We start from the raw sequence: 57,671 nt of genomic DNA on the forward strand, positions 1-57,671 counted from the left end.
CGTCGCCCGTCTGCCCCCCAAGCCGTCGCTTCGCGCCCCGCGCCAGCACTACCACGGCGACCGCGACGACAAGCGCCACGAGGATCACCCGCGCCGGTGAGGCCAGCAACGCGACGATCAGCGCGACCAGCCCAGCGGCGAGGGCCATGTCGCTTGTCGGGCGGCCCGTCATCCGCGACAGACCGTCCGGCCGCGCATGGGGCAGGGCCCAGGCGACGACGGTCATCGCCGCGCGGCTCGCCACTCCTGCCACCAGCACGGCGGGCCAGAGCAACCCGGCCTCCAGCGCCACGACGAGGCAGCTCCACCGCAGCAGCACCGACAGGAGCAAAGCCAGCGCCCCGTGCGCCCCGATCCGGCTGTCCTTCATCACGCCGAGCCGCCTTTCGGCTGACCCACCGGCTCCGAAGCCATCGAGCGTGTCCGACAGCCCGTCCTCGTGCAGCCCGCCCGTCACGACGGCCCCCGCCGCCAGCGCCAGAACGGCAGAGACCCCGTCCGCCAGCCCGAGCCACCGTCCCCCGGCGGCGACTGCGCCGACGATCAGCGCCACCGCCAGCCCCGCGACCGGCCAGGCCCACGCGGCGCGCGCCCCGCGCTCGTGATCCGCGAAGGGCGCCGGCAGTCGGGTCAGCAGCGCCAGCGCCGCGCCCACGTCCCCCGGAACGCGGCGCAGTTTCCGCTCGATCTCGCCAGCCATGTGATCTCCTCTTTTCCGCGTCGCCGTGTCCGGTAGAAGCAAGGTCCGACCAGACAGGAACGAGGTGCAGGATGTCGTCGCCATTCACCACGATCAAGGCGTTCGCGGACCGTCTCGAAAGCCAGCCCGTCGACAGCGCCGAAGCGCGCATGGCCGCGGCGGAGCGGAACGGCCTGCTGACCAAGCCGCCGGGCTCACTCGGTCGGCTCGAGGACCTCGCGATCTGGTACGCCGGCTGGCGCGACGATCCCCGGCCGTCTCTCGAGCGCATCCAGATCTGCGTCTTCGCCGGGAACCACGGCATCGCCGCGCGCGGGGTCTCCGCCTTCCCGCCCGAGGTCACGGTCCAGATGGTCGCCAACTTCGAAGCCGGCGGCGCGGCCATCAACCAGCTTGCCAGGACCTTCGGCGCGGAGATGAGCGTCGTGCCGCTGTCGCTCGACACGCCGACCCGGGACTTCACCCAGGACGCCGCCATGACCGAGGAGGAGCTGGTCGAGGCGCTCTCCGCCGGCTGGTCCGCCGTCGACCCCGAGGCCGACCTCTTCGTTGCGGGAGAGATGGGCATCGCCAACACCACGGCCGCCGCTGCCATCGCCGCTGCCCTCTTCGGCGGCGCGGCGCGGGAGTGGGTCGGGCGTGGCACGGGCGTGGACGAGACGGGCCTCGCGCTCAAGGCCGCCGTGATCGAGGAGGCGCTCGCGCTGCACAATGCCGCGCGGGGCAACCCGCTCGAAGTGCTCCGCTGCGTCGGCGGGCGGGAGATCGCGGCGATGACCGGCGCGATGGCCGCCGCACGCGAGCACCGCGTTCCCGTCATCCTCGACGGCTTCATCGCCAGTTCCGCCGCCGCCGTGCTGCATTGCATCCGTCCCACCACGCTCGACCACGTCGTCGCCGGCCACCAGAGCGGCGAGGCGGCCCACGGCAAGCTGCTCGGCATGATCGAGAAATCGGCGCTGCTGCACCTCGGCCTGCGGCTCGGCGAAGGCTCCGGCGCGGCCGTCGCGATTGGCGTGCTGAAGGCCGCGATCGCCTGTCACTCCGGCATGGCCACCTTCGCGGAGGCCGGCGTCAGCGACGCCTGACCTCAGCTCTTGGAGCGTCCACCGGCCCGGCCGCGCCGGTCGTCGTCGGATTGCTTCAGCTCGAAATTGCTGGCGATCGCGGTTTCCAGGTCGCGCGCCAGCTCCTTGGCGCGGGTGACGTAGGCCTCGTTCTCGGTCACCGGGATGCCGGGTTGCCACAGCTCGGCCAGCTCACGCATCGTGCGGCGGTCGTGGTGATAGAAGTAGACCTCGGCCTCGTTCGCCTCGTACTCCGTCATCCCGAGTTGCTCCAGCACGTAGCGCCCGGCGCGCAGTGAACTGTCGAACAGCTCTCGAACGATATCGTTCGCCCCCGCCTGGTAGAGCTCGTAGACATGGATCCGGTCCCGCGCACGGGCCACGATGTGAATGTCGGGCCGCGCGGTGCGGGCGTATTTTACCAGCCGCGTCGCTGCCTCCCGGTCGTCGAGCGAGACGACCAGCACCTTGGCATCGTCGAACCCCGCGCTGTGCAGCAGGTCGGGCCGGGTCGGGTCGCCGAAGAAGCTGCGGAAGCCGAAGGTGCGCATCGTCTGGACAGTGGCGAGGTTGTTGTCGAGCACGACGGTCGAATAGCCTGCCGACTGCACCAGCCGGTTGACCACCTGCCCGAAGCGCCCGATCCCCGCGATGATGACCGACCCGGTCTCGTCGATCTCGTCCGCCGGGGTGTCGTCCGTGTCGATCATCCGCTTGGACAGCCACTCGTACAGGATGAACAGCAGCGGCGTGATGAGCATCGACAGCGCCACGACCATCAGCATCATCGCCGACATCTCGGTGTTGAGCACCTGCGTCGCCACCGCGAAGGAGATCAGCACGAAACCGAACTCCCCCGCCTGCGCGAGGCTCAGCGTGAACAGCCATCGATCCCGGTCGCCGAGCTTGAAGACCCGCGCCAGCACGTAGAGCACGGCCCCCTTCACGAGGATCACACCAGCCGTCAGCCCAAGCAGGACGAGCGGCTGATCCAGCAGCAGGTCGAAGTTGATGCCCGCGCCCACCGTGATGAAGAACAGCCCGAGCAGCAGACCCTTGAACGGTTCGAGGTCGCTTTCCAGCTCGTGCCGGAATTCGGAGTTTGCCAGCACCACCCCGGCAAGGAACGTGCCGAGCGCGGGCGAGACGCCGACCATCTGCATCAGCACCGCGATGGCCACGACCATCAGCAGGGCAAGCGCGGTATACATCTCGCGCAGGCGGGCGTGGTGGATGTAGCGGAAGACGGGCCGGGTCAGGTAGGTCCCGGCGAGGATGATCGCCGCGACCGCGCCGAACGTCGCCAAGGTCACGCCCCACGCCGGCAGCCCTTCGACGAGGCTCATCGCGTGGGCCTCCGCGCCTTCGGCGTGGTCGCCTTCCGCCGCGTGGTGGACCGCTCCGCCGCTGCCACCGATGGCGAGCAGGGGCAGGAACGCCAGCATCGGGATCACCGCGATGTCCTGCGTCAGCAGCACGGAGAAGGCGGAGCGTCCGCCCGGCGTCTGGATCAGGCCCTTCTCCGACAGCGTCTGCATCACGATGGCGGTCGAGGAGAGCGCGAAGATCAGGCCGATGGCCAGCGACGTCTGCCACGGCTGGCCGAGCGCCCAGGCCGCCGCCATGATGAGCGCGGTCGTCAGCGCGACCTGCATCCCGCCGAGGCCCAGCAGCCGATGCCGCATGTCCCACAGCGCCTTCGGCTCCAGCTCCAGCCCGATGAGGAACAGCATCACGACGACGCCGAATTCCGCAAAGTGTTGAAGTTCCTCGGTATCCTGCCCGATCGTCGGAATGAACCCGATCGCGATCCCGGCCAGCAAGTATCCAAGCACGGAGCCAAGCCCCATGCGCGCCGCGAGCGGCACGGCCAGCACCGCGGCCCCGAGGTAGATTGTCGCCTGAATGAGAAATGCCTGCATGAATTCTGAATACGGGCAGTCGGTGTGTATTGGCAATCTGCCTGACTGCAGCCCGGCCTCTTCCCGAACCGACAGGCGTCGGATCGCCGGTTTTACGGGCGGGCCCGGCCCGCGCGATCCCGCGGTTACGGCCAGCCTCGCTTCGACGCTGTCGCGAGGGTCCTGAGATCATGGCGCACCCCTCTGCCTGCGCTTGCGGACAGGGGAGGTCGATGGTCATTGCACAGGCTCCGGTCGGATCCGGAGTGACGATGACCGGGCTCAGGCACGGGTCGGGTTACGGACGCCTGAAGCTTTGATGACGTTTGGATGGAAAGTGACGGCCGACCGTTTCCGGTCAGCCGTTCGGCATGTTTAGCCGCGTCTGGCGGCCGCCCCGGCTGTAGGTCAGAAAGCTGTCGCCGATCGAGGTAACCTGTCCGCCATCCAGCCGGTCGCCCACTTTCACGTGCACGAAACGGCCGTTCGACAGGCGTACCATGGCGCGGCGGTCGTCGACCCGGCCGAAGATCCCGATCAGGTTGTTCTGACGCAGGTTGATCGCGCGCGAGAGGGTCGCGGCCTGCGCCACGCTGCCCGCCGTCGGGCCCGAGGGCGCTGCGGCGCGCGCCACCGTGGCCGCGGGCTGCTGTGCGGCCGGTTGCTGGGCCGCCGGCTGCGTCGTCTGCTGACGCGGCGCCGCGCGGCGGGCACGATCGACGATGGTCGCCATGTTGCGCGGCCGGGCATCGGGATGGATCGAGCGCGGCACGGCGTTGCGCGTCGCGGTGGAGAAGCCGGCGGGCACGCTGCTGTTCAGCGCGGCGGCGGCGGCGGCGAGCGTCGCTTCGACGTCGGGACCGGTGTCCTCGATCTCGGCTTCAGGCTCCGGCTCTTCTTCGAGCTCTTCCTGCATCGCGGCCAGCACCTCGTCCGGGACCAGCCCATCGGGCCGGGGGGAGGGGCGGAACCCTTCGAGCGCGGGGTCGGCGACGAGCTCCGCCGGCGCCTGCGACGCGGCGAGCGTGATGTTTTCGGGCCGCATCGTCGGGCGCAGGCCGGTCAGAGCGACACCGCCGTTCGGGACGGTGTCGAGCGCGGCGCTGTCGTCGGACTCCGCACCGGCAGCAGCGGCAGCCGCTGCTGCGACGGCGGCAGGCCGTGTCGGCGGGTCGATCGCGGCAGTGTCGACGAAGCGCACCGGAACCGCGTCCGTTGGCGCGACGATGGTGTCGGCGGCGTCGGACTCTTCGGTGCCGGGCCGGATCGGCGGGTCGACGGCGGCACTGTCGAGCAGGATCACCGGTGCCGCGTCATCTTCCGATGGCGCGTCGGCGCTCGCCGGCGTCGGCCGGGTCGGCGGGTTCACCCCCGGATTGTCGCGGAACACGACGCCCGGCGATGCACTGGCCGGCGCCTCGGCAGGTGCGTCCGGCGCGGCGACATCGCTGTCGTCGCGAGTCGGCGGATTGACCAGCGCGGTGTCGATGATGGTCACGTCCGACGTCGGCTCGGCTTCCGGTGCCGCCGCAGGCTCGATGCTGGCCGGTGCCGTGCGGGTCGGCGGATTGACCGGCGCGGACGAGACGATCGTCAGGCCGTCGGGGCTGTCCGTTTCCGGATCGGTGGCGGTTTCCGAACCCGTGTCCGTTTCGACGGCGACATCGACATCGGATGTCGACAGAGTGCCCGGACGCACCGGCGGATTGACCGGACGGCTGTCCACGAACGCGACGGCGGCGGTCTCGGTCGCCTCTTCGACGGCGTCGTCCGTGTCGGCGGTCGCTTCCGCGGCGGCGAGGGCGACGGCCTCCGCGAACGGATCGGCGGGGGCCTCTTCCTCGGGCGCGGGCTCCGGCGCGGGGCGCAGGGCGACCTCGACCGGGGCGGCGCCGACGATGCGGCGCAGTCCGTCGGAGGCGACGACTTCGGCACCTTCGGGCAAGTTGTCGGTCACATCGGGCGGCGGCGCGACGGTGCCGGGACGGATCGGCGGCTCCCGCTCCGGCGCGCCGGAGAAGACGAGGATGCCGTCCGGCGTCAGGGTTCCGTCCGCGGTGGCGAGGATGAAGCCCTCATCATCTCGGTCGAACGTCGCGCCGGCAGGCGGCGGATCGGCCGGTGTCGGAATCCGGACATCCGTCGCGGAGGCGAGTGTTTCGGGCAGGCCGACAGGCTGCGACAGCCGGTCGACATCATCGGTCGGCGGCACCGGCACCTCGCCAAGCGCAGTGGTGCGCGGCGTCACCGGCAGGCGCGGCGCACGCTGCCAGACACCTGTCGCGGCATAGATGCGCTGTGCCTCGGCCGGGCTGAGCACTTGTCCGATCGGCGCAGAAGGTTGTTGCGGCGCGATGACTTCGGCGGTTTCCGTCGCCGCTTCGGGCTCGGGCTCCGGCGCGACGGCATTTTCAGGAGCGTCCGACAGCAGGTCCGGCGCGTCGTCCAGCACCACATCGGGGCCGGAGTCGCCGGCGACGGGCAGATCGTCTCGCGCGGCCGGAGCATCGGGGGCGCTGCTGGTCGGCACACTGGCCATGCCACCGGACGCCAGCGCGGGTTCGGGGTCCGCGGACGTGTCGCTCGCCACGTCCGGAGTGTCCGTGTCCGAGCCGAACCAGCGGGCGAAACTGTCGCTGTTGACCGCGGCGAGCGCGCCGACGACGGCCATGAAGAGGATCAGCAGGACCGTCAGCACGAGACCGAGGAAACGCGGCTTGCCCCCGACCTGTACCGGTTCGGAGCGGCGGGCGCCGAAGACGGTCATGCGTTCGCGTTCTTCCTCGGCGGCTTTCTGTGCCTCAGGATCGGGCTCCGCCCGGCCACGACGCGACCGGGACAGCAGGCCGGGCTTGGCCTCGGCCGCTTCAGGGGCGGTGGCCGCAGCGGCAGACACCGCAGCCGCAACGGTCGGTTCCTTGCGCGTCGCGGGGGGCGCCGCCTTGCGGCCCTTCCGGGCCTTCTTCGGCGGCGCTTCCGGCGCGGGATCGGGGATCGGAGAGGGGCGCGTCGCGGCGTCGAGCGCGGGCACGTCGCGTTCGTCGATGGCGGCGTCGGACCGTCCGGTGATCGGCGGCGCGGCAGCGTCCTCCTCGACATCCGTAGAGGGCGCGCCGAGCGAGGCGGCGGGCGCCAGCGCGGCGCCACGGCTCGCGGCACCGAGTCGCGGCGTGAAACTCATCGAGCCGGGGCCCTTGCGGCGATCGTCCAGCGACACCGCCCCGGCAGGGCGCGTGGCGACGAGCGACGACGCCGGACGGTCGTCAGCGGGCAGTTCGAAGCGGGGCTGGCCCGGCTCCGGCGGCTTGCTGCCGCCGAACCGCTCGCGCATCCGGTCGCGGAAGGTGAGCGCCTGCGGCGCGGGCGTCGGGGCGCGCGGAGCTTCGGCGTCGGGCTCGGGTGGCATCCGGTCGCCGAGCTTCATGCGCATCCGTTCCTGGAAGGACTGTGCGGACTTCGACAGTTCGACCGACGGCTGAGGCGCAGGCTCGGGGGCCGGCGCGTTCGGCTCTTCGACGGGGGCGGGCGCGCTGTCGAGGCTCGGCGCGGGTGGCTCGGGGTCGACGACGGGCTCGGGCGCGACAGCGGGCGTCTGCTCCGCCACGGGCGGGGCGGGCGGCGCGCGGCGCTGGCGGTGGCGCGACGTGAAGACGGGGAGCGCCTCGTCAGGGGCTGGTTTGGCCCCGGTCTTCGGTTCGATCTCGGCCGTGTTGGCGAGCGCATCGACCAGCCGGTCGCCGGCGATCGACGTCCCGTCGGGACGCAGTCCGCCGATCTGGTCGGCGGCGGCGGTCGCCTCGGCCTCGGACACCTCGGGTTCAGCCGGTGCTGCCTCCGGCTCCGGTTCCGGCGCTTTCGGCGGCGCGGGGGCGAAGGTGGCGGCGGGCTCCTGCAACGCCGTCGCGGGGGCGGTGCTCTTGGCGACGCCGACCATGCGAACCGGATCGGAGTCGCGTTCGACATGGACGTCGCCGGCGGCTGTCGCGGGACCGAACACCACTTCGCCCACGAAAGTGAAGGGCGCTGGTACGGCGGCGAAACTGACCGGCGTCATGCCATGCTCGATCGCGAAGGCCTCTGCCTCGACCAGCGTCTCGCGGGCGACGGCGGCGACATAGGTGCGCCCGCCGCCCTTGGTGTAGTCGTAGACGAGGTCGTCGACCGCGTAGGGCGTCGCCCCTTCGAGCGCGAGACGGATGTCGTCCTCGGTCGTCATGGTGCCGTCTAGGGCGAGATACTTGATCTGCTCCTTCGGGATCAGCAGCTTGATCTGCACCGGTCCGTCGGACAGGGATTCAGCCCGGGCCCGGAGCTCGGCCAGGGCGGCGCGAAGGTCGGGGGAGTCGAGATTGACCTCGCCGACGAGCAGCCAGCCCGTATCGCTGCGCTGAAGCAGGCGCAGGCCGTCGAAGGAAAGAGACAGAGCGAAGTTGGGCGTCATTACCTTGCCTTAAGCAGGTGTCCGGGAGGGCGCAAGAACGGCGCGGCAACAGTTGTAAAATATAGCAATTTCCCGCCCAGGCCAAGGGTCGCGAAAAATCCTTCCAAGGATCTCGGGGCGGGCTGCGTCAAAGTCGTGAAGCATTCGAAATTCACCAGTGGAGGGACCACATGTCTAACAGATTCGGAAGCCGGGTTCTCAACCTTTTGATGTTCGCCGCGATGGCGGCGGGTTTTGTCGCACTCTTCGCGTTCGCCGCGACGCCTGCGGCGGCGCAGGGCCATGACGGTCCGACCATTCAGGTCACGGGGGAGGGCGAAGTCACCGTCAAACCCGACATGGCCTACATCTCCATCGGGGTCCGCGAGGAGCGGGAAGACGCCGACGCCGCGGTCGAGGCGATGAGCGCCGCGCTCGCCATGGTGCTCGACCGGCTGGAGGCCGAGGGCATACCGCCCGCCGACATCCGCACCGGGACTCTCCGCCTCGACCCGATGATGTCGAACGGGTCGTCCATGTCCGCGCCCGAGGTCACGGGCTTCGTCGCCTACAGCTCGCTCGAAGTCGCGGTGCGCGATCTCGACCGGATCGGGGCCGTGCTCGACACCGTGGTGCAGGACGGGGCGAACAGCCTCGACGGGCTGCGGTTCGATCTTCAGGACCGCTCCGACGCGCTGGCGGAGGCGCGGCAGGCGGCAGTCGCCGACGCCCGCGACAAGGCTCAGCTTTTCGCGTCGGCCGCGGCGGTGACGCTCGGCGATCTCGTCACGCTGACCGAGGGCGGTTCTTCCGCCCCGCCGATGCCGATGATGGAGGCACGGATGATGTCCGACGTCCCCGTCGCACAGGGAGAAATGACGATTTCCGCACAGGTCAGCATGGTCTACGCGGTCGAGTGATCCACGAATTTCAGTACTGACATCATTTTATTAACAATAGTTTAAGCTCGGGCGGCACCTTTCGGTGTCGCCCTATTCGCGTGCGGGCGTTACCGCATCCAGAAGCCGTTCTTCTTGATCTGGTTGCGCAGTTTGCGCTCCGGCCGGGGCAGGTCGTCGCGGTCGAACAGCGCGCGCACTTTCTGTCCGCGGCCCTGGTAGACCATCCGCTTGATCGGATCGTAGCCCTTCAGCACCTTCTTCAGCCGGTTGGGCGCCGTCACCTCTTCCAGCACCTGCACGACCCGGTCGCTTTCGCGGGCGTAGAGCAGGGGGAGCATCCGCCAGTGACAGGTGACGTCGCCGTCGAGGCCGGCAAGCTCCGGCCCCGGACGGCCACCGCCGAAGGACTGGATGACGAGCGGCAGCGCGATCTGGTCGAGCCACGGCCGCATCGGCTGGATCGCCAGCTCCTCGGGCGGGTCGTTCTCGATCTCGGTGGCGTAGGACAGGAAGCGCTCGCCGAACGCCTTCGGATCCTCGTGGAAGAACCAGCCGGCGTTGAAATACATGTAGCGCTGCCAGTATTCGTCCGGCTGCGACGTATCGAGCGTGCTCTCGAACTCCAGCCCGAACCGGTCGTAGAGCGACTTCCAGATGGCGGTGTAGCCAGGCCAGTAGAGCTCTTCCTCGGGCCACGTCCCCTCGCGCCGCATGGAGGCCGAGGGCCGGGCGAAATCGAACGGTACGGCGGCGAGGTCGCCGGTCACCAGCGTGTCGGAGTCGAAGAAGACGAAGGGCTCGCCCTCGGGCAGCACGGACAACCCCTCGATCTTGTTGCCGTTGGGGTAGGCGTTGCCGAAGGCGCGGTTCTCGAACGGCACGACGGTGGCGCCAAGGTCCGTGAGCGCGGTGCGCACTTCGGCGGACATGCGCGGATCATCGGGCCAGAGCGGGCCGGGCTGCGGTTCGGCGATGAACAGGCGCTTGATGAGTTCAGGCGCGTGAGCCGCGAGTGACGCGGCGAAGACCAGTGCCTCGTACCCGACGCGGCCGCCCTGGCCGACGATCATGACGTTGAACTGGCCTGACTGCGGTTTTCGCGCCATTATCATGCCACCTGCTATGACTGCCCCTTTCGCGCACCATAGGGACAAGTGTGGCAGGACAAAAGCGCCCGTCCGGCGCGGATGAGAAAAGGTTGGTACCCGATGATTTTGATCCTGCTCGCCCTCGTCTACGTCGTCGGGCTGAATTTCATGACGGTTGGCGATGTCGCGGCGCCTGCCATCCCCGAGGCCGCGCCCGAGGGTCAGGAGTCCGACCGCCCGCTCGACTTCGACATCGGCGCCGGGTCGGGCGATGACGCGGCGCCGGTGCCGGAGGATCAGACCCCAACCGGCCAGTTCACCACCGCGACCGAAGTGCGCCAGATCCTCGAGATGACGAAGCCACAGTGGATCGCGGTGCGCGAATATGACGGGCGCGACCTGCTCTATTTCACGCAGCTTCTGAGCTGGCGCTGCGGGCTGTGGGACATCACCTACAGCGTGAACGGCGGCCCCGACGAGGTCTTCCCGATGGAGCCCTGCCACGAGGGCACGGCGACGCCGAACGCGCTCACGCAGGTCGAGGATTTCCTGCCCTACGCGACGCTGCCCCTCGGCTCTGTCGAGAGCGTGTCGGTGACGATCACCTACGACGACGGCGGCACCGACAGCGCCAGCTACGAACGCCCGCAGGTGCTGATGCCCTGAGCGCTACTGCCGGGTGAAATCGACGACGAAGCTGTCCTCGCGTCCGCTCCGCGTGATCCGGCTGGAAGCGAAGCGCAGCCCCGCGTCGGTCGGCGCGATGGTCAGCGCGGCGGACTCGCCGGGTGCTGTCGCCTCCAGCGTCAGCGCATCGCCCGAGGCGGTGCCGGTCAGTTCGCGAATGCGGGTCGTCGTATCGGGCTCGGTCCCGTGCGGCGCGGCGATCCAGGTGCCGCCGCTGGTCGTCAGCAGCATCCCGATGTCGTCCGCGCCTTCCGCTCCGGCACAGCGGCCTGACAGAACCGTGCCGCCGTCGCCCGGCGCGATGGTCAGCCGGCAGCGCAGGGTGCCGCTGCTGTCGCCACGCGTATAATTGCCGCCGCCGGTCCAGTCGCCCGTCAGCGTACCGGGCTCGAAATCGGCGAGGGCAGGGCCGGCGACGAGGCAGGCCACGAGGGTCACGGTACGGATCATCTGTTGTCTTCCTTCTCGGTCGCCCAGGCCAGCAGGCTCGGGAACAGGAACAGGTCGGCGAGGCAGGCAAGTGTCACTGCCGATGTCACGAGACCCGCGAAGATGCCGATGGCAGGCAGTTGGCTGAAGAACGACACCGAAAAGCCCGTGACCAGGATTATCGAGGTGATTACCACCGGCGGCACCGCCGCGTCGAGGGCGGCCTCGATTGCCTGCGGCCCCGGCAGGGTGCGCCGCGCGATCCGCAGCCGGTTCATCAGGTGGATCGTGTCGTCCACCGCGATCCCGAAGGCCACGGTCAGCGCGATGGCCCCGGTCAGCGTCAGCGGCGTGTTCGTCAGGACGAGCCAACCCTCCACCGCGAGGATCGGGATCAGGTTCGGCACGAAGGACGCGATCGCCAGCCGGACGGAGCGCATCAGCACCGCGCTCAGCACGGCGACGCAGGCGACGGCGAGGTAGAAGGCCACCCGAAGTTCCTGAACGAGGCGGCGGATCTCGATGTAGGACATCAGCGAATAGCCGGTGATCTCCGTCACCTCCGACAGTCCCGCGTCGTCCAGCCGGGCAGAGATGTCGCGCGCATAGGCCTGCGTTCCCGCGCCGTCGCTGCCGAGCGGGGCCGACAGCGGCAGGGCGAAGGCGGACCCGTCCTCCGCCGCGACCCGGCGCATCAGCTCGCTGGAGGCATCGACATCCGACGGCAGAGCGATGGCGCCGTCATAGAGGACCGACCCGACGGCGGCGAGGCGCGCGCGGTCGGCTTCCTGCACCCCCGGAGCCGGGTCCGCCGCCGCGACGACGACATAAAGCCGGTCCGACCCCGGCAACGCCGCCTCGACCCGGTCGAGCGTCGCCGAGAAGTCCGATCCGGTCGGGATATGCTGGTTCATGTCGTAGCCCGGTTCCGTCCGGGTCGACAGCGCGACCAGAACCGCCAGCAGGCCCATCCCGCCGAGCCCAACCGCCCGCCGGTGCCGCAAGGCCGCCCCGGCCGCGCGACGCACCGGCGTGAAGTGGAAGGATTGCTGCTTCATCGGCGAGGTCAGCACCAGCCGCGCCAGCGGCGGCACCGTCAGGAACACCGCCGCGAAGGCGATGGCGAGCCCGATCGCTCCGAGGTCGGCGAGCGTGTTCAGCGTGGGCGAGCCGACCAGCAACAGCGACAGGAACGCCAGCGCCGTGGTGAAGGTCGTCAGGAACAGCGCGGGCCAGCTTTCGGACACTGCCTCGGACACGGCGCGGTCGACCGGCAGGTGCGCCGCCTTCTTGGAGATCGCGTGGTAGAGATGGACGCAGTCGGCGAAGGCCAGCACCATCAGGATCGTCGGCACCATCGTCACGATCGGGTCCATCGGGATGCCTCGCGCCGTCTGCAGGCCAAGCGCCCACGTCAGCGCCACGACCGGCGGGATCGCGCAGACCACGGCGGCCCGCCAGCTCCGGAACAGCAGCAGGGCAAGCAGGTTGCTCAGCACGTTCGCGATCGGGATCAGCACCAGCTGGTTCTGCGTCAGGGCCTGCGCGACGCCGAGCTGCAGGCGCGACAGGCCGACCCGGTTCACCGTGATCGGCCCCTCTGCGGTGGCGAGCCCATCCTCCAGCGGCCCGGCGCGGTCGGTCACAGGGATCGACCGGTCCGGGATCACGGTGACGAGGGTGAGCGACCGGTCCGCCGCCAGCAGGTCCGCAGACATCGGCAGCTCATCCAGCATTCGCTCCAGCCGCTCCGCCGGGGGAAGGTCGGCGATGGCGGGCCGCCTGAGGAACGGCGTTGACGGGGCCTCCGGATCGGGGAGCGAGAAGACGGAGATCACGCCGGTGACGCCTTCGGTCAGTTGCAGCTCGATCAGGAGATCCTCGAACGCGGCGAAACTCTCGGGCGCGCCGAGGTCGTCTGCCTCGACCGCGAGCACGACGTCCTGCCCGACTTCGCCAAACACTTCCTCGAACCGGTGGAAGCGCTGGTAGGTGACGGACTCGCCTTCCAGCGTCGCCGACAGGTCACCCTCCATCCGGAGGTCGAGCGCGACCCACCCGCCGAGCGCGGACAGCGCCAGCAGGACAGCGAGGACGGCGAACTGTGCGGCGCGACTGCTCATTGCCAAAAAGGATTATCCTCCGCGTCTTACCGCGTCTATCCGGTCCCGTTGCGGGGCGGCCTTGTGTTGCGCGCGACGACGGGTCATGCATTGGCCGAGCCCGCGCCCGGCCTCACGGCGGCGCGGACAGGAGGACACCAGGAGACAATCATGACCATCACACGATGGGGCATCATCGGCCCCGGCTCTATTGCCGAGAATTTCGCGGACGGGCTGGCGGAATGCGATTCGGGCGAGCTGTTCGCGATCTCGAGCCGGAGCGAAGACAACCGCGCCGCCGTCGGCGACAAGCGCGGGATCGACCCGGCGCGGCGTTACGCCGATGCGGCCGACCTCGTCGCGGATCCGGAGGTCGACGCGATCTACGTCTCCACGCCTCACCCGTTCCACGCCGAGATGGCGCTGCTCGCCATCCGGGCCGGCAAGCCGGTGCTGGTGGAAAAGCCCGCCGGCATGAATGCTGCCGAGGTGGAGGCGATCGCCGATGCCGCCCGGCAGGAAGGCGTCGCCTTCATGGAAGCGTTCATGTATCGCTGCCACCCCCAGATCGCCAAGGTCGATGAGCTGATCACCGGCGGTGCGATCGGGCAGGTGACCCACATCCGCGCATCCTTCGGCTTCGACGCCGCACCGAACCCCGACTCGCGGCTTTATGCCCGCAAGCTGGGCGGGGGCGGTATCCTCGACGTCGGCGGCTACCCGGTCTCCGCCGCGATGCATATCGCCGGCGTCGCCCGCGGCGAGCGCTACGCGGAGCCGGTCTCCGTCAAGGGCAGCGGCCACATCGGCGAGACCGGCGTGGACGAAGTGGCTTACGGCCTGCTCGACTTCGGCGAGGGGCTGACGGCGCAGGTCGCCTGCGCCATCCATCGCAACATGGAAAACACCGTCACGATCGAGGGGACCGAGGGCACGCTCGTCATCGACAACCCCTGGGTGCCCGGCCGCAACGCGGGTCCCTCCGACAGCACGCTGCGGATCATCAAGGGCGACGACGTGAAGGTCGTCGAGATCAAGCGCCCCGAGCACCTGTTCACCTTCGAGGCCGAGCTGGCGAGCCGCACCGTCGCCGACAAGCTGTCCGAGGCGCCCGCGCCGGCGGTCTCCCCGGCGGAGAGCATCGCGATCAACAACGTGCTCGACCAGTGGCGTGCCGAGGTCGGCTATACGACCTTCGCCGAAGAGCCGGGCGTCGTGCGCAAGCTCTCCGGCACCATGCCCAAGGGGCTGCCGCAGGTGTCTACCGTGAAGGTCGACGGCATCGACCTGCCGATGAACCGGATGATCCTCGGCTGCGACAACCGCAACACGCCGGCCGAGGGCGCGGTGATGTGGGACGCCTGGATGGAAGTGGGCGGACACACGTTCGATACCGCATTCGTGTACGGCGGCGGCAAACACGAGGCTGTTCTCGGACAATGGATCGCCTCCCGCGGCGTGGCAAAGGAGATCAACGTGATCGCCAAGGGCGCGCACTCGCCCTACTGCACGCCGCGCGCGATCGAGACGCAACTGGAGATGTCGCTCAACCGTCTGCAACTGGACAGCGTTCCGATCTACGTCATGCACCGCGACAATCCTGACGTGCCGGTGGATGAGTTCGTCGACGTGCTCGACCGGCTGAAAGCGGCAGGCAAGATCGGCGTCTGGGGCGGCTCCAACTGGACCACCGCGCGGCTGGCCGAGGCGATCACGCGGGCCGAGGCGACGGGGCAGGCGGCACCGTCGATCCTGAACAACAACCTCGCGCTGGCCGTGATGGAAAAGCCGGTGTGGGATGGCTGCATCTCGTCCAACTCCCCGGAAACGCTGGAATTCCTGCGTTCGCGCAACTTGATGCACCTCAGCTGGTCGTCCGGCGCGCGCGGCTACTTCCTGCCGCCCGAGATCCGGGGCCGGCTGCCGGAAGACACGTCGCCCGAGACCTGCTTCGGGTCGGACGCCAACGCCGAGCGTCGCCGCCGGGCGGAGGAGCTGGCCGACGAACGGGGCGTCACCGCGCACCATGTCGCGATGGCGTGGGTGCTGGCGCAGTCCTTCCCGTCCTTCGCGCTGATCGGCCCGCGCAACCCGGGCCAGCTCGCCTCGACGCTGCCGGCGCTCGAGATCGAGCTCTCCCCGCAGGAGGCCGCGTGGCTCAACCTCGAGGCCGAGAGCCGCTGAGGCACGACATCCCGACCGGGCAGGGCCGTCGTCCTGCCCGGTCGACCGGAACCGCTGTCCGATAGCGGACCAATGACCGGCAGAGGCCGGACCTTCAGCCCACCCAAGCCCTTGTCCCGCCCGCACTTGCTGTCTCGCGGCACGGATCCGCGAGTTCTGACCGGTAACGGACGGGTGTCCGGTAACCGCCTTGAATCTCGTGGCTCAGCCGACAATACCTCCGCCAACTCGAGCAAGGAACGGCCCGTCACATGCGATACCTCCGGATTTTCCTCGTCCTTCTTCTTGCACTGCTGCCGCTTGGCTCGGCGATGGCGCAGGAGGAGGCGGCCAGCGAGCCCGCCACGGAGAGCAGCCTGCAACGGCTGATCGAGGTGATCGAGGACGACGGCGCCCGCGAGGCACTTCTGGAGGAACTCCGCGCCGCCGGGGCGCTGGAGCAGGACACGACCGGCGACGCGATCGTCGAGGCGCTCGCCGACGGTGACGCGCCGAGCGAGAGCCTGTCCTTCGGGCGGCGCATCGCGCTCGTCACGCAGGAAGCGGCGGAAGGGATCGCCGACAGCCTTGGCATGGTCTGGGGCCAGCTGACCGACACGTCCTCTACCTTCGACGGGCTGAGCGGGGACGAGATCGGCGTGCTGCTCGAGGCGCTGCGCGAGCTGCTGCTCGTCATCGTCTGCACCGTCGCGGTCTTCCTGATCCTGCGAACCTTCGGCAAGGTGCAATACCGGCGCATGGGCGCGGCTGCCGAAGCCGGCGGCGTGCTGCGCACCGTCGCGCTTTTCATCGCCTCCGCCCTGATCGACGCGCTGATCGTGGTGATCGCCTGGGCCGCCGGCTACGCGCTGGCCGTGTTGCTGCTGGGCGAGTTCGGCACGATCGGGATCCGGCAGACGCTCTATCTGAACGCGTTCCTGCTGGTCGAGATGGCCAAGGTGCTGGTGCGGATGATCCTGTCGCCCTCGGCGCGGCACCTTCGGGTGCTGCCGCTGTCGGACAAGGCCTCCGCCTATATCGCGGCCCGGGTGAACCTGATCGTCGGGTTCGTCGGCTACGGCCAGCTTCTGGTGGTGCCGATCATCAATTCCAACGTCTCGTGGGCCGCGGGGCAGGCCGTCTCCAGCCTCATCGCGATCGCCGTCGTGCTGCTGCTGGTCTGGCTGGTGCTGCGCAACCGCCGCGCCGTCGCCGACTGGCTGACGGGCGAGGGTCCGGCCGCCCTGCGGGACCCGAACGAGGTGGTCGCCATGCGGGCGATGGCCGATGCCTACCAGACGACGCCGGCACGAAACGCCGGCGCGGCGACCGACACGCCCGAACCGGGTGAGGACATGGCCGCCGACCTGTCCGGCGGGGCCGTGACTGCCGACGAGGGCGAACCGCGCCGCACGACCGACGAAAGCGCCGATCCGGTCGAGGCCCGGCCGGTCGAGGCCGCGTCGCCCGAGGCCCGCCGCTTCGACAACGATCCGCGCACAAGCGAGGACCTGTCGGAGCCCGGCGCCCCCGGCTACCCAGCCGACCCCGCCGCGACCTATACCGACACCGAAGTCGCCGCCGCCATCGCCGAGGCCGAGGGCCGGCGCCGTCGCGGCCCGCTCTATTTCCTCGCCCGGCACTGGCATTGGCCGGCGCTCGCCTACCTCCTGGTGATGTTCGTGATCGTCATGGTCAGCCCCGGCAACGCGGCATTCCGCACGATCACGGCTTCGGGGCAGGTGCTGCTGGTCGGGCTGATCGGCCTCGCCGTCTCGGGCTTCCTGACGCGGGCGATGGTGCGGGGCGTGATCCTGCCGACCGGCGTGTCGGCCCGGATGCCGATGCTGGAGCGGCGGCTGAACCGCTTCGTGCCGCGCACGCTCTTCATCCTGCGGGCCCTGATCTTCGTGCTCGTGGTGTTCTTCGCGCTCGATGCGATCAGTCTGATCGACCTGCGCGGGTGGCTCACCAGCCAGTTCGGGATCGCGGTCACCGGCACGATCATCTCGGTCGCGCTGGTCCTGCTTGGCGCCTTCGCGGTGTGGCTCGCCATGACCTCCTGGGTGGACTACCGGCTCAACCCGGAATTCGGCGACGTCGCCACGGCGCGCGAGCACACGCTGCTCGCCCTGTTCCGCAATGCCGCGACGATCGCGCTCATCATCATCACGATGATGTTCGTCCTCTCCGAGGTCGGGCTCGACATTGCGCCGCTGCTGGCCTCCGCCGGGGTGCTCGGCCTCGCCATCGGTTTCGGTGCGCAGAAGATGGTGCAGGACATCATCACCGGCATCTTCATCCAGTTCGAGAACGCGATGAACGTCGGTGACGTCGTGACCGTGGGCGGCACGACCGGCGTGGTGGAGCGGCTGACGATCCGCTCCGTATCGCTGCGCGACCTGTCGGGGACGTTCCACATCATTCCGTTCTCGTCGGTCGACATGGTGTCCAACTACATGCGCGATTTCGGCTACTTCGTCTGCGACATGGGCGTCGCCTACCGCGAGAACGTCGAAGAGGTGCGCCAGGCCATGCTTGACGCGTTCGAGGAACTGCGCATGGACCCCGACCAGAACGCCGGGATCATGGACGACCTCGAATGGTTCGGCCTCAACAGCTTCGGCGACAGCGCGGTCGTTCTGCGGGCCCGCATCAAGTGTCTGCCGGGCAAGCAGTGGGGTGTGGGCCGGGCCTACAACGGCATTCTCAAGCGCGTGTTCGACGAGCGCGGCATCGAGATCCCGTTCCCGCACCAGACGATCTACCTTGGCGAGTCCAAGGACGGAAAGACGCAGAGCGTGAAGGTCGACCTCGAAGGCAACGTCACGAGCTGAGCAGACGACGCGTGTCAGATGTGCGGCCCCGCAGGGGGCCGCCTCGCTTGACTTCACGCATGGATCGGGCGACGGAACAGGCGTGACCGGTTCCTCCCCAGTTTCCGGCCGCTCCCGGAACGAGAATCGAGATCCAGATGCAGAGCCAGACCATGACGGAGGCGGCAGGCCCCGCCGATTCCACGACGGACGAGTCCGCACGCAACAGGCTGGTGATCGCGCTGCTGCTGGTCTCGGCCTTCACCGTGATCCTGAACGAGACGATCATGTCGGTCGCTTTGCCGCGGCTGATGACCGACCTGAACGTCACCGCGAATGCCGCCCAGTGGCTGACGACGGCGTTCCTGCTGACCATGGCCGTGGTGATCCCGATCACCGGCTTCCTGCTGCAGCGCTTTCACACGCGGTCGGTCTTCCTGCTGGCGATGTCGGCCTTCTCGACCGGTACGCTGATCTGCGCGGTGGCCGGCGGGCTGCCGCTGCTGATCGTGGGCCGGGTGGTGCAGGCCATCGGCACGGCGATCATGATGCCGCTGCTGATGACCACCGTCATCACGCTGGTCCCGCCGGAGAGCCGGGGCAAAACGATGGGCAACATCTCCATCGTTATCTCGGTCGCGCCGGCGATCGGGCCGACGATTTCGGGGATCATCCTGCACTACCTGCACTGGCGCTGGATGTTCGTGCTGGTCCTGCCGATCGGCCTCGGCGCGCTGGCGCTGGGCTACGCGCGTCTGGTCAACGTCACGACGCCGCGCAAGGTGCCGCTCGACATCATCTCGGTGCCGCTGTCGGCGGTCGGGTTCGGCGGCGTGGTCTACGGCCTGTCCACGATCGGTGAGGGCCACGGCGAGGGCGGGGCGTTCCCGGTCTGGCTGCCGCTCGTCGTCGGGGGCGTGACGCTCGCCGTCTTCATCTGGCGCCAGCTCGTGCTCGGCCCGAAGGAGCGGGCGCTGCTCGATCTGCGCACCTTCCGGATCCCGGTGTTCACCGTGGCGCTGGTCATGATGATGTTCGCGATGATGTCGCTGTTCGGCATGATCATCTTGCTGCCGCTCTACATGCAGAACGTGAAGGGGCTGGAGCCGCTGCAGGCCGGTCTGCTGCTGCTGCCGGGCGGTCTGACGATGGGCCTGATGGCACCGTTCGTCGGCCGTTGGTTCGACCGGATCGGAGCGCGCAAGCTGGTGATCCCGGGGGGCATCCTCGTCAGCTCCGCCCTGTGGCTGATGACGACGCTGGCTGTCGACAGCCCGATCCTGATGGTGCTGGCCTGTCACCTGGTGCTGAGCGTCGGCCTCGCCCTGCTGTTCACGCCGCTCTTCACGTCGAGCCTCGGCTCGTTGCCGCCGCATCTCTATTCCTACGGGAGCGCGATGCTCGGCACGACGCAACAGGTCGCGGGCGCGGCGGGGATCGCGCTGTTCGTGTCGATCATGTCGGTGAAGATCGGAGTAGAGCTCGAGACCGGGGCGGACATGGTCGCGGCCACCGCGAGCGGTCTGCGCAGCGGCTTCCTGGCCGCCGCGATGATCTCGCTTCTGCTGATCGTCGCGGGCTTCTTCGTGCGGCGCCCGCCGGACCAGCAGCCCGGCGCGGCGGCGCACGGCCACCACTGACTCTATCGCGCTCGCCGGGGGATGGAGACCATCACCCCGGCGGCCGTGATCGCCAGCACGCCGAGCAGCCCCAACGGGCCCGGCAGCACCGAGAACAGCACGATGTCGAAGCCGAGCGCCCAGATCAGCCCGGTGAAGTCGAACGGCGCCAGCACGCTCACCGGCGCCCGCGCCACCGCCTCGTTCGAGACGATGTGCCCGATCCCTCCCGCCAGTCCCGCGAACACCAGCCAGCCGAGATGCGCGGCCGACAGGCTTTCCCAGCCGAAGGGCAAGGTGGCGAGTCCGGCGACGGCGGCGACGAGGGCGAAGTAGAAGGCGATGGTCGAGGCGCTCTCCGTCACGGTCATGCGCTTCGTGTGGACCCGGACCCAGGCCATCGTGACGGCATAGGCAAGCCCCGCTGCCACGCCGAGCAGCGCGCCGTCGCCGGGCAGGGCGAGCGCCTCCCACAACAGGGCGACCACGCCTGCGAAGCCGAGGCCGACGGCGAAGATCACGGCGGGGCCGAGCGTCTCCTTCAGCAGGATCGCGGCAAGCGGCAGCGTCAGCACCGGGGCGAGGTAGGCCAGCGCCTGCGCGTTGGCGACCGGCAGGTAGGCGAGCGACAGGAACGACAGGGCCATCGAGAGCGCCCCGAGCGTGCCGCGCGTGACGTGAAGCTTCGGATGACGGGTGCGCAATCCCCCGGGGAAGTTGCCGCGCAGCGCCATCCACAACAGGATCGGCGGGATCGCCAGCGCCGAGCGCCAGAACATCACCTGTCCGACCGGCACGCCCTCTTTCGCCACCGCATGAACCGCCGCCGACATGGCCGTCATCAGGAACGTCGCAGCAAGGCGCAGGCCGATCCCCTCGATCAGGGCGCGGCGATGCGGGGCGGGCAGGGGAGTGGGAGTTGCCGTCATCTGAAGGGTCCGGGTCAGGGAGCGTCGCTCCCTGACTGCCCCATTGGCGGCCGGGATGGAATGGGCGGCCTTCTCAGGCCGCCGCCGGGATCATTCGCCGGGGAATGTACGCAACGCCTGCACCCGCGTCTGCAGAATGGCGAGCGCCTTGGAGAGTCGCGCGCTTTCCAGCGAGCTGTGATCGTTGGAGGGGTAGATCTCCTCGCCCTCGGCAATGGCGTTCGCCTCGCGGGCCAGCCGCTCGATCGGGCGGAGGTAGTGCAGGGCGTAGAACACCGACAGCATGGTCATGGCGAAGAAGATGCCGGCGATGCTGACGGCCATGGTCGACATGAACCCGGTGAGGGACGTGCCGCCGTTCAGCGCGGGCACACGCACGACGAGGTTCCAGTTGAAGTGCGGCATGCCCTCGGCGGTCAGCAGGTCGGGGATCACGCTGACGACGGCCGGCGGACCGTTGCGCTCGGTCAGGACACGGGTGATCGGGTGGCCGAGCGAGGACAGGCTGGAGACATCGCGGTCAATCTCGACGTCGAGGATCGGATTGTATTCCGCGACGATCACGCCGTCGTCGCTCTTGACCATGAAGTCGACGTCGAGCTCGTCGGCGGTCTCGGCCATGTAGGAGGTCAGCCACGCGATCTTGAGGCTGTAGACCACGACGCCGACGCTGTTGCCGAAATCATCCACGACGGGGACGGACATGTTGACGAGGCCACTGTTGGAGCCGGGAACGTCGCTCTGGTCGGGCAGGAAGGTGTTGCCGACGCTGCCGCCGGTCAGGCCTTCGCGGAACCAGCGGCGCAGGCTGACATCCTCGCCTTCGCGCTCGCCGCCCGTTCCGGCGATGATCAGGCCGTCGTCGCTCGCGACGCCGACCCAGGCGACGGCATCGGACGCGCGGATCACCGTGTCGGCGAAGTTGCGCATGCCTTCCTGGTCCTCGATATCCAGCTGGCGGGCGACGGCGCTCATGCTTCGCCATTCCCGTTCGACCGCGCGGGAAACCGCGACCTGCAGGGCCTGGCCTGCGCGCTCGGCGACGAGGGTCTGGCTCTGGTATTCATGCTCAGAGACGTAATTGCGCACTGGCAGGAACACGATCGCAAGTGCGGCGACGAAGGCCACGACCGAGAAGTTGATCAGCGTTATCGAGAGTTTGGGAAAGTTCTTTTCCATGAGTAGGCTGCTGCTCCGCTCTGCCAGTGGCCCTTGTGACAAATGGTTAATCACGCTCAAATTTGTGGTTAATGTGGCAAGCTTGGGAACATCTCGGTCGAGTTGCGTTGTCATGCCGCAACGTAGCGATACCGCCACGACGGCGCTGAATCTGGGTCGCCCGCCTTCTTAATCGCACGATTGCTGCGATAGTGAGGGCGCAGTCCGATGATCCAGCCTTGGGAAGGAAATGACATGCGCCGCGGCCTCCTGACCGGTCTCAGCCTTGCCACCGCATTCGCCGCGTCGGCCGCGCTGGCCGACGGGGAATTCCTGCAGCTCGACGTGGCCGAAGGCGGCACGGTCGGGGTCGTGGGAAGCGTGACGCGCGGCGACCTGAATTACGGCGCGGTCTACACCGGCTACGACGGCGGCGCGGCGCTTGGCCTGAGCGTGACGGCGACGCTCGGATGGCCCGAGTTCGCGACGGTGAAGTTCGGCCCGACGCTCGGCTACGACTATTCCGAGAGCGACGACGAGACGGAGTCGAACTACGGCGCCAAGATCTCTATCGAGCGATACATGCCCACCGGGTTCGGCGCACTCTACGGGCTGGCCGAGTACAACTCGATCGACGATGCCTACTTCCTGCTTCTCCAGCCCAGCTTCGGGCAGTCCGGCTTCGGCATGGAGCTGACGAGCGGCGGCTCCGACAATTACGAGGAGCGCGCAATCGCCCTGACCAAGCGGTTCGACGGCACGCCCTTCACTGTTCGGGCGGGCTACAAGTTCGATTCCGAGGAAAGCTTCGTCGGCTTCGCCATCAACACCTTCTGACGACGCGGCTCAGCTGCGCTGGCCCACCAGCGACAGGCGCCGCCCGATGTCGGCCAGCAGGACCAGTGCCTGCGAATTGGCGACGCCCGGCGCCACACCGTCTTCCGCGTAGAAGCGCAGGAACAGGTTCTCGCGCTGCTCCTCGGTCAGGACCAGTTGCAGGCGCGCGCCGTCCGGCGTCTCGGAGATGACGTAGGCCTCGACATCGCCCACGTCGCGGATGTCGAGCAGGCCGCGCTGGCCGATCTTCAGCTTCTCGCCGCGCAGATGGACCGTATCCGTCGTCAGCGACGAGATCCAAAGCGCGCGCGGCTTGCCGTCGACCACGAAGTTCGCGCGCTCGGGCTGGTCGGCGATGTGCACTTCGCGGCGCGGCAGCTCCACGCAGGTCAGTACCGTGAAGCAGAGCACGACGAGGTTGTAGACCGTCCAGAACAGCACGACCCACTTGCCGTCGCCGGCATCGTTGTAGGCGAAGCGGTCGAAGACCATTCCCAGGCAGAGCCCGATCACGGTAAGCGCCAGCAACACGGCGAAGGGGGCCATCATGCGCCACTGGATGACCACCTTGGAGCGGTCGCCCCCCTTCGCGGTCACCGAGAACGGATGGCCATGCGGACGGAACAGGCCGACGATCGCGGCCCGCGTGATGGGGATTGACCCGATCAGCTGGCTGACGTCGTTCAGGATCGGAACGATCACGCCGCGGCTCAACAGGTTCAGAACCATGAAGGTCCAGAGGTAGTAGGGCCCGAAGACGCTGATGACCTCCGGCAGGCGGGCGTCCACGACGATGATGTTGAAGTACCAGTAGAGCAGGGGGAACACGACGACCGCGAAGCGGAACGAGAAAGCCGTCATCCAGTAGAAGATGGAATCGATGACGCTGATCCGGTCGCGGAGACGCAACTTGTTCGTCTTGCGCGACAGCGGCCCGAGGCGCGAGCGCGCGATCTGCATGAGACCGAGGCACCAGCGCGCGCGCTGCGTGACATATTCCTTCAGACCCTCGGGGGCGAGGCCCTCGGTCAGGGGTTCGGACAGGTAGACCGACTTCCAGCCGGCATCGCTCAGGGCGAGCGTCAGCATGAAATCCTCGGTCACGCTGTCGGTCGGCAGGCCGCCGATGTCCTGCAGCGCGGTCCACCGGGTGACGGAGGACGTGCCGCAGCATACCGCGATGCCCCATCCGTCCCGCGACAGCTGAACGTGATCGAAGAAGAACCGCTGCTCGTCGGGGTAGGACCGCGACAGGCCGAGGTTGTGCTGGATCGGGTCGGCGTTGAAGAAGTGCTGCGGCGTCTGCACCAGCCCGACGTCGGGGTCGTGGAACAGCGCCAGCGTGCGCGAGATGAAGCCCCGGTGCGGCACGAAATCGGCGTCGAGCACGGCGACGAAATCGGGGACTTCCGCGTCCTCTGCCAGCCGCGCGAGCGCGTGGTTCAGGTTGCCCGCCTTCGACCCCTTGTTGTCGGGCCGGATCATGTAACGCACGCCCTGCTTGGCGCAGTACTCGCGCAGCCACTCCCGCCGTCCGTCGTCGAGGATCAGCACTTCCTTGTTCTGGTGGCGCAGCGACTTGGCCCCGATGATCGTGCGCTCGAGGACTTCCAGCTCCTCGTTGTAGGTCGCGATCAGGATCGCGACGCGCGGCTCCTTCGCATCCTTCCACCAGCCGAGGTTGGCCGTCGCCTCGTCCGAGCGCTGCTTGAAGCGGGACATCATCACGAAGGCCATCAACGTGCCGCACATGTTGATCATCTCGAGCGCGTAGAGCGTCCAGCTCGCCAGCATGTCGGCCGTCCAGCCGGCGGGTGCCAGCGTTTCGGTCCCCCGCCACCACGCGTAGCGGACGGCGAGGAAGAACGACACGGCGTAGAGAAACGTCCGGTGCCGCTCGTTCGTCTTGTCGATTAAGGTCGGCAGGATCAGCGCGATCCCCGCGACCAGCACGACGAGGAAGAACGACGACCAGAGTTCGGACAGGTGCGGGAAGGGCAGCATGTCAGCGGAACAGTCCCCGGATGCCGTCGAGCGGGCGGCCGTCGAAGAACACCCGTCCCGTGCGCCCGATCCCGCAGCCCGGGATGTCGAGCGCCGGAAGATCGGGCACGACGAGCGCGACGTCGAACCGTTCGAGGTGTTTGGCGGTCGGGGCGACGGCGTAGTTCTCGTAGACCCGCTCCGCCCCGGTGCCGGCAAGGCGGCTGATGGTGGCGGGCATGACCTCGGTCATGCCGGTCATCCGGAAGGACGCGGCCTGTCCGATGGCGAGGTCCTGATAGACCTGCTCGGTCACCGAGACATGCACCATCGCCTGGTCGCAGTTCACCAGCCGCAGCACCGGATCGCCGCGCTGGACGATCACCTCGTTGGCCTGCAGCACTTCCCAGTAGAGCCCCTTCGTCGGCGAATAGAGGTCGCCGCCGCTGAGCGTGTTGAGCCGCAGCCGCTCGCGCCGGATGCGGGTTTCGATCGCGTCGCTGCGTTCTTCCATCTCCGCCAGCCGCGCCTCGAGCGCGCCGATATCGCCCTGAAGCTCGACCGCGCGCTGCTCGGCATTCGGCGAATCGTTGTAGCCGTCGCCGAGGAACACGTCCTGTTCCGCAGCGCGCACCGCGATCTCCAGCACGTCGACATCTTCCTCTGCGCTGGTGAGGATCATCGACTCGGGCGTCTCGGCCGGCGGGAGCCAGTCCAGGATCTCGTCCGAGGCATCGACGAAGAGCCGCGCCTGTTCCGGCAGGTCGCCCGATTGCAGCAGGCTGAGCCGGTCGCGGGCATGGCCGAGCCGCGTGCGGAGTTCGGCCAGTCGTTCCTCGCGGAACAGCCGAGTGCGGTCCATAAGTGCCGCGTACTGCGTCTCCGTCGCCTCCAGTTCGGCGCGGAGCCGCTCGATCTCGGCCTGCGCGAAATCGTTCTCCATCAGCAGATCATTCAGTCGAACGTTGTCGGCCAGCCGGTCCGTCACCGTCCCCAGCACTTCGCCCCGGCTTACCGAAGCGCCGACCGCACGGTCCGCAAGCTCCAGCCGTCCGGCCGTCTCCGCCCGCACCGTCACGACAGGGGCATTGACCACGGCGTTCGCGCTTGCGCCGGCCATCTGTTCGCCGACGAGCACCCACAGGGCGACGCCGACCACGACAATTCCAATGATGAGTCGCGAATATCTCACAACCGCTCTCCAAGTCATATGCGGCTCGGGAGGGAAGACGTGGAGCCGCGACACAATCCTTCTTGAGACTTGGTTAATGTGCGGGTGCAGCAGAAACGGGGCGTAAATGTGTCAGGAAATCAGAGACTCAGCAGTCCGAACTTTCCCTAAAGGCAACTTCCGCAAGCTGGTGCAGCGTCGCGGGATAGTAGGGTTGTGCCTTGTCATACTGGGGAATCTCGCCGCATCCCCCCAGGGCGAGGACGGCACGATACCCGGCGAAGTCGCTGCGCGATTGCGTTTCCCCGTCCGACCCAATGTGCGTGGCGACGGTGCGATTGTCCAAGGCGAACGCGGTGACGCCAAGCCCCGCCGCCGGATGGTCCCGGCGTCCCGACCATGCAAGGTAGAGCGGAATCCGGATCGCGTCGTAGGCGGAGCGGAGGTCATGCTCTTCCGGCTCGGCGAAGCCCTCTTCGGTCACGTCGATCCAGTCGGGAAGGAAGGCGCCCTCGGCCAGTTCGGCGAGCAGCGTCTCGCCATGATCGGCGGCCCGCACCAGCCGCGGCGCGTCGAAGGCCTCGCCCAGTTCCCGTAGCGCGCGGGTCATGTAGTAGGACGGGTTCACCAGCACACGGCCGTCCCTTATTCGCGATTCCGCGCCGGGGCGCAGCAGCAGCTCGGCCGGCGCCCGCGGGTCGGGCCAGAGGCACGAGGACGACAGGTCGCGGACGATCAGCTCTGCCGTCTCGCGATGGCCGGTCCAGCCTGAATCGCGATCCGCCCGCAACAGTGCCCATGCCCGGAAGAGGTCGCCGTCGGTGGCATTGCGCCAGTCCGTCACGAAGCCCTCCGGCGACCAGAGCCACGCGAGCAGGTGATCCTGCCGCACCGCAAGATTCGCACGCGTCCAGAGCTCCATCCGCTCGAACGCGGCGCGGTCGCCGTTGGCCTGCGCGAGCAGCAGCCCGTAGCCCTGACCTTCCGAATGGCTCACCCCGTTCTGACCGCCGTCGACGACCCGGCCTTCGGGCAGCAGGAACGCCTCCGACCAGTCGGCCCAGCCGTCGGAGGCAGCCCGCGCCGACCCGGCAAACCCGGTCGCCGCGAAGCACGCGGTGAGGCCCAGAACTGTCCTTCGGCGCATCCGTTCGATCCTCCGGTCTTGGTCGTGAATGACGTAGGCACGTAAGCCCACGCTGGAAAGGGTCGAGCCGCGGGTCAGGGAACCTTCACGACCGATAAACTGTTGGTGAGCGTACATATCTTACATGGAATGGTGCCATGGCTGTTACCCGTGACGAAGCCTCCGACGGACAGGATCGCAATGGCGAGGAGGGCGGTAGCGGCAAGCTGAAGCGCGCCATCGGTCCGGGACTCCTGTTGCTCTTCGTGGTCGGCGATGTGCTCGGCACGGGGATCTACGCCCTGACCGGCAAGGTCGCCGAGGAAGTCGGCGGACTCGTGTGGGTGCCGTTCCTCGTCGCCTTCGTGATCGCCGCGCTGACGGCATGCAGCTACCTGGAGCTGGTCACCAAGTACCCACGCGCCGCAGGGGCTGCCCTCTATACCGAAAAGGCGTTCGGCATCCACTTCATCACGTTCCTCGTGGCCTTCACGGTGATGTCGTCGGGCCTCACCTCCTCCTCCACCGCCGCCCGCGCTTTCGCCGAGAATTTCGCCACCGGCTTCGGGTTCGAGTTCGGTGGGATGGCCGTCACCGCGATCGGCCTCGGCTTCCTCGCCATCATCGCGCTCATCAACCTGCGCGGCGTGGGCGAAAGCGTGATGGTCAACGCGGTCTTCACCTGCATCGAGCTGACCGGTCTTCTCATCATCGTCGGCATCGGCATCGCCGTGTTTGGCGCAGGAGAAGCCGAGATCGGCCGCGCTTTCGAGTTCGACAGCGCCGACGGTGTCTTCTGGCCCGTGATCGCGGGCACCACGCTCGCCTTCTTCGCGATGGTCGGGTTCGAGGATTCCGTCAACATGGCGGAGGAGACGCAGAACCCGTCGCGCAACTTCCCCAAGGTCCTGTTCGCCGGCCTGGCGATCGCGGCGATTCTCTACCTCGTGGTCTCCATCGTCGCGATTTCCATCGTCCCGGTGGAGGAGTTGTCCGAAGGCGATACGCCGCTTCTGAAGGTCGTCGAGGCCGGGGCGCCCGGCTTTCCGCCGTGGATCTTCGGGCTCATCACCATGATCGCGGTCGGCAATTCCGCCCTCATCAACCTGCTGATGGCGAGCCGTCTGGTCTACGGCATGAGCGAGGAGGGCGTGCTGCCCTCCGTCCTCGGTCGCGTGAACAGCGCCAGGAAGACGCCGGTGACGGCGATCCTCTTCACCACGCTTCTGGCCGCCTGCCTCGTCACCTTCGTCGGAGCGGTGCCCGAACTCGGCGGCACGACCGCGCTCTTGCTGCTGGCGGTCTTCACGGTCGTGAACGTCGCGGTGCTGGTTCTGCGGCGGGACAGTGTGGACCATGACCACTTTCGCGCGCCGCCCTTCGTTCCGATCCTCGGCGCATTGACCTGCGCGTTCCTCGTCGGACCGTGGACCGGACGCGAGCCGGCGCAATACACCATCGCCGGCGTGCTGATCGGCATCGGGGTTCTGCTCTGGGTGGCGACCCGAATCTGGATGCGCAGCGCGCGCTGAGGCGAGCGCAGGTGCGGTCTCGGAAGAGGGGGGATGGTGGGCGACCCTGGAATCGAACCAGGCGTGGGTCTCCCCGGCGGAGTTACAGTCCGCTGCCGCACCTTGCAGCACGTCGCCCATCGTGGGGCGCACCGATAGCTTTGCCCCTCGCGGGCGTCAACCCGATTTTGCGCACCGATTTCGCGCGACTTGCACCCGGCTGCGCGCCGTCGCATGAGAGGGTATGAAGAAACCGTCCTGGGTCATCGACAAGGAGCGCTCCAAACGCGCGGCGGCATCCGAAACCATCTGGTTGTTCGGCCTGCATGCGGTGCGCGATGCGCTCGAGAATCCGCGCCGCGACAAGCGTCGGCTGCTGGTCACCAAGAACGCGCTCGACCGGCTGGGCGACGCGGTGGCGGCCTCCGGGCTCGAACCCGAGATTGAGGATCCGCGCAAGTTCTCCGCTCCGATCGACAAAGGCTCCGTCCATCAGGGGGCCGCGCTCGAGGTGCGGCCGCTGGACTGGGGTCCGATTTCGGACGTCTGTGTTCCGGCGACCGATCTGCCGGCCCGCGTGCTGCTGCTCGACCGGGTGAGCGATCCCCACAACGTCGGCGCCATCCTGCGCTCGGCCGAGGTGTTCGGCGCGCTCGCCGTGATCGGCGTCCAGCGCCACGCCGCGCCGGAGACCGGGGCGCTCGCCAAGTCCGCCAGCGGCGCGCTGGAGCGGCAGCCCTACCTGCGCGTCGGCAACCTGTCGAACGCCATGGAGCAGTTGCGTGACATGGGCTACCTGCTGGCCGGTCTCGCCGGCGAGGCGGAGCAGGACATCGGTCCGGCGCTGGCCGGGCAGGGCGACCGCCCGATCGCGCTGGTGCTCGGCGCCGAGGGGCCGGGTCTGCGCGACAAGACCCGCCAGACCTGCGATCTGCTGGTGCGGATCGGCGCGGCGGGCAGCTTTGGCTCGCTCAACGTCTCGAATGCGGCGGCAGTCTCCCTATATGCGTCCCGTAACCTCTGAGAGGGTCGATGGAGACGAAGATCGCCACTTGCTGCTATTGCGGCACCCGCGCCGCGCTGGTCCTCGACCGGGGTCGGCACGAGTTGAGTTGTGCGGGCTGCGGCGCCCCTCTGCACGACATGAAGCGCCTGAAGGCGACGCCCGAGCGGCGAGAGGTGCATCACAAGCCGGTCCCGGGCGGGCACGACCGCAAGGAAATGCCGAAGAAGCGGAAGCAGAAGAAGTCGTTCAAGCGTCGCGCCGTCTCTGGGCTGTTCGACCTCATCGAGGACATCTTCGACTGATGCCCGCGCCGTGCGTGCGACTGCGCCCTTCGGGCGGCACCCGCCCACCCGGACCCTCTCCGCAGCGTTCACATTCTGCTGAGAAAAGCTCCACCCGTCCGATATCGCACCCATATCCATTGGCAGACGCGCGATCTGGAACATCCGCGTCATGCACTGTCCCTCGTTCCACACCTCATGCGCCCTCGGCCCTGTGCCTTGGGCGCCTTTTTCTGCCGGAGGCCCCATGGACGACGCCCTGATCCGGGATGTGCTGACACGGACCCGCACCATCGCCCTTGTCGGCTATTCCGCCAATCCCGACCGACCCTCGCACCGGGTCGCTCACTTCCTGAAATCGCGCGGCTATCGGGTGATCCCGGTCAATCCCGGACTCGCCGGGCAGGAGGCACTGGGTGAAACCGTGCAGCCGTCGCTGAGCGAGATCGAGGGTGACGTCGACATGGTCGACATCTTCCGTCGCTCCGACGCCGTTCCGGCAGTCGTCGACGAGGCGCTTGAGCGCTGGCCGTCTCTCGGCACCGTCTGGATGCAGCTCGGCATCACCCACGACGAGGCGGCAGCGAAGGCCGAAGCGCAGGGCGTGACTGTCATCCAGAACCGCTGCCCCGCCATCGAGTACCCGCGCCTCATGGGCTGAAGCGCCCTTCACGCCCGACGCCGCGGGCGGGTCAAGTCCCGGCGATCATGAGCGTTTCAGGCATTGTCAGATAGCAGTCCGGCAACGGACGCTGTTCGTTTGATGTCTCGGGCAGACCAATGTCCGTTATCGGACACGTGTCGCGCGACCTAGCCGCGCGACGCCTTCTCCTCGAGGCCGCTGGTTCCCGCGCGCCTGTCCAGTTCCGCCTCGATGTCCGACAGCATGACGCCCCGCGCCGCGCACATCACCAGGAGATGGTAGAGAACGTCGGCAGCCTCCGCCGTCAGCCGCTCCCGGTCGCCCTTGACGGCCTCGATCACAGCTTCGATCGCCTCCTCACCGAACTTCTCGGCGCATTTCTCCGGCCCCTTGGACAGCAGCTTGGCCGTCCAGCTCTCCTCCGGATCGGACGACAGGCGACCGCGAATGGTCTCGGCCAATTGCGCGATGCTCATGTCATCCTCACCGGAATGCCGGCGGCGGCCATGTGGGCCTTCGCCTCAGCGATCGTGTGGGTGCCGAAGTGGAAGATCGACGCGGCGAGCACGGCAGAGGCCCCGCCTTCCGTCACCCCTTCGACGAGGTGGTCGAGCGTGCCGACGCCGCCACTGGCGATGACCGGCACGTCGACCGCGTCCGAGATGGCCCGCGTCAGGGGCAGGTTGAAGCCCTGCTTCGTGCCGTCCCGGTCCATCGAGGTCAGCAGGATCTCTCCGGCGCCCTTCTCGGCGGCCATCACGGCGAACTCCACCGCGTCGATGCCGGTCGGGCGGCGGCCGCCGTGGGTGAAGATCTCCCAACGGCCGGGCTCCACCGTTTTGGCGTCGATGGCGCAGACGATGCATTGCGCGCCGAAAACGTTTGCGGCTTCGCTCAGCACGTCCGGATTGGCCACGGCGGCGGAGTTGAAGCTGACCTTGTCCGCGCCGGCCAGCAGCAGGTTGCGCACATCCTCGACCGTCCGGACGCCACCGCCGATCGTCAGCGGCATGAAGCACTGCTCCGCCGTGCGCGTGGCAAGGTCGTACATCGTGCCGCGGTTCTCGTGTGTCGCATGGATGTCGAGGAAGCAGAGCTCGTCCGCACCGGCGGCATCGTAGGCGCGCGCGCTCTCCACCGGGTCACCGGCGTCGATCAGGTCGACAAAGTTGACGCCTTTCACCACGCGTCCGTCGGCAACGTCGAGGCAGGGGATGATCCGGGTTTTCAGCATCAGGCGGCCTTCATCAGAGCCATCGCCGCGGCGAGGTCGATCGCTCCGTCATACAGCGCCCGGCCCGAAATCGCGCCGGCGATCACGCCGGTTTCCTTCAGCGCGGCGAGGTCGTCGAGCGAGGAGACGCCGCCGCTGGCGATGACGGGAATGTCGACGGCCCGGGCAAGCGCTGCCGTTGCGGCCACGTTCGGCCCGCCCATGGCGCCGTCCCGTTCGATGTCGGTGTAGATGATCGCCGCGATGCCCGCGTCCTCGAACTGGCGGGCGAGATCGGTGACGAGAAGCTCCGTCTCCTCCGCCCAGCCCCGCGTCGCGACCCGCCCGTTCCTGGCGTCGAGTCCCACGGCGACCTTGCCCGGAAACGTTTTCGCCGCGTCCCGGACAAGTGTCGGGTTCTCGACAGCCACGGTGCCGAGGATGACGCGCGCAAGCCCACGATCGAGCCAGCGTTCGATCGTCGCCATGTCGCGGATCCCGCCGCCGAGTTGTACGGGGATGTCGACCGACGCGAGGATCGCCTCGACCGGCGCGGCATTCACCGGCGTTCCGGCGAAGGCACCGTTGAGATCGACGAGATGCAGCCACTCCGCCCCGGCTTCGACGAAATGCGCCGCCTGTTCGGCAGGCGTGTCGCTGAAGACCGTCGCGGCGTCCATGTCGCCGCGCAGGAGGCGGACGGCCTGGCCGTCCTTGAGGTCGATGGCGGGGTAAAGGATCATCTCGCGGGCTCCTTTTCGTTCGCGAAAGCAGATGGCACGCTGCCTCGCCGGATGCAACTTGGCCTGTCCGTTTCCGGACACGCGATGCCAAACGGACGTCCGTCCGGAAACCGCCACCGGTGCGTTAAGGATGTGGAAAGGCCTTCGCCGCTAGAGATGGGCAACCCAAGGCGGATTGCGGAGGATGCGATGCCAAAGGACACGATGGACCGGCGGGTCCGGCGGACACGGACCGTACTCGCCCAGACGGCCGAGGCGCTTCTGGACGAAGGCCGCTGGACCGAGGCGTCGGTGCAGGAAATCTGCCAGCGCGCAGACCTCGCCCGGTCGTCCTTCTACGCCCATTTCGCCTGCAAGGAGGGTCTGCTGACCTGGATGCTGGAAGAAAAGCTCGCTGCTTCGGATGACGAGATCGCCGCGATCCCCGACCGTCACGGGCGGCTCGTGACGCTGACCTGGCTCGTCTGGCACATCCGCAGCGCGCGACCGCTCTACCGTCACCTGCTGTCGGACGCCGGCCCGGTCGGCCTGCGCCGCCGACACGAAGTGCGGCTCAGGACCGCGCTCAGTCGCGAGATCGGGCGGTCGGTGCAGGGCAGGGGGCCGGAGCCGCTGCGCTTCATGGCCGCCGGTGCTCTGGCCGTGGTCGAGGACTGGCTGGCCCGTGACAAGGGACTTGGCACTGCGGACGTGGAGGAACGGTTGCATGCGCTGGTTTCTCCGGCCCTTGCGGTGGCCTGAGAGCGGTAAGGAGGGTCACCGAACGGGCTCCGCTGGCGACCGTCTTGCCACCAGGGGGACCGAGCAGGCGATCGGTTTGCAGACCTGCCGGGGCGGGGCCAGTCGATCCGGACCAGCATTCGGTGCGGAAACGGTGCGGGCGCGCGTGTGCTTTTGAGCGTTCGCAAGTAGCGCTGACTACGGCATCCAGTTCAGGAAGTTCGCGATCAGTCGCAGCCCGGCGGACTGGCTTTTCTCCGGGTGGAATTGCGCGCCGATGATCGTGCGACGACCGACGATGGCGGTGACTTCTCCACCGTAGTCTACATGGGCGAGGAGGTCGGCCTCGTTCACCGTGTTCATCTGGAAGGAATGCACGAAGTAGGCGTGATCGCCGGTCGAGATGCCGTCCAGAACCGGGTGCGGGCGGTCGATGACGAGGTCATTCCAGCCCATGTGCGGCACTTTCAGTGACGGGTCCGCGGGCCTGATCCGCTCCACGTCGCCGGGGATCCAGCCGAAGCCCGGGACCGGCTCGAACTCGTGACCGGTCGTGGCAAGCAACTGCATCCCGACGCAGATGCCGAGGAAAGGGCGGCCGTCGGTCTCGACCCGCTCGATGATCGCCTCGGACAGGCCGCGGCGTGAGAACAGCGCGTTGCGGCAGGCGGGAAAGGCGCCGTCGCCGGGCAGCACGATACGCTCTGCGCGACGGACCTCGTCGGGATCGGACGTGACGATGACGCGGCCGCCACCTGTCTCCGCCGCCATACGTTCGAACGCCTTCTGCGCGGAGTGCAGGTTGCCGCTTTCATAATCGATGATCGCGGTGGTCACAGCGCGCCCTTGGTCGAGGGGATCTCGTCGGCCTTGCGCGGGTCGGGCTCGACCGCGACGCGCAGGGCGCGGGCGACTGCCTTGAACGCGGCTTCCGCAACGTGGTGGCTGTTCAGCCCGTGAACCTGATCGATGTGCAGCGTGATGCCGCCATGAGTCGACAGCGCCTGGAAGAACTCCCGCACCAGCTCCGTATCGAAGGTGCCGATCTTGGGGGAGACGAATTCGAGCGTGAAGATCAGGAACGGTCGCCCGGACAGGTCGAGGGCGGCACGCACTTGCGCATCATCCATCGCGAGCGCGCAATCGCCGTACCGGCGGATGCCGCGCTTGTCACCGAGCGCCTCTGTCAGGGCCTTGCCGAGCGCGATGCCCACATCCTCGACCGTGTGGTGGTCGTCGATATGCAGATCGCCGTCGCAGCGCACCTTCATGTCGATCAGCGAATGCCGCGACAGCTGGTCGAGCATGTGATCGAAGAACCCGACACCGGTCTGGTTGTCATAAGTGCCGGTCCCGTCGAGGTCGATCTCGACCGAGATGCCGGTTTCGGACGTCTGTCTGGTAACTGTCGCGCGTCTCATGGCCCTGCCTTTCCCGCGGCCCTTATAGGCAGCGCGGAGGGGTTAGGAAAGATGCCCGCGAATAACGAAAAATCTTAGTGTGTAAAGGACATTAGGTTGCGTCCGGAGACGGCGGTATAGTCAGAGCACTATCGATTCGAAGTCCAGTTTCAAACAAATGACCGGGTCCGAATTGGTGTTCGTCAGTGGACACGGGCCCACGCCTTTCCGGGGGAACCATGTCCAGACCGAACTTGCTTGGGAGCGCCGCGGCGCTCGCGACGGCGCTATTTCTCGCCGCACCCGTCAGCGCCCAGTCCAGCTCCATGACCGTCGACGGCGTCACCGTCACGATCACCGGCGGCGGCTCTCAATCCGTCACGTCCGTCGACGGGGGCACGCGGATCGGGCTGAATGGAAACGTTTTCGAACTCTACCAGGACCGCGTCGTGATCGACGGCGAGGTGATGGAGACCTCCGGGTTCACCGAGGCGGAGATCGACAGCACCGATGGCGTGAAGCTCTTCCTCGACGGCGCGCTGTTCTACGAGATGACCGAGGCGCAGGTCCTTCAGGCCGCCGTGGATGACGGTGACATCGACGCGATGAATGACCTTGGCCTGCTCTACGTTGAGGGCGAGGGCGGTGTTGAACAGGATTACGCCCGCGGGATCGAGTTGATGACGGCCGCGGCGGAGGGCGGAAACCAGTATGCGCAGGCCAACCTTGCCTTCGCCTACAACACCGGCAAATGGGGCGTCGCGCAGGATGAAGCGCAGGCCCGCGACTACGCCGGGCTGTCCGCCGAACAGGGCAACCTGATCGCGATGCGGCTCTATGGCGGGTTGCTGCTCTACGGAGAGGGTGGGGAAGCGGACATCCCGACCGGCCTCCAGATGCTGACGACCGCCGCCGAAAGCGGCGACGCCCTCGCCATGAATGCGCTCGGCGTCGCCTATGGCACCCCCGATTTCGGGGTGCAGGATGCGGCGGCGGGCACCGAATGGTATCGCCGCGGCGCCGAAGCGGGTCTCGCCGTCTCGCAGTCGAACTATGGTTTCGCATTGCTGAACGGCACGGGGACGGAGGCCGATCCGGCGGAAGCCTACCGCTGGTTCCTCGCCGCTGCAGAGCAGGGCAACATCGTCGCGATGCGCAAGACGGGCGAGCTTCTGGCGAACGGCACCGGCGTGGAGGCCGACCTCGTCGCGGCGCGCGACTGGCTCTCGCAGGCCGCGGCGGGCGGGGACGAACCGGCGGCCGACATGCTCGAGCAACTCGATGCCTACGAGGCGGGTCTGACGGAAGAGGGCGCGACCGACACCGACGATGCTTCGACCGAAGAGACCTCGACGCCCCCCGACCTGCCGCCCGCCGAGGCGGCGATCTACTTCTATGCCGAGGCCGGAGAGCCGATCGGTCCGGTCACGCTGACCGACCTGCGCGCCGCGCTTGGCACGCTCGGTCCGGACACGCTGATCTGGTCCGATGGCATGGCCGACTGGACGCCCGCCGCGCAGGTCGAGGGCATTGTCGCGAAGTGAGTTTTTCAAGGGAGTGAGACTATGAGACGTTTCTTTACAAGCACTTGCCTGATCGCCGGCCTGCTCGGCGCCACTGGCGTGGTGGCGCAGACACCACCGCCGCTGCCGGTCACGCCGCCGCCGTTGCCGACCCCGCCGCCGCTGCCGGCGGTCTCGGCCTTCATCGACGAGGGCGGCACACCGGGCGGCCCCTACGACCGGGAGGCGCTGACTGCCAAGGCAGACGAGGGCGCGCTGACCGCCGAGACGCTGGCCTGGATGGAGGGCATGACCGACTGGACCCCGGCGGGCGAGGTCGAGGACCTTGCCTTCCTGTTCGACGCGGACACGGCCGAAACGGAGGAGACTGCCGAAGGCATGGCTGACGCGGCAGAGCCCGCCGAGGGGATGGCCGACACGGAGGAGACCACCGAAGGGATGGTCGACGAGATGGAGGAGATGGCCGAAGAGATCGACGAGTCGCTCGAGGTCACCACCGATGAGAGCGAGACGGCGGAGTCGGGCGCGATCGACCCCGCGACCGCGATCGTCGGCGCGTGGTACGAGGAATCCCCGGTGCCGATCCCCGGCGTCGGCTTCGGCCTCGGCAAGCTGACGACGACGTATGGCGCGGATGGAAACGTTTCCGCCGAGGGCACGATCGAGCTGGACATGCAGGGTATGCCGCTTGAGCTGCCGATGTCCCTGACGGGGAGCTACACGATCACGCCGACGTCGGGCGAAGCGTTCGACCTTGCAATCGACGGCGAGATCGAGGTGACCATTCCCGGACTCCCGCCCGAAACCGGACCGATGCAGGAAACCGTAACGCTCGAGTTCCTGGACGCCGACACGATGCGCGACCCGGAGTCGATGGGGACCATTACGCGGGTGGAGTAGTCGGAAAGGGAGGCGCTGCGGCCGGCGCAGCGCCTCTTCGATGCGGACCCGTCCGAAGCGGTCAGTTCGACAACAGGCTGTTGAGTTTCCGGACCGGCGGGACCGGCTCGTCATGGCCAATGATCTGGATATGACCATCGGCCATGCGCTTGAAGCCGACCGCCGAGAATCCGCCGAATCGCTGACGAGGTAGGTCAGTGAGGTCGAACAGACTGTAGGAAGCGGTTCCCGTGGCGGCCTCGTCGACTTCGATCAGGCCGATGATGCGGTTGTCGCCGACCGGTTCGGCGACGATGAAGCTCGTCTCGTCGTCGCGTCCCATGGAGTTGCAGATGACGATGCCGCCGTGACTGTCGCCGAGGTTGGCGTAGATGTGCGGGCGTCCCTCGCCGGGCTTGGGGAAGGTGACCTTGCCGCCCAGCAACTCGATCATCCCTGCGAGCAGAAGTACCGGACCGGAGGCCGATCCGGCGTCGGCCGGCAGGTCCGTCTGATTGTCCAGCGGGCGTCTGCCGAGCGCGAGCCAGGATTCATCGACCTGAAGCAATTCCGCGATGGCATGCAGCTTTCCATAGCGCGGACGCGCCAGACCCCTGTACCATTTATTGATCGTGTTGGATGAGACGTCGACCCGCGCTTCCTCGAGCAGCCGGTTCTTGAGCCATTTCTGACGTCCCTGAACCATCTCCGGAGAATCGGGATGACTCTCCACTGCCAGCCTCAAACGGTAGCCGAATTCCTTCGTGGTATCGCGCAACTTTGCTTCCCCCCGTCAGTCCCAGGGGCCAGCGCCGCAAACATTTGCTTCGCGACATATTCCACCCAAACGTGACCGATCTCTTAAACGTCTACTAAACAATCCCTAAGGGCAGCCCCCTGCTGCCCTTAGGTCACCTAGACTTCCCCCTATCTGCTCGTATTGCAAGAAGATTTTGAAAATTCTTTTGATATTTCACGCATGAGATTACCAAAATTCGTATTCACCTTTCGAGTCCTGACTCGCTGAACAATTCAGTCTTGCGATGATTTCACCTTTAAGGTGGATTTACGTGGATATTGGAGTTGAATGCTTGAATCAACTTTTGGCTAACCAATGGCCTTTAAGCAAATTTTGTTTGTCAGTCATGAGTCAACTGCCCAACTTCCGCCAGATTTGGTGCATCTAAATATCTGAAAATAAACAATTAATACGAATATGTCTTTAATAGGGCAATATTTGTTGACGAATTGGTCGCTGTCGACAACCATCTGGCACGACGCGGTCAGCTGGGGCTGCGGGGAGTAATCGGAAGCCGCTTGTTTGCTTTTGCGGCAGAATACCGGGGGATAATTTAATGGCAGCTGGTAACACGGTAACGGGTACGCCCGGTGCGGATTCTATTGACGAAAACTTTAGCCCTGTCGGCACGACCGATAACGATGATGTCGTAATCGCGTCGGGCGGCAACGATACGATCAACGGCCAAGGCGGCTCCGATACGGTCGATTATTCGGGTAATACGAGCGGGGTCTTCGTGAACCTCGAGAACGGCACCGCGTTCGGTGGTGCAGAGACCGGGTTCGACTCGCTGGTGAGCATCGAGAATGTCATCGGATCCGCCGGTGACGACGTCATCTCGGGCAATGCCGATTCGAACACGATGTTCCTCTCGGGCTCCAGCCTGGGCGGCGGTGACCAACTTTCCGGAGACGGCTCCGGCGCAGTCGGCGGTATCGATACCGTCGATGGCAGTCTGTTGAGCCAAGACCTCGATATCGACCTCGCAGCGGGAACGGCGACGGGCAGCGGGGTGAACTCCACGATCTCCGGATTCGAGAATGCCACGGGCGGCTCGGGCAACGACACGCTGACCGGCTCCGCGGACGGCAACACGCTGTCCGGCGGCGACGGCGACGACCGGCTCGTGGGCGGCGACGGCGCCGACAGCCTGATCGGTGGAGAAGGCACGGATACCGCTGTTTTTGAAGGCGGAACCTTCTCCTCCTACACTCTCACCGATACGGTCGACGGAGTGCAGGTGCAGGGACCGGACGGTGTCGACCTCGCGGCTGTCGAACTGCTCGAGTTTTCGGACGCGACCGTTCTGATCGTCGGCGATGGCGGCTTCGCCACAATCCAGGAGGCGGTCGACGCGGCCAGCGCGGGCGACACGATCTTCATTCGGGCCGGCACGTACGCCGGCGGCGTCGATGTCGACAAGGAACTGAGCTTTGTCGGGCAGGGCGCGGCGACGGTGATCGACGCCACGGGCGGGGCCGGCTTCACGCTTGGCGCCATCGGCGCAACCGCGACCGTGTCCTTCGACGGCCTGACCATCAACAACGCCTCGTCGAGCGGTATCCGCAGCACGGCATCGACTGTCCTCGGCACGCTCGAAGTCGAGAATAGTTCGATCAACGAGTCGGGGTCCAACGCGATCGAAGTTCGCGAGAACGGCATTTCCGACGTTCACGTCCTGAACTCCACGTTCAACGCCAACGGTGGTGGCACGTCCGGCGGCGACGGCGCCCTGATCTTCTTCCAGTACAACGGCGACGCGCTGATCCAGAACGTCACGATCACCGGCGATGGCGTCGGCGAGCCGTTCCCGGCCGAAGGTCCGGCGACTCACTCCGGCTCCCAGACGGGGATCCAGTTCCGGGGCGATACTGGCAGCCTCGGCAACGTGGTCATGGACAACGTCGAAGTGAACGGCAGCCACAGCCGTCAGCCCGTCGGTTTCTTCAACTACGACGACATCGACGGTCTTTCGATGAACGACGTCACGATCAGCGCCGACTCCACCGGCTATGACGTCGCGCTGAACATCGACGGCGTGGGCGGTGACGTCGACCTGACGAACACCAATCCCGCGAACGGGGCGAGCTTCACCAACGTCAGCTTCCCGTCGCTGGTCGTGAACGGTGACCAGGTCGCCCTGCAAGGCGATGCGACCGAGAACACGCTCACCGGCGGTGACGAGGCGAACCTCGTGCGCGGCTTCGGAGGCGACGATACCCTGCGCGGGAACGGCGGAGACGACATCATCCTCGGCGATACGCGCGACGGCACACCCGACAGCGATGTCGACACGGCGCTCTTCTCGGGCAACCTGACCGACTACACGATTTCCTCGTCCCCGACCGACATCGGCTTCGGCAGCATCCCGGGCCTGTCCGTGTCCGGTCCCGACGGCGACGACTTCGTCGGGCAGGTCGAGATCCTGAGCTTCGACGGCGGTGACACCGTCCGTATCGTCGGCGCAGGAGGCTACGACACGATCCAAGACGCCATCGACGCCGCCAATGACGGGGACACCATCCTCGTCGCCGGCGGTGTCTATGACGAGCTGATCAACCTGAACAAATCCGTCGCCATTCAGGCGATGAGCGGCGAGTATGTCACTGTCGCTGGCGTCACTGTGGACGAAACCGCTGTTGACGGCGCGACCGACATGGCGAGCATCGGCGGGCTGGTGCTCGACCCGACCCTGTCGGCTGCCGGCAACTACGGCATCCTGCTGAACAGCGACTTCGGTGACAGCCTTCAGGGCTCGCTGGTGATTTCCGGCGTCTCCAACGCGACGGACATCGACGGCAACGGCTTTGCTCGGAACGGTCTCTACGTGAACGGCGGCGGTAGCGACCTCGACGTGACGGTCACGAGCTCGACCTTCACGGCGAACGGCCACAGCACGTCGAGCGGTGGTGGCGGCGACATCCTGCTCTTCGAGTTCACCGGCGATGCCAGCTTCTCCGGCGTGGCTGTCGAGGGGACCGGAAGCGGAACCGCCGACCGCGGCATCCAGGTGTCGGGCTTCGTCGATGACTCCGACAAGAACCTGGAGTTCTCGAACAACCCGATCGGTACGGTGATCTTCGACGACGTCACCGTGAACGGCGACTACGCGAAGGACGGGATCCTCTTCCAAGGGTACAACGACTTCGGCGGCCTGAGCCTGACCGACGTGGTCATCGGCGCCGAGAGTGCCTCCACCTTTGGCTGGACGGCGACCTACTTCGAAACCGAAACCGGTAACGGTAGCGCGAATCCGGCGGACGGAACCGTCAACATCGACGTCTCCGGCATCACTGTCGATCCGTCGGTCGTGGCCGGCAACTTCGGTCTGAACCCGAATCCGGGCGTTTTCGTCGGCGGCTATTCAGCGCCGGACAGCGTCACGGGCAGCGACGGCGCCGACAGCTTCTTCGACGGTCACGCCGATAGCGGTGACGACACCGTGGCGATGGGCGCTGGAGATGACGTGGTCTACGCGGCTGCCGGGAACGACTCCATCGACGGGGGCGAGGGCACGGATACGGCGATCTACGCATCCGACCTCAGCAGCTACGACCTTGGCGTCTCCACGGATGCGGACGGCCGTGTCACCTCGTTCGACACCGTTACCGACACGGACCCGTCGCTCGCCGGAGACGAAGGCACGGATACGCTGACCGGTGTCGAGCGTGTCACCTTCTGGGGCAACGATGGGCTGTCCGAGAACGATCTGACGCTCGACCTGACCCAGTCGGTCCAACTGTTCAACGACTCCGGAGACCTTGTCGGTACGTTCGACACGATCCAGGACGCGGTTGATGCCGCCAGCGACAACTTCCGGATCGAGCTCGACGGATCGGCCACCTACCGCGAGCAGGTCGTCATCGACGGGCTGGAAGGTCTGGTCATCGACGGCAATGGCGCGACGGTGGAGATGGTCGACAACCCGGCCACGACCAATGCCACGACGGGCAACAACCGCGAGGCCGTCTTCACCATCGAGAACGGTGAGGCGACGCTCGACGACCTCGTCATCGACGGGCGCGGCCTCGGCTCGTCCAACCAGTTCGACGGTGTCTACTTCGGCAACGCCTCGGGCACGGTGACGAACTCCACCGTGACCGGCATCCGCGCGCCGCTTCAAGGTGACGATACGCCGGCTGGCACCCAGCTCGGTCGGGCAATCTACGCCAATAATACCGATGGCGGCTCGAGGACAGTCGAGGTCAGCAACAACACCATCGTCGACTTCCAGAAGAACGGCATCGACCTGCGTGGCGAAGGACTGACCGTCAACGTCACGGGCAACACGATCGAAGGATCAGGCTTCCTGCCGGCATCGAACGCCATCGCGCAAAACGGCATCGTGCTCGTCTTTGGTGCCACGGGGACCATCTCCGGCAACACCATCTCCGAGATCGGCTTCGCGCGGGGTGACTACGCGCCGGTCGGTATCCTCGGCTTCGACGCCGGCGACGGCGTTCAGGTGACGGGCAACACTATCACTGGCCCGGTGGACGGCACCGGTGCGGCGATCCCCGCCAACTTCAACGCGATCAACTTCTCGGCGGGCGAGGCGGACGACCTCGTCATCACCGGCAACACGATCGAAGGGGCGCTCACCGGCATCACGCTGTCCGACAACGTCGACAACCCGACGGTCTCGGGCAACACGTTCATCGACATGGTGTCCGAGTTCCTGTCCAACACTGGGGAGGGAACGCTCAACGGTTACAACGTCGAGCTGTACGGCGGAGCCAACGATGCGTCGCTCTCCTTCACCGCGACGGACGGTGCGGACCTCGTGATCGGCACCGATGCCGCTGACGAGCTGAACGGCGGCGCCGGAAACGACGTCATCAGCGGTGGCGACGGCGACGACACGGTGACCGGCGGAGAGGGCGACGACGTGCTGGACGGCGGCCGGGGCGACGACGTGCTCGACCTCACCGCAGGCGGCGACGACGTGGCCGACGGTGGGCTCGGCACGGCCGACGTCGCGCAGCTCAAGTACAACGGAGGTGCGGCCTACGACGCAGCGGCCTTCGACTTCTCGGGCTTCGACGCGACCGACGGCGTGAACGGCGACACCATCGGCATCGACGATACCGGTGATGGCAACACCGACCGCACCGTGACGCTCAGCGGCGTCGAGTTGCTTGAGGTCACTGCCGACGGCTTCTCGACCTTCATCGTCCGCGAGGGCATGTCCGTCCAGGCGGCCATCGACGCGGCCGAGACCGGCGACACGATTGTCATCGGACCGGGCACGTTCGACGAACTGCTCACGGTCAACAAGACGCTGAACTTCGTTGGCGCCAACGCCGGACTGGCGGGGGATGACGAGGGCCGCGGCCCGGGATCGGTCCTCGCAGGCGCGGTCGTGACGGCCTACAATGTCCAGTTCGACGGCATCGCGATCGATGGTTCGTTGTCGCAATCGTCCACCGTGGGCATCAGCGGTGCTACCGTCGCGGGCATAGGCATCTCGAATAGCACTTTCGAGAATGTCTCGGGAGACAGCGTCGCCTTCAGCGCGTCGTCCACTCTGACGATCAGCAACAACGCCTTCGAAGACGCCGGCATCCAGCTGTCGGGGGTGGTCAGTTCCGTCGTCAGCGGCAACAGCTTCAACGATGCCGAAAGCAAGGTCGACGGCACGTCCACAGGGACGGAGTTCAGCGGCAACAGCTTCAGCTTCGACGGTGATGCGACTGACGAAGCCGGCCTCGTCATCGGCGGCTCCCTTCTGGCGCAAGGTCTGAGCGTCACCGGCAACAGCTACTCCGGCCTCGCCAAGGGGATCGTGGTGGTCTCCGCGGACGGATCGGTCAGCATCTCCGAGACGATCACCAGCTTCACCGACATCGGCCCCGACCTGCCGACGCCCTCCGAAGGGCCGGCGATCGCGGTCGAGGAATCGCTGGAAGAGCTGGGCATCGTCGACGAAGCCGTGCTGGCGAGCACCGGCAACACCGCGACGACGTGGGACCTCGACGCTTCGGGACAGCCCGAAGACGGAGGCTTCGGCTACTTCGGCAGCCTGTCGGGCGCCATCGCAGCGAGCCAGGATGGCACGACGGTCGTGGCGAGTGATGGTGACTTCTCCGGCGAAGGCGCGATCACGGTCGATCCTGAAGGGCTCACCGTTTCGGCGGGAGCCGGCGCGACCGGGATTTCGCTGACGCTCGGCGCTGCCTCGGACATCGAGCTTGACGGCGCGTCCGACATCGCGGTCACCGGCAATGCCGACGGTAACGCGATCACCGGCAACGACGGGGCGAACAACCTCGACGGTGGCGCGGGGGATGACGTTCTCGAAGGCGGTGCGGGCGACGACGTCCTCACCGGCGGGGACGACATCGACACCGTGGTCCTTGCAGGCGGTATCTCCGGCTACGACATCTCCGTGACGACGCTCGGCAACGGGTTCGTCGACGGCTTTACGTCGGTGGAGGATATCGATGTCCTCGCGGACGGCGACGACGGGACGGATACGCTGTTCGGCATCGAGCGGCTGGTCTTCCAGAACGGCACCGCCGGAACGCCCGGAGATGACACCGTGCTCAGCGTCGCCGACCCGGTCCAGCTGGTGTCCTCTGCCGGTGTGATCATCGGCACCTTCGCGACCATCCAGGCCGCGATCGATGCCGCCACCGGTGGTATCGGTGAAAAGGTCCTGCTGGCCGACACCGTGTTCAGCGAGGATGTCCTCGTGGACAAGGAGCTGACGATCCTCGGTGCGCTCACCGGTGTGGCGGGTACCGACGGGTCCCGCGGGACCGGCGAAAGCGCGATCGAAGGTCAGGTCACCGTGACCGCCGACAATGTCACGCTCGACGGCCTCTTCTTCGACATCAACGCCTCGGGAGCCAGCGGCGGCCAAGGCGTGGTGATGCTGCGGGGTGAGGGAGGCACCGTCAGCAACTCCGTCTTCATCGAAGGCAGCGACGACGGTACCACGCCGTACGCCGTGATGATTGAAGGTGAAGGCAACAGCGTCGAGGGCAGTCTCGTCGATCGGTCTGGTGCCAGCGGCGCTCCGAGCCTCGGCAACCCGGCGATCTTCGCCAGCGGTGCCGACAGCCTGTCGATCACCGGCAACACGCTGATCGCGGGGATCGTGGGCATCGTGACCGGCGACGGGACCGCTCCGGGAGCGGGGCTGACCGTGACCGGCAACACGATCACGGCGGCGGCGGTGAACAGCGACTCGATCTTTGTCACCGGACCGGGCTTCGGACCGCTCCCCGACGGGTTCGATCCGATCGACGCGACCGTCGACTTGTCTGGCAACACCTACACGACCGGCAAGGGCGTGCAGCTGCGGGGCACCGGGGAGGCTGACGACTTCAGCGGCTTCGGAACCTCCGGTCAGGATCAGTTCAGCGGCTACGGCGGGGAGGACCTGTTCGTCTACGGTCCTGGCGGCGACAGCTACGATGGCGGCGATGACGTCGACACTGTGGATGCGACGGCCGAGACCGACGACATCGTCGCCGATCTGTCCGCCGGAACGCTGGAAGTTGGAACCGACGCGTCCACCTCGCTCGCTTCGATCGAACGCTTCCTGTCGGGCGCTGGCGATGACACGATCACCGGCAACTCAGCCGACAACACCATCGATGCGGGCGCCGGCAACGACGTCGTGATCGGGGCGTCCGGGGACGACGACCTCCGGGGCGGAACGGGCACCGACACCATCAGCTACGCGAACGATACCGCGGGTCTGCAGGTGGTGTTGAACTCCTTCGCCATCGGGGCGGGTATCGGCGCGGACTTCCTCTCCGGCTTCGAGAACCTCGAGGGTGGACAGGGTGACGACACGCTTACCGGCGACAGCGGGGACAACGTGTTTTTCGCAACGCTCGGGTCGGACTCGATCAATGGTGCCGGCGGCTCGAACACTTACGACGCTTCCGGGTCTACCAATCGCGTTATCGCCGATCTCGGCTTCGGGACGGCTGGCGGCTCGGATGTCGGTGTCGACAGCCTGACCAACATCCAGAACCTGGTCGGTGGTCTCGCCGACGACCAGCTCACGGGTGACGGAAACGCCAACACCATCGACGGCGGGATCGGCAACGACATCCTGTCCGGCGGAGGTGGCTCGGACTCGATCGTCGGTGGCTCCGGCAATGACCGGATCGTGGCCGGCGACGGCGACGACGAGATCGACGGCGGCGCGGGCTCCGGTGATACACTGGTGATGTCCGGTGACCGTTCGGACTACCTGATCGACTTCGTCAACGGCATGATCGAAGACCTGAAGGGAACGGAGGGGACCGACAGCTTCACCGGCATCGAGTTCCTCGAGTTCAAAGACCGGACAATTGAGTTCTCCCCGGCCGAGCCCGATGGCAGCTTCGACTTCGACGGAGACCTCGCCAGCGATGTTTTCGTGATCCGTGCGAATGGCTCTCATGAGTTGCTCAGTGGCCAATCCGGGAATTCGATCGACAACTTGGGAGTTGCTCCGCACACCGCGGTCGGAGCCGGAAACTTCGGCGCCGGATCGGACAGCCCGATCCTCGTCGATGCCAACGGCACGACCTACTGGGACGATGGCTCCAGCCGGAACCGGATCGGTGGCGGCAACGAAAGCGTCGGCGTCGGGGACGTCAATGGTGACGGCTTGGACGAGATCATCTTCGCCAACGCCAACACCGGCGGCACCTATGCGCTGTCCGGCGACACCTCTGACACGATCCGCTACAACATGCCTCTGAGCACGCTGGCTGCCGTCGGTGACTTCAACGGTGACGGAGCGGATGACATCCTGCTCCGCGCACCGAACGAAGGCCGCTTCTCCTTCGGAGATGGTCCGACGGGTGCCAACGAGTTTATCGGGCGGAAGAACTTCGATCTGCTCGGGGTCGGTGACTTCGACGGAAACGGGGTCGAGGAAGCACTGATGGTCAACGGGAAGGGCGTGAAGTTCTTCATCGATGGCACGAACGGTGCCGCCCAAGGCAAGCTGGATGGTGCGAAGTTCCGTGATGTGGCTGGTGTCGGCGACTTCAACGGCGATGGTGCAGATGATGTGCTGCTCGACGATGGCGGAACCTTCATCTTCCAGGATGTCGCCGCGGGTCAGACCTTCGAACTCACCACTGCCAACGAGTTGATGGCGATCGGGGACTACAACGGTGACGGCATGGACGAGCTTCTGTTCCAGCGGAATGACGGATCGTTCTACACTTGGCTGCCGAGTGAGGACGAGCTCGGCACCGAACTGAACCTCGGTGCCGTGGACGACGTGGTCGCCGACCTGTTCAACACGGGACTGTTCTAAAGGGTCCAGCACTCGCTCCAGCAGCAAGCAGGAAAGCGGCGTCTCTCTCGAGGCGCCGCTTTTCATTTGGCGCAGTGCATTGAGGCTCGGCAACTCGCGGAGAGCGCCACAGCGCCACGGAGAGCGGCCGCGACAGGCGAAGGTGAGCAATTGGGCACACGGGGCCGTCCGGGCACTCAGGGCTGCCCACGCAGCCATGAGTGTCGAGGCCCGTTCACCTGTCCGGCCACAAAAGAAAGACGCCGCGCAGATCGCGTGGCGTCTTTTGTCCTGACGTGCCGGCTCAGGCCGGGTCGGGGTCGGGGGCGGAGGTGTTGGGGATCGTTCGACCGCCGGTGGCCCATGTGACGGCCTTCTCGCCGAGCGTCCGGAACTTGCCGGATGCGTTTTCCAGCTTGGCGACCCACTCCGGGTTCGGCTGCTGGCCGTCGGTGACGCGGAAGAAGGCCTGCAGCAGGCAGGCGATGGCGAAGGGCTCGATCAGCGCGACCTTCACGGCCCATGCGAACAGGATCGCGAAGACGAAACCTCCGGCCGACCAGGCTCCGGGGATCAGGTAGACGACCGCTGCTGCCGGGGCGAGCATCAGGAAGAAGACGAGCAGCGAGATGCCCCACGTGATCAGCGTCAGCCAGGCCGCGCTCGCCAGCATCGCCTTGCCGTTCTGGGCATAGAGCACGAGCGCATCGCGCGACGACGCCCAGGGGTTCTCGGACCGGGTGCGGATGTTGTGGGCGAGGATGACCTCATCGACCAGCCCCACGGCGACACGCAGGTAGGCCCGCACGATGCTCATCACGTTCTGCAGTCCGGGGATCGGCATGATCGCCATGAGCCCCTGGATCAGCCCGGTGATCGCCTTGACCACGCCCTTGATGAGCTGGTCGAGACCGAACAGCACCGAGGCTTCGCCGAACCGCTCCGTGACGATGTTGCGGGCATAGGCGATCTGGCCCTGACCGTCGGGGATGTCGCGCCCTTCGAGGTATTCGACCATGACGGCGATATGGCCGGCCTTAACGATGTAGAGGATGTATTCCCGCAGGAAGTAGAGGATGCCGGCCGTCAGCGCGAAGCCGATGATGCCGCCGTAGAAGGTGGTGCCGGCCCGGAATTCCGCGTCGCCGAAAGCGCCGATGCCCCAGCCGATCCCCGCGCCGGTGCCGGTGACGAGGACATAGGCGACGGCGATCCCGAAATAGACGATCATCCGGAAGACGAGGAACGGCAGCGTCTTGCGCAGGATGGCGAACGCCGTGCCGGTACTGAAATTCATCATTGAAATACTCCCATGACCTAACGTCATGGTCACCCGGAGCCTGCCACCGTCGCAAGGCAGAAAAACCAGACCTTTCGCAGTCCGGTCAGGGATTCAACGAACTCCCCGGAGGGGGTCAATTCTGCGCATTTGACGGGAAGGACCGAATTGGAGCGGGTGATGAGATTCGAACTCACGACCCTTACCTTGGCAAGGTAATGCTCTACCCCTGAGCTACACCCGCATCCGTTCGGTGAGCGGTGATCTATAAAGACTCGCCGGTGGCTGCAAGAGGAAAATTCACACGATTTGCAGCCACCGTCGCGGCACCCTGTTCAGGTGCCGCTACCCGCGAGTCTGATACGCCGTTTCGACCGCCAGAGGTTCAGTGCCTCGACCGCGCCGGCGAAGACCATCGCGGCGTAGATGAAGCCGCGCTCGACGTGGAAGTGGAAGCCGTCGGCCACCAGCGCCATGCCGACCATCACGAGGAAGGCGAGGGCGAGCATCTTGGTGGAGGGGTGCGCTTCCACGAAGCCCGCGATCGGGTTGGCGGCGATCATCATGATGACGATGGCGATCACCACCGCAGCGATCATTACCTCGATATGGTCTGCGATCCCCACGGCGGTGATGACGGAATCGAGCGAGAACACGAGATCCAGCATCATGATCTGGGCGATCACGCCGACGAAGGTTGCCTGCGCAACGGACCCCTTTTCGCCATGCTCCGATCCTTCGACCTCGACGAAGATCTCGGTGGCGGCCTTGTAGATCAGGAAGAAGCCGCCAAGCAGCAGGATGATGTCCCGCCAGGAGACTTCCCACCCGGCAATCTCGGCGATCGGCTCCGACAGCCCGATGATCCACGCGATCGAAAGAAGCAGCAGCACGCGCAGCACGAGCGCTCCGCAGAGGCCGATGAACCGGGCCCGGGCCCTTTGCGCCTCGGGCAGCCGGGACGAGGCGATGGAGATGAAGATGACGTTGTCGACGCCAAGCACGATCTCGAGGATCGTGAGGGTCAGGAAAGAGGCCCAGACGGCCGGGTCGCTCAGAAGTTCGATCATTTTATCCACGTGACCGGGGGTTGATATCCGCGATCACATAGGGCGCCGCTTGCACTTCGTCAGGTGGGGGAGGCCGCGTCGCTGTCGAATTCTTTCACCTTGCGGCCGACATCCTCGAAATGGGCGGTCACGCCGGTCTTGCGCAGCACGATGACGCCGTAGCCGCCGGGCGCATCGGTGAAGGTGCCGGTGTCCTCCGCGCCGAGTCCGAGCGCGAGCTGGTGGCAGGTGCTCTTGAAGATTGTGAAGGGAACGCCGCGCGCGCTGCCCGAGATGGTGCGGTGCACATGGCCCGAAAACAGATGCGCGCCGGGATGGGCGGCGAGCAGGTCGAGCACCTCGCGCCCGTCGGCGAGGCGTATCTCGTCGACCGTCCCGATTCCGACCTTCGCCGCCGGGTGGTGAGTGAAGACCAGCGGCAGCCGGTCGTCCGACGTCTCGAGCGCCTGGCGCAGAAAGGCGATGCGGGCCTCGCCGAGCACGCCGCCATGCGCATCCCTGCGCCACGGTGGCCCCTCCAGCGTGTCGAGCGTGATGATCCGGTGCCGGTCGAGGTCGGTGACCGACTGGACGAAGCCCTCACCGTCGACCGCCGTCTCCGGGAATGCCTCGAGGAAACGATCGCGGCGATCGTGGTTGCCCAGCATCAGCGTCACCGGCAGGTGCACCCGCTGCAACAGGGCGGCGAGCCGCGCGTACTGCTTCCTTTTCCCCTCGTGGGCGAGGTCGCCCATCACGATGATCCGACGGGCGTCGCCATGCCGGGCGAGCGCGTGTTCCAGCGTCGCCTGCAACCGCGCGAACGGGTCGAGACCGGCGATGGTGCGGCCGTCTTCCACGATATGCAGGTCGGTGAAGACCAGCAGCTTTTCCATGTCCGTCCCCCGGGTCGTCCGCCGCCGCGCACTCAACCATGGCCATGTGACCATTGGATGAAACGGCGGCGGATCGGGGTTATTCGAACTCGATCAGCAGGTCCTTGGCGTCGATCTGCGCGCCGGGCTGGACGTGGACGGCCTTCACCGTCGCGTCCCGCTCGGCGTGGAGACCGGTCTCCATCTTCATCGCCTCGATGGTGAGCAGCATGTCGCCCTCTTTCACCTTGGCGCCGGCCTGCACCGCGACGGTCGCCACGACCCCCGGCATCGGCGCGCCGAGGTGGTTGGCGTTGCCGAGCTCCGCCTTCATCTTCTGCGCCGAGCCGCCGGTCGCCTTGCGGTCGGGCACGCGGATGGTGCGCGGCTGGCCGTTCAGTTCGAAGAACACCCGGACCTCGCCTTCCTCGTTGGTCTCGCCGACGGCGGAGAGCCGCACCTCGAGCGTCTTGCCGGGATCGATCTCGGCGGCGATCTCGTCACCGGGCTCCATCCCGTAGAAGAAGACGTTGGTCGGCAGGGCACGGACCGGGCCATAGGCCTCGTTGCGGTTGGCGTAGTCGGTGAAGACCTTGGGATACATCAGGTATCCGGCGAGGTCGTAATCGTCGATCTCGAGCCCGAGATCCTCGGCCAGCTTGGTGCGGGTCTCCTCGATGTCGGTTGGCTTGAGGTGCTTGCCGGGACGGTCCGTCATCGGCTTCTCGCCCTTAAGGACCTTCTTCTGAATGTCCTCGGGCCATCCGCCGGGAGGCTGGCCGAGGTTGCCCTTCATCATGTCCACGACGGAGTCGGGGAACGAGACGTCGACCTTCGGATCCTCGACCTGCGCGCGGGTGAGACCCTGCGCCACCATCATCAGGGCCATGTCGCCCACCACCTTTGAGGAGGGGGTCACCTTCACGATGTCGCCGAACATCATGTTCACGTCGGCATAGGTCTTGGCGACTTCGTGCCATTTCTCCTCGAGCCCGAGGGACCGGGCCTGGGCCTTGAGGTTGGTGAACTGGCCGCCCGGCATCTCGTGGAGGTAGACCTCCGACGCCGGCGCCTGCAGCCCGCTCTCGAAGGCGAGGTAATGGGCGCGCACCATTTCCCAGTAGTTCGAGATTTCGCGGATCGCGGCGATGTCGAGCCCGGTGTCCCGCTCCTCGAAGCGCAGCGACTCGACGATGGAGCCGAGGGTCGGCTGGCTGGTGTTGCCCGAGAACGAGTCCATCGCGGCGTCGACGCAATCCACGCCGGCCTTGCTCGCGGCCATCACGGTCGCGATCGCGGCGCCCGAGGTGTCGTGCGTGTGGAAGTGGATCGGCAGCCCGACCTCCGCCTTCAGCGCGGCGATCAGCGTCTCCGCCTGCTTCGGCTTCAGCAGCCCGGCCATGTCCTTGAGGCCAAGCACGTGGGCGCCGGCCTTCTCCATCTCCTTGGCCATCGCGACGTAGTACTTCAGGTCGTACTTCGCGCGGTCGGGGTCGAGAAGGTCGCCGGTGTAGCAGATCGTGCCCTCGCAGATCTTGCCGGACTCGACCACGGCATCCATCGCGACGCGCATGTTCTCCACCCAGTTGAGCGAGTCGAACACGCGGAACACGTCGACCCCGGCCTCGGCGGCGGTCTTGACGAAGAACTGGACGACATTGTCGGGATAGTTGGTGTAGCCGACCCCGTTCGACGCGCGCAGCAGCATCTGCGTCAGGATGTTCGGCATCTTCTCGCGGATCATCGCGAGGCGCTTCCACGGGTCTTCCTGCAGGAAGCGGTAGGCCACGTCGAAGGTCGCACCGCCCCAGCACTCGACCGAGAACAGCCCCGACATGTTCGCCGCATAGGCCGGGGCCACGCGGATCATGTCGATCGAGCGCATCCGCGTCGCGAGCAGCGACTGGTGACCGTCGCGCATCGTGGTGTCGGTGATCAGAAGGTGCTTCTGCTCCTTCATCCAGTCGGCGACCGCCTCGGGGCCGAACTGGTCCAGTATCTGACGCGTGCCCGGTAGCGGACTCTCGGTCTTCGGCTCGGGCGCGACGGGCTTCTTGACGTCGGCGGCCGGTTTCGGACGGCCGTCCGTTTCCGGATGCCCGTTCACCGTGATGTCGGCGATGTAGGTGAGCAGCTTCGTCGCGCGGTCGCGGCGCTGTTTGAAATCGAACAGCTCCGGCGTCGTGTCGATGAACTTGGTCGAATATTCGTTGTTCAGGAAGGTCGGATGCTTGAGCAGGTTCACCACGAAGTCGATGTTCGTGCTGATCCCCCGGATCCGGAACTCCCGCAGCGCCCGGTCCATCCGCTTGATCGCCGCCTCGGGCGTCGGCGCCCACGCGGTGACCTTGGTCAGCAGCGAATCGTAGTAGCGGGTGATGACCGCGCCGGAATAGGCGGTGCCGCCGTCGAGGCGGATGCCCATGCCCGTGGCCGACCGGTAGGTCTGGATGCGGCCGTAGTCGGGGATGAAGTTGTTGGTCGGATCTTCTGTCGTGACCCGGCACTGGAGCGCGTGGCCCGACAGCTCCACGTCGTACTGGGACGCGCATCCGGTTGCCTCGACGAGGGACTTGCCCTCGGCGATCAGGATCTGCGCGCGGACGATGTCGATGCCGGTGACCTCTTCGGTCACGGTGTGCTCGACCTGCACGCGGGGGTTCACCTCGATGAAGTAGAACTCGCCCGTCTCCATATCCATCAGGAACTCGACGGTGCCGGCGCATTCGTAATTGACGTGCTGGCAGATCTTCTTGCCGAGGTTGCAGAGCTTCTCGCGCTGCGCGTCCGACAGGTACGGGGCAGGGGCGCGCTCAACGACCTTCTGGTTGCGGCGCTGGACGGAACAGTCCCGCTCCCAGAGGTGATAGATGTTGCCCTCCTGGTCGCCGAGGATCTGCACTTCGACGTGCCGGGCCTTGGTGATCATCTTCTCGAGGTAGCCTTCGCCGTTGCCAAAGGCGGCTTCCGCCTCGCGACGGCCTTCGCGGACCTTTTCCTCGAGCTCCTTTTCCTCCTCGATCGGGCGCATGCCCCGGCCGCCACCGCCCCACGACGCCTTCAGCATCAGCGGATAGCCGATCTCCGCGGCTTCCTTCTTGATCGCCTTCATGTCGTCGCCGAGCACTTCGGTCGCCGGGATCACCGGCACCCCGGCCTCGATTGCGACGCGACGGGCGCTGGCCTTGTCGCCGAGCGCGCGCATGGTGTCCGCTTTCGGACCGATGAATGTAATGCCTGCTTCCGCACAGGCGTCCACGAACTCCGGGTTCTCGGACAGCAGTCCGTAACCGGGATGGATCGCGTCGGCGCCGCATTCGCGGGCGACGCGGATGATCTCGGGGATCGAGAGATAGGCAGCGACCGGGCCGAGCCCCTCACCGATGCGATAGGCCTCGTCCGCCTTGAACCGGTGCAGGCCCAGCTTGTCTTCCTCGGCATAGACGGCGACCGTCTTTTTGCCCATCTCGTTCGCGGCCCGCATGATGCGGATCGCGATTTCTCCCCGGTTGGCAACGAGAATCTTGTTGAACTCGGGCATGGGCGGACCTCCTTTTCGCAGTTGCAGAAAATGCTATGATGGTTCTGCGACGGCGTAAATGGCCCTTGGAGCTTCGCTTTCGACTTACTACTCCATCAGCGGCACCCCGTCCGGGTCCCAGACCTGAACCAGCATGCATTCGATAAGGTACGGCCGCAGCGTGGAATCGCAGACCGACTCCGCGACGGCTTCGGCGACCGGCTGATCGGCGAGGCCGCAGAACGTCTCGTGCCAGTGGATGCCCTCCTGGTGCTGCAAGAAGATGTCGATCGAATAGCCGGCATCGGCGCAGGCCGTGGTGACGATGCAATCTTCCTCCATCGCGCCACCCTCGACGCATTGCGCGACGGCCTGGTCGATCGCCTCTCCGACGGTGGCGGCGAACGCGGTTCCGTTGCTCATTTCAGGGGCCTGGGCAAAGGCGACGGATTGCGCGGCGGCGGGGCCGGCGGCCGCGATCGCGGCCAGGGCAAAGGCGGTGGTGGCGAAACGGGTCATTGTTGTACTCCTGTCTTCAATGCCCGAAGACTACCGCCCGTTAACGGACAGGCGAAGCTTTATCGACATTAAGAAGAACGGAAGGGGAACTCGCCTTTTCCCCGGAGGGCCTTTGCGCTAGACTATCGCCCCATGAGCAGCTTTTCCGAAGAAGACGCCTTCGAGGGCGCCGTGCCCCTGTCCCAACGCGCGATGGGCGCGCGTGCCGCGCCCTATCTCGACGGGCTGAATGCCGCGCAGCGCGAAGCGGTCGAGGCGCTCGATGGCCCCGTCCTGATGCTGGCCGGGGCAGGGACGGGCAAGACCAAGGCGCTGACCACGCGGATCGTGCACCTTTTGGCGCAGGGCAAGGCTCGTCCGAACGAGATCCTGTCGGTGACCTTCACCAACAAGGCCGCGCGCGAGATGAAGAAACGCGTCGGCGCACAGCTTGGCGAAGTGGTCGAAGGGATGCCGTGGCTCGGCACCTTCCACGCGATCTGCGTGCGCCTGCTGCGCCGCCATGCGGAGCTTGTCGGGCTCAAGTCGAACTTCACCATCCTCGACACCGACGATCAGCTGCGCCTGCTCAAGCAACTCATCGTCGCGGCCAACATCGACGAAAAACGCTGGCCGCCCCGCATGTTGTCCGGGATCATCGACAGCTGGAAGAACCGCGCCTGGACGCCCGAAAACGTTCCCGTGGCCGAGGCGAGCGCTTTCGACCAGAAGGCCGTCCCGCTCTACGCCGAATACCAGGCCCGCCTGAAGGAGCTGAACGCTGTCGATTTCGGTGACCTCCTTCTGCACATGGTCACGATCTTCCAGACGCACGACGACATCCTGAAACAATATCAGCGCTGGTTCCGCTACATCCTCGTCGACGAGTATCAGGACACCAACGTCGCCCAGTACCTGTGGCTGCGGCTGCTGGCCGGCGGCCACAAGAACATCTGCTGCGTCGGCGACGACGACCAGTCGATCTACGGCTGGCGCGGCGCGGAGGTCGGCAACATCCTCCGGTTCGAAAAGGACTTTCCCGGCGCGACTGTCGTCCGTCTGGAACAGAACTACCGGTCGACGGCGCATATCCTCGCCGCGGCGTCCGGCGTCATCGCCGCCAACAAGGGGCGCCTCGGCAAGACCCTGTTCACCGACGGCGAGGATGGCGAAAAGGTCCGCCTGATCGGCCATTGGGACGGCGAGGAAGAAGCCCGCTGGATTGGCGAAGAAATCGAATCGATGCAGCGCGGCACCCGGGGGATGGAGCCGTACGACCTTGATTCGATGGCCATTCTCGTCCGCGCCAGCCACCAGATGCGCGCGTTCGAGGACCGGTTCCTCACCATCGGGCTGCCCTACCGCGTGATCGGCGGCCCCCGCTTCTACGAGCGGATGGAGATTCGTGACGCGATGGCCTATTTCCGCCTCGCCGTCAGCCAGGACGACGATCTAGCTTTCGAGCGGATCGTGAACACGCCCAAGCGCGGGCTCGGCGACAAGGCGGTGCAGACCATCCAGCGCACAGCCCGCGCCAACGGCGTCAGTCTGGTAGAGGGCGCACGTCTGGCAACGGACGCGGGTCTGATAAAGGGCAAGGGTGCGAAAGAGCTGAAAACGCTCGTGCAGGGCCTCGACCGGTGGCACGGCCAGGTCATGGCAGAGGCCGACACCCACGTCGAACTGGCCGAGATGATCCTCGACGAATCCGGCTACACGCTGATGTGGCAGAACGACAAGACGCCCGAGGCGCCCGGCCGGCTGGAGAACCTCAAGGAGCTGGTCAAGGCACTGGAATCCTTCGACAACCTGCAGGGATTTCTCGAACACGTCGCGCTCATCATGGACAATGAGCAGGAAGAGCAGGGGGCCAAGGTCTCCATCATGACGCTGCACGCGGCCAAGGGGCTGGAGTTTCCGGCGATCTTCCTGCCGGGGTGGGAGGATGGCCTCTTCCCCAGCCAGCGCAGCATGGATGAAAGCGGCCTGAAAGGGCTCGAGGAGGAACGCCGCCTGGCCTATGTCGGCATCACGCGGGCGGAACGGGTCTGCACCATTTCCTTCGCCGCGAACCGCCGGGTCTATGGCCAGTGGCAAAGCGCGCTGCCCTCCCGCTTCATCGACGAGCTGCCGGAAGAGAACGTGGAGGTGCTGACGCCACCCGGCCTCTACGGCGGTGGTTTCGGTGCCGCTGGCATGGGCGCGATGGGCGGGGTCGATGTCACGGGGCTGAATTCCGACATGGCCGACCGGGTAAGGGATGCCGACGGCTACAATTCGCCGGGCTGGAAACGTTTACAGTCCCGCAGCCAACAGCGCGGCATGTCGCAGCCGCGCGAGTCGCGCAACATGACGATCGACCTCGACGCGGTCTCCGCCTTTACCGAGGGCGACCGGGTGTTTCACCAGAAGTTCGGCTACGGCGAGATCATGGGGATCGAGGGCGACAAGCTCGAGATCGAGTTCGACAAGGCCGGCACCAAGAAGGTCGTTGCGAAGTTCATCATCGCCGCCGACCAGGTCGACGATCTGCCCTTCTAGGACGCCTGTCCGGTAACGGTCACGCGTCCCGCCACGCGCCGGAGTCGATCCCGTCGAGTGTCCATTGTCCGACACGCCACCGCACGAGGCGGAGCGTCGGATAGCCGACAGCCGCCGTCATGCGTCGCACCTGCCGGTTGCGCCCCTCCGTGATCGTCACTTCGATCCAGCGATCGGGCACGGACTTGCGAAATCGTACCGGCGGATCACGCTCCCACAGTACGGGCGGGTCGATCAGACGGACGGCCGCGCCGCGCGTCGGCCCGTCCTTCAGGGTCACACCGCGCCGCAACGGTTCGAGATCGCCGTCCGACGGGTCGCCCTCGACCTGCACGAGGTAGACCTTTTCCGTCCGCGCCTTGGGGGACGAGATCCGTGCCTGGAGCCGTCCGTCGTCGGTCAGGACGAGCATCCCTTCGCTGTCGCGGTCCAGTCGTCCGGCAGGGTAGACTTCGGGAACGTTTACGAAGCCGGAAAGCGTCGGACGCTCCGTCGGGGACTTCGTGTCCGTGAATTGCGAAAGCACGCCAAAAGGCTTGTTGAACAAGAGGATACGGGTCATGCGGCGACTATGGACCAGCGGCGCCCGCGACACACCGCCGAAAATCTCAAATCGCGCAAAATTACCCCTTGAATCGACTCGCATGATGTTCCAGATGCGCATTCAAGACGCCAACGCACGCGCCTCTGGCCACGTCCGGTGAAAGAGCAGTAGCGAGCTCACCTGACAACATCGGCACGCGTTATGCAGCGACGGTAACGTCTCCCTTGGAACTGAGCGGTCATAGCTGGCCGGGTCTATTGGAGATGACCATGACACTGCATAACACGCACCTGCGT

40 protein-coding genes and 2 tRNA genes (2 of these 42 cut by a window edge) are annotated in these 57,671 nt (G+C 66.7%); 17 read left to right on the top strand and 25 right to left on the bottom strand.

Features of this window, described 5'->3' with window-relative positions; genetic code table 11:
* Positions 1–700, bottom strand: the 5' portion of a protein-coding gene (gene cobS / locus I8N54_RS05350; RefSeq protein ID WP_140193551.1) for an adenosylcobinamide-GDP ribazoletransferase. The gene continues 65 nt to the left of window position 1, outside the view; the window shows 700 of its 765 coding nt (coding positions 1–700); its start codon is at positions 698–700; its stop codon lies beyond the left edge, outside the window.
* Positions 701–771: 71 nt separating this feature from the next.
* On the opposite strand from cobS, the gene cobT reads away from it, so the two are divergent.
* Positions 772–1,788 carry a nicotinate-nucleotide--dimethylbenzimidazole phosphoribosyltransferase gene (gene cobT, locus I8N54_RS05355; RefSeq protein WP_140193550.1) on the top strand — a complete coding sequence of 339 codons (1,017 nt, stop codon included), beginning with the start codon at positions 772–774 and terminating at the stop codon, positions 1,786–1,788.
* Positions 1,789–1,790: 2 nt separating this feature from the next.
* On the opposite strand, the gene I8N54_RS05360 is transcribed toward cobT, so the two are convergent.
* Positions 1,791–3,689, bottom strand: a complete 1,899-nt coding sequence (locus tag I8N54_RS05360) for a monovalent cation:proton antiporter-2 (CPA2) family protein (RefSeq protein ID WP_140193549.1) — start codon at positions 3,687–3,689, stop codon at positions 1,791–1,793.
* Positions 3,690–4,026: 337 nt separating this feature from the next.
* Positions 4,027–8,109 carry a hypothetical protein gene (locus tag I8N54_RS05365; protein ID WP_140193548.1) on the bottom strand — a complete coding sequence of 1,361 codons (4,083 nt, stop codon included), beginning with the start codon at positions 8,107–8,109 and terminating at the stop codon, positions 4,027–4,029.
* A gap of 170 nt (positions 8,110–8,279) precedes the next feature.
* Between I8N54_RS05365 and I8N54_RS05370 the strand changes: the two genes are divergently transcribed.
* Positions 8,280–9,008 carry an SIMPL domain-containing protein gene (locus I8N54_RS05370; protein WP_140193547.1) on the top strand — a complete coding sequence of 243 codons (729 nt, stop codon included), beginning with the start codon at positions 8,280–8,282 and terminating at the stop codon, positions 9,006–9,008.
* 89 nt (positions 9,009–9,097) lie between these two features.
* Here I8N54_RS05370 and I8N54_RS05375 read toward each other — a convergent pair whose 3' ends face one another.
* On the bottom strand, positions 9,098–10,096 hold the full coding sequence (locus I8N54_RS05375; protein WP_140193546.1) for a hypothetical protein: 999 nt from the start codon (positions 10,094–10,096) through the stop codon (positions 9,098–9,100).
* Between the two features lie 102 nt (positions 10,097–10,198).
* Between I8N54_RS05375 and I8N54_RS05380 the strand changes: the two genes are divergently transcribed.
* Positions 10,199–10,744: a hypothetical protein gene (locus I8N54_RS05380; RefSeq protein WP_140193545.1), complete on the top strand. Its 546-nt coding sequence runs from the start codon at positions 10,199–10,201 to the stop codon at positions 10,742–10,744.
* 3 nt (positions 10,745–10,747) lie between these two features.
* On the opposite strand, the gene I8N54_RS05385 is transcribed toward I8N54_RS05380, so the two are convergent.
* A complete protein-coding gene (locus I8N54_RS05385) occupies positions 10,748–11,215 on the bottom strand; it encodes a hypothetical protein (protein WP_140193544.1) in 468 nt (155 codons plus the stop codon).
* Positions 11,212–13,317, bottom strand: a complete 2,106-nt coding sequence (locus I8N54_RS05390) for an efflux RND transporter permease subunit (RefSeq protein ID WP_140193543.1) — start codon at positions 13,315–13,317, stop codon at positions 11,212–11,214. Before I8N54_RS05390 ends, I8N54_RS05385 begins: the two co-directional genes overlap by 4 nt.
* Before the next feature lie 150 nt (positions 13,318–13,467).
* On the opposite strand from I8N54_RS05390, the gene I8N54_RS05395 reads away from it, so the two are divergent.
* The 3 genes from I8N54_RS05395 (at position 13,468) to I8N54_RS05405 (ending at position 19,915) form a co-directional block, all read left to right on the top strand.
* Positions 13,468–15,480, top strand: a complete 2,013-nt coding sequence (locus I8N54_RS05395) for an aldo/keto reductase (protein ID WP_140193542.1) — start codon at positions 13,468–13,470, stop codon at positions 15,478–15,480.
* A 251-nt stretch (positions 15,481–15,731) separates the two neighbouring features.
* Positions 15,732–18,296 (top strand): mechanosensitive ion channel domain-containing protein, encoded by a 2,565-nt coding sequence (locus tag I8N54_RS20130; protein ID WP_231592463.1) that lies wholly within the window; start codon positions 15,732–15,734, stop codon positions 18,294–18,296.
* A 137-nt stretch (positions 18,297–18,433) separates the two neighbouring features.
* Positions 18,434–19,915 (top strand): MDR family MFS transporter, encoded by a 1,482-nt coding sequence (locus I8N54_RS05405; protein WP_140193541.1) that lies wholly within the window; start codon positions 18,434–18,436, stop codon positions 19,913–19,915.
* A 2-nt stretch (positions 19,916–19,917) separates the two neighbouring features.
* On the opposite strand, the gene I8N54_RS05410 is transcribed toward I8N54_RS05405, so the two are convergent.
* Both I8N54_RS05410 and I8N54_RS05415 read right to left on the bottom strand, forming a co-directional pair.
* Complete coding sequence (locus I8N54_RS05410) at positions 19,918–20,823, bottom strand: DMT family transporter (RefSeq protein ID WP_140193540.1); 906 nt, start codon at positions 20,821–20,823, stop codon at positions 19,918–19,920.
* 90 nt (positions 20,824–20,913) lie between these two features.
* The gene (locus tag I8N54_RS05415) at positions 20,914–22,002 is read right to left on the bottom strand and encodes a cache domain-containing protein (protein WP_140193539.1); all 1,089 of its coding nucleotides are present in this window, start codon (positions 22,000–22,002) and stop codon (positions 20,914–20,916) included.
* 234 nt (positions 22,003–22,236) lie between these two features.
* Between I8N54_RS05415 and I8N54_RS05420 the strand changes: the two genes are divergently transcribed.
* The gene (locus I8N54_RS05420) at positions 22,237–22,818 is read left to right on the top strand and encodes a hypothetical protein (protein ID WP_140193538.1); all 582 of its coding nucleotides are present in this window, start codon (positions 22,237–22,239) and stop codon (positions 22,816–22,818) included.
* 9 nt (positions 22,819–22,827) lie between these two features.
* Here the strand turns inward: I8N54_RS05420 and I8N54_RS05425 are convergent, their stop codons facing one another.
* The 3 genes from I8N54_RS05425 to I8N54_RS05435 form a co-directional block, all read right to left on the bottom strand.
* Positions 22,828–24,822: a glycosyltransferase gene (locus I8N54_RS05425; protein ID WP_140193537.1), complete on the bottom strand. Its 1,995-nt coding sequence runs from the start codon at positions 24,820–24,822 to the stop codon at positions 22,828–22,830.
* A 1-nt stretch (position 24,823) separates the two neighbouring features.
* Positions 24,824–25,960 (bottom strand): HlyD family efflux transporter periplasmic adaptor subunit, encoded by a 1,137-nt coding sequence (locus tag I8N54_RS05430; protein ID WP_232790435.1) that lies wholly within the window; start codon positions 25,958–25,960, stop codon positions 24,824–24,826.
* Between the two features lie 160 nt (positions 25,961–26,120).
* The gene (locus I8N54_RS05435; protein WP_140193535.1) at positions 26,121–27,119 is read right to left on the bottom strand and encodes a glycosyl hydrolase family 8; all 999 of its coding nucleotides are present in this window, start codon (positions 27,117–27,119) and stop codon (positions 26,121–26,123) included.
* Positions 27,120–27,256: 137 nt separating this feature from the next.
* On the opposite strand from I8N54_RS05435, the gene I8N54_RS05440 reads away from it, so the two are divergent.
* On the top strand, positions 27,257–28,630 hold the full coding sequence (locus I8N54_RS05440; protein WP_140193534.1) for an APC family permease: 1,374 nt from the start codon (positions 27,257–27,259) through the stop codon (positions 28,628–28,630).
* Between the two features lie 34 nt (positions 28,631–28,664).
* Here I8N54_RS05440 and I8N54_RS05445 read toward each other — a convergent pair.
* Positions 28,665–28,748: transfer RNA gene (locus I8N54_RS05445), tRNA-Tyr, on the bottom strand.
* Between the two features lie 105 nt (positions 28,749–28,853).
* Here I8N54_RS05445 and I8N54_RS05450 point away from each other — a divergent pair.
* The 3 genes from I8N54_RS05450 (at position 28,854) to I8N54_RS05460 (ending at position 30,557) form a co-directional block, all read left to right on the top strand.
* Entirely contained in the window at positions 28,854–29,633 is a 780-nt protein-coding gene (locus I8N54_RS05450; protein WP_140193533.1) for a TrmH family RNA methyltransferase, read from the top strand.
* Positions 29,634–29,641: 8 nt separating this feature from the next.
* Positions 29,642–29,917 (top strand): hypothetical protein, encoded by a 276-nt coding sequence (locus tag I8N54_RS05455; RefSeq protein ID WP_140193532.1) that lies wholly within the window; start codon positions 29,642–29,644, stop codon positions 29,915–29,917.
* 226 nt (positions 29,918–30,143) lie between these two features.
* On the top strand, positions 30,144–30,557 hold the full coding sequence (locus I8N54_RS05460; RefSeq protein WP_140193531.1) for a CoA-binding protein: 414 nt from the start codon (positions 30,144–30,146) through the stop codon (positions 30,555–30,557).
* 149 nt (positions 30,558–30,706) lie between these two features.
* Here the strand turns inward: I8N54_RS05460 and I8N54_RS05465 are convergent, their stop codons facing one another.
* From I8N54_RS05465 to hisA, 3 genes are read right to left on the bottom strand one after another with little or no spacing between them, the layout of a single operon-like run.
* Positions 30,707–31,015, bottom strand: coding sequence for a phosphoribosyl-ATP diphosphatase (locus I8N54_RS05465; protein ID WP_140193530.1), 309 nt, complete (start codon positions 31,013–31,015; stop codon positions 30,707–30,709).
* Positions 31,012–31,773 (bottom strand): imidazole glycerol phosphate synthase subunit HisF, encoded by a 762-nt coding sequence (hisF, locus tag I8N54_RS05470; RefSeq protein ID WP_140193529.1) that lies wholly within the window; start codon positions 31,771–31,773, stop codon positions 31,012–31,014. Before hisF ends, I8N54_RS05465 begins: the two co-directional genes overlap by 4 nt.
* Complete coding sequence (gene hisA / locus I8N54_RS05475; RefSeq protein WP_140193528.1) at positions 31,773–32,495, bottom strand: 1-(5-phosphoribosyl)-5-[(5-phosphoribosylamino)methylideneamino]imidazole-4-carboxamide isomerase; 723 nt, start codon at positions 32,493–32,495, stop codon at positions 31,773–31,775. Before hisA ends, hisF begins: the two co-directional genes overlap by 1 nt.
* A gap of 189 nt (positions 32,496–32,684) precedes the next feature.
* On the opposite strand from hisA, the gene I8N54_RS05480 reads away from it, so the two are divergent.
* Positions 32,685–33,236 carry a TetR/AcrR family transcriptional regulator gene (locus I8N54_RS05480; RefSeq protein WP_197097492.1) on the top strand — a complete coding sequence of 184 codons (552 nt, stop codon included), beginning with the start codon at positions 32,685–32,687 and terminating at the stop codon, positions 33,234–33,236.
* 177 nt (positions 33,237–33,413) lie between these two features.
* Here I8N54_RS05480 and hisH read toward each other — a convergent pair whose 3' ends face one another.
* Both hisH and hisB read right to left on the bottom strand, forming a co-directional pair.
* Complete coding sequence (gene hisH / locus I8N54_RS05485) at positions 33,414–34,052, bottom strand: imidazole glycerol phosphate synthase subunit HisH (protein WP_140193526.1); 639 nt, start codon at positions 34,050–34,052, stop codon at positions 33,414–33,416.
* A complete protein-coding gene (hisB, locus tag I8N54_RS05490; RefSeq protein ID WP_140193525.1) occupies positions 34,049–34,636 on the bottom strand; it encodes an imidazoleglycerol-phosphate dehydratase HisB in 588 nt (195 codons plus the stop codon). The genes hisH and hisB overlap by 4 nt, the downstream gene beginning before the upstream one ends.
* A gap of 218 nt (positions 34,637–34,854) precedes the next feature.
* Here hisB and I8N54_RS05495 point away from each other — a divergent pair, with 218 nt between their 5' ends.
* On the top strand, positions 34,855–36,159 hold the full coding sequence (locus I8N54_RS05495; protein ID WP_140193524.1) for a GYF domain-containing protein: 1,305 nt from the start codon (positions 34,855–34,857) through the stop codon (positions 36,157–36,159).
* 21 nt (positions 36,160–36,180) lie between these two features.
* On the top strand, positions 36,181–37,038 hold the full coding sequence (locus I8N54_RS05500) for a DUF4339 domain-containing protein (protein WP_140193523.1): 858 nt from the start codon (positions 36,181–36,183) through the stop codon (positions 37,036–37,038).
* 61 nt (positions 37,039–37,099) lie between these two features.
* On the opposite strand, the gene I8N54_RS05505 is transcribed toward I8N54_RS05500, so the two are convergent.
* Positions 37,100–37,795, bottom strand: coding sequence for a hypothetical protein (locus I8N54_RS05505; protein WP_140193522.1), 696 nt, complete (start codon positions 37,793–37,795; stop codon positions 37,100–37,102).
* A gap of 577 nt (positions 37,796–38,372) precedes the next feature.
* On the opposite strand from I8N54_RS05505, the gene I8N54_RS05510 reads away from it, so the two are divergent.
* On the top strand, positions 38,373–47,090 hold the full coding sequence (locus I8N54_RS05510) for a right-handed parallel beta-helix repeat-containing protein (protein ID WP_140193521.1): 8,718 nt from the start codon (positions 38,373–38,375) through the stop codon (positions 47,088–47,090).
* Between the two features lie 283 nt (positions 47,091–47,373).
* Here I8N54_RS05510 and I8N54_RS05515 read toward each other — a convergent pair whose 3' ends face one another.
* From I8N54_RS05515 to I8N54_RS05540, 6 genes are all read right to left on the bottom strand, one after another.
* Positions 47,374–48,366, bottom strand: coding sequence for a hypothetical protein (locus tag I8N54_RS05515; protein WP_231592461.1), 993 nt, complete (start codon positions 48,364–48,366; stop codon positions 47,374–47,376).
* A 151-nt stretch (positions 48,367–48,517) separates the two neighbouring features.
* A tRNA-Gly gene (locus I8N54_RS05520) sits at positions 48,518–48,592 on the bottom strand.
* Between the two features lie 91 nt (positions 48,593–48,683).
* Positions 48,684–49,418 carry a TerC family protein gene (locus tag I8N54_RS05525; protein WP_140193519.1) on the bottom strand — a complete coding sequence of 245 codons (735 nt, stop codon included), beginning with the start codon at positions 49,416–49,418 and terminating at the stop codon, positions 48,684–48,686.
* A 59-nt stretch (positions 49,419–49,477) separates the two neighbouring features.
* Positions 49,478–50,293 (bottom strand): metallophosphoesterase, encoded by an 816-nt coding sequence (locus tag I8N54_RS05530; RefSeq protein ID WP_197097491.1) that lies wholly within the window; start codon positions 50,291–50,293, stop codon positions 49,478–49,480.
* Between the two features lie 79 nt (positions 50,294–50,372).
* Positions 50,373–53,813 (bottom strand): pyruvate carboxylase, encoded by a 3,441-nt coding sequence (locus I8N54_RS05535; RefSeq protein ID WP_140193517.1) that lies wholly within the window; start codon positions 53,811–53,813, stop codon positions 50,373–50,375.
* Between the two features lie 87 nt (positions 53,814–53,900).
* On the bottom strand, positions 53,901–54,311 hold the full coding sequence (locus tag I8N54_RS05540; protein WP_140193516.1) for a hypothetical protein: 411 nt from the start codon (positions 54,309–54,311) through the stop codon (positions 53,901–53,903).
* Between the two features lie 132 nt (positions 54,312–54,443).
* On the opposite strand from I8N54_RS05540, the gene I8N54_RS05545 reads away from it, so the two are divergent.
* Positions 54,444–56,831 carry an ATP-dependent helicase gene (locus I8N54_RS05545; RefSeq protein WP_140193515.1) on the top strand — a complete coding sequence of 796 codons (2,388 nt, stop codon included), beginning with the start codon at positions 54,444–54,446 and terminating at the stop codon, positions 56,829–56,831.
* Between the two features lie 19 nt (positions 56,832–56,850).
* Here the strand turns inward: I8N54_RS05545 and I8N54_RS05550 are convergent, their stop codons facing one another.
* Complete coding sequence (locus I8N54_RS05550) at positions 56,851–57,393, bottom strand: pseudouridine synthase (protein WP_140193514.1); 543 nt, start codon at positions 57,391–57,393, stop codon at positions 56,851–56,853.
* Positions 57,394–57,644: 251 nt separating this feature from the next.
* Here I8N54_RS05550 and I8N54_RS05555 point away from each other — a divergent pair, with 251 nt between their 5' ends.
* Positions 57,645–57,671 carry the 5' end (the start) of a type III PLP-dependent enzyme gene (locus I8N54_RS05555; protein ID WP_140193513.1) on the top strand. Its footprint extends 1,137 nt past the window's final position, so only the first 27 of its 1,164 coding nucleotides appear in the window; the start codon lies at positions 57,645–57,647; its stop codon lies off the right edge, out of view.

The sequence above is a fragment of the Pelagovum pacificum genome (genome assembly GCF_016134045.1).
Lineage (GTDB): Bacteria > Pseudomonadota > Alphaproteobacteria > Rhodobacterales > Rhodobacteraceae > Oceanicola > Oceanicola pacificus_A.

Excerpts from the sequence above, each read along its gene's own strand:
- cobT (WP_140193550.1), top strand. The coding sequence starts at position 772 with ATGTCGTCGCCATTCACCACGATCAAGGCGTTCGCGGACCGTCTCGAA.
- I8N54_RS05360 (WP_140193549.1), bottom strand. The coding sequence starts at position 3,689 with ATGCAGGCATTTCTCATTCAGGCGACAATCTACCTCGGGGCCGCGGTG.
- I8N54_RS05365 (WP_140193548.1), bottom strand. The coding sequence starts at position 8,109 with ATGACGCCCAACTTCGCTCTGTCTCTTTCCTTCGACGGCCTGCGCCTG.
- I8N54_RS05370 (WP_140193547.1), top strand. The coding sequence starts at position 8,280 with ATGTCTAACAGATTCGGAAGCCGGGTTCTCAACCTTTTGATGTTCGCC.
- I8N54_RS05375 (WP_140193546.1), bottom strand. The coding sequence starts at position 10,096 with ATGGCGCGAAAACCGCAGTCAGGCCAGTTCAACGTCATGATCGTCGGC.
- I8N54_RS05380 (WP_140193545.1), top strand. The coding sequence starts at position 10,199 with ATGATTTTGATCCTGCTCGCCCTCGTCTACGTCGTCGGGCTGAATTTC.
- I8N54_RS05385 (WP_140193544.1), bottom strand. The coding sequence starts at position 11,215 with ATGATCCGTACCGTGACCCTCGTGGCCTGCCTCGTCGCCGGCCCTGCC.
- I8N54_RS05390 (WP_140193543.1), bottom strand. The coding sequence starts at position 13,317 with ATGAGCAGTCGCGCCGCACAGTTCGCCGTCCTCGCTGTCCTGCTGGCG.
- I8N54_RS05395 (WP_140193542.1), top strand. The coding sequence starts at position 13,468 with ATGACCATCACACGATGGGGCATCATCGGCCCCGGCTCTATTGCCGAG.
- I8N54_RS20130 (WP_231592463.1), top strand. The coding sequence starts at position 15,732 with ATGCGATACCTCCGGATTTTCCTCGTCCTTCTTCTTGCACTGCTGCCG.
- I8N54_RS05405 (WP_140193541.1), top strand. The coding sequence starts at position 18,434 with ATGCAGAGCCAGACCATGACGGAGGCGGCAGGCCCCGCCGATTCCACG.
- I8N54_RS05410 (WP_140193540.1), bottom strand. The coding sequence starts at position 20,823 with ATGACGGCAACTCCCACTCCCCTGCCCGCCCCGCATCGCCGCGCCCTG.
- I8N54_RS05415 (WP_140193539.1), bottom strand. The coding sequence starts at position 22,002 with ATGGAAAAGAACTTTCCCAAACTCTCGATAACGCTGATCAACTTCTCG.
- I8N54_RS05420 (WP_140193538.1), top strand. The coding sequence starts at position 22,237 with ATGCGCCGCGGCCTCCTGACCGGTCTCAGCCTTGCCACCGCATTCGCC.
- I8N54_RS05425 (WP_140193537.1), bottom strand. The coding sequence starts at position 24,822 with ATGCTGCCCTTCCCGCACCTGTCCGAACTCTGGTCGTCGTTCTTCCTC.
- I8N54_RS05435 (WP_140193535.1), bottom strand. The coding sequence starts at position 27,119 with ATGCGCCGAAGGACAGTTCTGGGCCTCACCGCGTGCTTCGCGGCGACC.
- I8N54_RS05440 (WP_140193534.1), top strand. The coding sequence starts at position 27,257 with ATGGCTGTTACCCGTGACGAAGCCTCCGACGGACAGGATCGCAATGGC.
- I8N54_RS05450 (WP_140193533.1), top strand. The coding sequence starts at position 28,854 with ATGAAGAAACCGTCCTGGGTCATCGACAAGGAGCGCTCCAAACGCGCG.
- I8N54_RS05455 (WP_140193532.1), top strand. The coding sequence starts at position 29,642 with ATGGAGACGAAGATCGCCACTTGCTGCTATTGCGGCACCCGCGCCGCG.
- I8N54_RS05460 (WP_140193531.1), top strand. The coding sequence starts at position 30,144 with ATGGACGACGCCCTGATCCGGGATGTGCTGACACGGACCCGCACCATC.
- I8N54_RS05465 (WP_140193530.1), bottom strand. The coding sequence starts at position 31,015 with ATGAGCATCGCGCAATTGGCCGAGACCATTCGCGGTCGCCTGTCGTCC.
- hisF (WP_140193529.1), bottom strand. The coding sequence starts at position 31,773 with ATGCTGAAAACCCGGATCATCCCCTGCCTCGACGTTGCCGACGGACGC.
- hisA (WP_140193528.1), bottom strand. The coding sequence starts at position 32,495 with ATGATCCTTTACCCCGCCATCGACCTCAAGGACGGCCAGGCCGTCCGC.
- I8N54_RS05480 (WP_197097492.1), top strand. The coding sequence starts at position 32,685 with ATGCCAAAGGACACGATGGACCGGCGGGTCCGGCGGACACGGACCGTA.
- hisB (WP_140193525.1), bottom strand. The coding sequence starts at position 34,636 with ATGAGACGCGCGACAGTTACCAGACAGACGTCCGAAACCGGCATCTCG.
- I8N54_RS05495 (WP_140193524.1), top strand. The coding sequence starts at position 34,855 with ATGTCCAGACCGAACTTGCTTGGGAGCGCCGCGGCGCTCGCGACGGCG.
- I8N54_RS05500 (WP_140193523.1), top strand. The coding sequence starts at position 36,181 with ATGAGACGTTTCTTTACAAGCACTTGCCTGATCGCCGGCCTGCTCGGC.
- I8N54_RS05510 (WP_140193521.1), top strand. The coding sequence starts at position 38,373 with ATGGCAGCTGGTAACACGGTAACGGGTACGCCCGGTGCGGATTCTATT.
- I8N54_RS05515 (WP_231592461.1), bottom strand. The coding sequence starts at position 48,366 with ATGAATTTCAGTACCGGCACGGCGTTCGCCATCCTGCGCAAGACGCTG.
- I8N54_RS05525 (WP_140193519.1), bottom strand. The coding sequence starts at position 49,418 with ATGATCGAACTTCTGAGCGACCCGGCCGTCTGGGCCTCTTTCCTGACC.
- I8N54_RS05530 (WP_197097491.1), bottom strand. The coding sequence starts at position 50,293 with ATGGAAAAGCTGCTGGTCTTCACCGACCTGCATATCGTGGAAGACGGC.
- I8N54_RS05535 (WP_140193517.1), bottom strand. The coding sequence starts at position 53,813 with ATGCCCGAGTTCAACAAGATTCTCGTTGCCAACCGGGGAGAAATCGCG.
- I8N54_RS05540 (WP_140193516.1), bottom strand. The coding sequence starts at position 54,311 with ATGACCCGTTTCGCCACCACCGCCTTTGCCCTGGCCGCGATCGCGGCC.
- I8N54_RS05545 (WP_140193515.1), top strand. The coding sequence starts at position 54,444 with ATGAGCAGCTTTTCCGAAGAAGACGCCTTCGAGGGCGCCGTGCCCCTG.
- I8N54_RS05550 (WP_140193514.1), bottom strand. The coding sequence starts at position 57,393 with ATGACCCGTATCCTCTTGTTCAACAAGCCTTTTGGCGTGCTTTCGCAA.